47 protein-coding genes are annotated in these 55,475 nt (G+C 72.2%); 18 read left to right on the forward strand and 29 right to left on the reverse strand.

Annotation, left to right across the window (positions count from 1 at the left end; translation table 11 throughout):
• Positions 1-161 precede the first annotated feature (161 nt).
• From ACFVHO_RS35905 to ACFVHO_RS35920, 4 genes are all read right to left on the reverse strand, one after another.
• Positions 162-1,439: a glycosyl hydrolase gene (locus ACFVHO_RS35905; protein WP_385724268.1), complete on the reverse strand. Its 1,278-nt coding sequence runs from the start codon at positions 1,437-1,439 to the stop codon at positions 162-164.
• 67 nt (positions 1,440-1,506) lie between these two features.
• Entirely contained in the window at positions 1,507-2,448 is a 942-nt protein-coding gene (locus ACFVHO_RS35910) for a carbohydrate ABC transporter permease (protein ID WP_385724271.1), read from the reverse strand.
• Complete coding sequence (locus ACFVHO_RS35915; protein WP_385724272.1) at positions 2,445-3,398, reverse strand: carbohydrate ABC transporter permease; 954 nt, start codon at positions 3,396-3,398, stop codon at positions 2,445-2,447. Before ACFVHO_RS35915 ends, ACFVHO_RS35910 begins: the two co-directional genes overlap by 4 nt.
• 10 nt (positions 3,399-3,408) lie before the next feature.
• The gene (locus ACFVHO_RS35920) at positions 3,409-4,647 is read right to left on the reverse strand and encodes an ABC transporter substrate-binding protein (protein ID WP_385724369.1); all 1,239 of its coding nucleotides are present in this window, start codon (positions 4,645-4,647) and stop codon (positions 3,409-3,411) included.
• Positions 4,648-5,087: 440 nt separating this feature from the next.
• Between ACFVHO_RS35920 and ACFVHO_RS35925 the strand changes: the two genes are divergently transcribed.
• Together ACFVHO_RS35925 and ACFVHO_RS35930 are read left to right on the forward strand one after the other, a co-directional pair.
• Positions 5,088-6,116: a LacI family DNA-binding transcriptional regulator gene (locus ACFVHO_RS35925; protein WP_385724275.1), complete on the forward strand. Its 1,029-nt coding sequence runs from the start codon at positions 5,088-5,090 to the stop codon at positions 6,114-6,116.
• 97 nt (positions 6,117-6,213) lie between these two features.
• Positions 6,214-7,155 carry a phosphotransferase gene (locus tag ACFVHO_RS35930; protein ID WP_385724278.1) on the forward strand — a complete coding sequence of 314 codons (942 nt, stop codon included), beginning with the start codon at positions 6,214-6,216 and terminating at the stop codon, positions 7,153-7,155.
• 49 nt (positions 7,156-7,204) lie between these two features.
• Here ACFVHO_RS35930 and ACFVHO_RS35935 read toward each other — a convergent pair whose 3' ends face one another.
• The 3 genes from ACFVHO_RS35935 to ACFVHO_RS35945 form a co-directional block, all read right to left on the reverse strand.
• Positions 7,205-7,936, reverse strand: coding sequence for a class I SAM-dependent methyltransferase (locus tag ACFVHO_RS35935; RefSeq protein WP_385724281.1), 732 nt, complete (start codon positions 7,934-7,936; stop codon positions 7,205-7,207).
• A gap of 139 nt (positions 7,937-8,075) precedes the next feature.
• Positions 8,076-9,380: an enterobactin transporter EntS gene (gene entS, locus ACFVHO_RS35940; protein ID WP_385724285.1), complete on the reverse strand. Its 1,305-nt coding sequence runs from the start codon at positions 9,378-9,380 to the stop codon at positions 8,076-8,078.
• 170 nt (positions 9,381-9,550) lie between these two features.
• On the reverse strand, positions 9,551-10,363 hold the full coding sequence (locus tag ACFVHO_RS35945) for a helix-turn-helix domain-containing protein (RefSeq protein ID WP_385724288.1): 813 nt from the start codon (positions 10,361-10,363) through the stop codon (positions 9,551-9,553).
• 232 nt (positions 10,364-10,595) lie between these two features.
• On the opposite strand from ACFVHO_RS35945, the gene ACFVHO_RS35950 reads away from it, so the two are divergent.
• The 5 genes from ACFVHO_RS35950 to ACFVHO_RS35970 all read left to right on the forward strand — a co-directional run bounded on the left by ACFVHO_RS35950 (position 10,596) and on the right by ACFVHO_RS35970 (position 16,451).
• A complete protein-coding gene (locus ACFVHO_RS35950) occupies positions 10,596-11,555 on the forward strand; it encodes a FecCD family ABC transporter permease (protein WP_385724290.1) in 960 nt (319 codons plus the stop codon).
• Complete coding sequence (locus ACFVHO_RS35955; protein ID WP_385724292.1) at positions 11,552-12,631, forward strand: FecCD family ABC transporter permease; 1,080 nt, start codon at positions 11,552-11,554, stop codon at positions 12,629-12,631. The genes ACFVHO_RS35950 and ACFVHO_RS35955 overlap by 4 nt, the downstream gene beginning before the upstream one ends.
• Before the next feature lie 65 nt (positions 12,632-12,696).
• A complete protein-coding gene (locus ACFVHO_RS35960) occupies positions 12,697-13,488 on the forward strand; it encodes an ABC transporter ATP-binding protein (protein WP_385724372.1) in 792 nt (263 codons plus the stop codon).
• A gap of 2 nt (positions 13,489-13,490) precedes the next feature.
• Positions 13,491-14,534: an ABC transporter substrate-binding protein gene (locus ACFVHO_RS35965; RefSeq protein ID WP_385724295.1), complete on the forward strand. Its 1,044-nt coding sequence runs from the start codon at positions 13,491-13,493 to the stop codon at positions 14,532-14,534.
• A gap of 33 nt (positions 14,535-14,567) precedes the next feature.
• Complete coding sequence (locus ACFVHO_RS35970) at positions 14,568-16,451, forward strand: SIP domain-containing protein (protein ID WP_385724298.1); 1,884 nt, start codon at positions 14,568-14,570, stop codon at positions 16,449-16,451.
• A gap of 7 nt (positions 16,452-16,458) precedes the next feature.
• Here the strand turns inward: ACFVHO_RS35970 and ACFVHO_RS35975 are convergent, their stop codons facing one another.
• From ACFVHO_RS35975 to ACFVHO_RS36010, 8 genes are all read right to left on the reverse strand, one after another.
• Positions 16,459-17,142, reverse strand: a complete 684-nt coding sequence (locus ACFVHO_RS35975; protein WP_385724300.1) for a histidine phosphatase family protein — start codon at positions 17,140-17,142, stop codon at positions 16,459-16,461.
• A gap of 23 nt (positions 17,143-17,165) precedes the next feature.
• On the reverse strand, positions 17,166-18,608 hold the full coding sequence (locus tag ACFVHO_RS35980; RefSeq protein WP_385724303.1) for an MFS transporter: 1,443 nt from the start codon (positions 18,606-18,608) through the stop codon (positions 17,166-17,168).
• Positions 18,601-19,407 carry an ArsR/SmtB family transcription factor gene (locus tag ACFVHO_RS35985; protein ID WP_385724306.1) on the reverse strand — a complete coding sequence of 269 codons (807 nt, stop codon included), beginning with the start codon at positions 19,405-19,407 and terminating at the stop codon, positions 18,601-18,603. The genes ACFVHO_RS35980 and ACFVHO_RS35985 overlap by 8 nt, the downstream gene beginning before the upstream one ends.
• A gap of 154 nt (positions 19,408-19,561) precedes the next feature.
• Complete coding sequence (locus ACFVHO_RS35990) at positions 19,562-19,735, reverse strand: hypothetical protein (protein ID WP_385724308.1); 174 nt, start codon at positions 19,733-19,735, stop codon at positions 19,562-19,564.
• 310 nt (positions 19,736-20,045) lie between these two features.
• Positions 20,046-21,614, reverse strand: a complete 1,569-nt coding sequence (locus tag ACFVHO_RS35995; RefSeq protein ID WP_385724310.1) for an SDR family NAD(P)-dependent oxidoreductase — start codon at positions 21,612-21,614, stop codon at positions 20,046-20,048.
• Between the two features lie 74 nt (positions 21,615-21,688).
• A complete protein-coding gene (locus ACFVHO_RS36000; RefSeq protein WP_385724313.1) occupies positions 21,689-23,095 on the reverse strand; it encodes a wax ester/triacylglycerol synthase family O-acyltransferase in 1,407 nt (468 codons plus the stop codon).
• A gap of 185 nt (positions 23,096-23,280) precedes the next feature.
• Complete coding sequence (locus tag ACFVHO_RS36005; RefSeq protein ID WP_385724314.1) at positions 23,281-25,620, reverse strand: GH92 family glycosyl hydrolase; 2,340 nt, start codon at positions 25,618-25,620, stop codon at positions 23,281-23,283.
• A 206-nt stretch (positions 25,621-25,826) separates the two neighbouring features.
• Positions 25,827-28,463, reverse strand: coding sequence for a PA14 domain-containing protein (locus tag ACFVHO_RS36010; RefSeq protein WP_385724316.1), 2,637 nt, complete (start codon positions 28,461-28,463; stop codon positions 25,827-25,829).
• Positions 28,464-28,645: 182 nt separating this feature from the next.
• Between ACFVHO_RS36010 and ACFVHO_RS36015 the strand changes: the two genes are divergently transcribed.
• The 5 genes from ACFVHO_RS36015 to ACFVHO_RS36035 all read left to right on the forward strand — a co-directional run bounded on the left by ACFVHO_RS36015 (position 28,646) and on the right by ACFVHO_RS36035 (position 34,540).
• Positions 28,646-29,668: a LacI family DNA-binding transcriptional regulator gene (locus tag ACFVHO_RS36015; protein ID WP_385724319.1), complete on the forward strand. Its 1,023-nt coding sequence runs from the start codon at positions 28,646-28,648 to the stop codon at positions 29,666-29,668.
• 158 nt (positions 29,669-29,826) lie between these two features.
• On the forward strand, positions 29,827-30,954 hold the full coding sequence (locus tag ACFVHO_RS36020; RefSeq protein ID WP_385724321.1) for an ABC transporter substrate-binding protein: 1,128 nt from the start codon (positions 29,827-29,829) through the stop codon (positions 30,952-30,954).
• 49 nt (positions 30,955-31,003) lie between these two features.
• On the forward strand, positions 31,004-32,560 hold the full coding sequence (locus tag ACFVHO_RS36025) for a sugar ABC transporter ATP-binding protein (protein ID WP_385724375.1): 1,557 nt from the start codon (positions 31,004-31,006) through the stop codon (positions 32,558-32,560).
• Complete coding sequence (locus tag ACFVHO_RS36030) at positions 32,553-33,518, forward strand: ABC transporter permease (RefSeq protein ID WP_385724324.1); 966 nt, start codon at positions 32,553-32,555, stop codon at positions 33,516-33,518. Before ACFVHO_RS36025 ends, ACFVHO_RS36030 begins: the two co-directional genes overlap by 8 nt.
• Positions 33,515-34,540 carry an ABC transporter permease gene (locus ACFVHO_RS36035; protein WP_385724327.1) on the forward strand — a complete coding sequence of 342 codons (1,026 nt, stop codon included), beginning with the start codon at positions 33,515-33,517 and terminating at the stop codon, positions 34,538-34,540. The genes ACFVHO_RS36030 and ACFVHO_RS36035 overlap by 4 nt, the downstream gene beginning before the upstream one ends.
• Here ACFVHO_RS36035 and glgC read toward each other — a convergent pair.
• The 3 genes from glgC to ACFVHO_RS36050 are packed head-to-tail and all read right to left on the reverse strand — an operon-like array spanning position 34,537 to position 37,699.
• Positions 34,537-35,781, reverse strand: coding sequence for a glucose-1-phosphate adenylyltransferase (gene glgC / locus ACFVHO_RS36040; protein ID WP_385724330.1), 1,245 nt, complete (start codon positions 35,779-35,781; stop codon positions 34,537-34,539). The two genes, ACFVHO_RS36035 and glgC, sit on opposite strands and share 4 nt — an antisense overlap.
• Positions 35,782-35,796: 15 nt before the next feature.
• Positions 35,797-36,969 (reverse strand): glycogen synthase, encoded by a 1,173-nt coding sequence (glgA, locus tag ACFVHO_RS36045; RefSeq protein ID WP_385724332.1) that lies wholly within the window; start codon positions 36,967-36,969, stop codon positions 35,797-35,799.
• Between the two features lie 37 nt (positions 36,970-37,006).
• Positions 37,007-37,699, reverse strand: a complete 693-nt coding sequence (locus ACFVHO_RS36050; RefSeq protein ID WP_385724378.1) for a (2Fe-2S)-binding protein — start codon at positions 37,697-37,699, stop codon at positions 37,007-37,009.
• A gap of 316 nt (positions 37,700-38,015) precedes the next feature.
• On the opposite strand from ACFVHO_RS36050, the gene ACFVHO_RS36055 reads away from it, so the two are divergent.
• The gene (locus ACFVHO_RS36055) at positions 38,016-39,212 is read left to right on the forward strand and encodes a DMT family transporter (RefSeq protein ID WP_385724335.1); all 1,197 of its coding nucleotides are present in this window, start codon (positions 38,016-38,018) and stop codon (positions 39,210-39,212) included.
• 40 nt (positions 39,213-39,252) lie between these two features.
• Here the strand turns inward: ACFVHO_RS36055 and ACFVHO_RS36060 are convergent, their stop codons facing one another.
• Positions 39,253-40,596 carry a transglycosylase family protein gene (locus tag ACFVHO_RS36060; RefSeq protein WP_385724337.1) on the reverse strand — a complete coding sequence of 448 codons (1,344 nt, stop codon included), beginning with the start codon at positions 40,594-40,596 and terminating at the stop codon, positions 39,253-39,255.
• Positions 40,597-40,726: 130 nt separating this feature from the next.
• Positions 40,727-41,698 carry an acetylxylan esterase gene (locus ACFVHO_RS36065; RefSeq protein WP_385724340.1) on the reverse strand — a complete coding sequence of 324 codons (972 nt, stop codon included), beginning with the start codon at positions 41,696-41,698 and terminating at the stop codon, positions 40,727-40,729.
• A 109-nt stretch (positions 41,699-41,807) separates the two neighbouring features.
• Between ACFVHO_RS36065 and gndA the strand changes: the two genes are divergently transcribed.
• Positions 41,808-43,247 (forward strand): NADP-dependent phosphogluconate dehydrogenase, encoded by a 1,440-nt coding sequence (gene gndA, locus ACFVHO_RS36070; RefSeq protein WP_385724343.1) that lies wholly within the window; start codon positions 41,808-41,810, stop codon positions 43,245-43,247.
• Between the two features lie 7 nt (positions 43,248-43,254).
• Here gndA and ACFVHO_RS36075 read toward each other — a convergent pair whose 3' ends face one another.
• The 6 genes from ACFVHO_RS36075 to ACFVHO_RS36100 all read right to left on the reverse strand — a co-directional run bounded on the left by ACFVHO_RS36075 (position 43,255) and on the right by ACFVHO_RS36100 (position 47,463).
• Complete coding sequence (locus ACFVHO_RS36075) at positions 43,255-43,473, reverse strand: hypothetical protein (protein ID WP_380843630.1); 219 nt, start codon at positions 43,471-43,473, stop codon at positions 43,255-43,257.
• Positions 43,474-43,668: 195 nt separating this feature from the next.
• The gene (locus ACFVHO_RS36080) at positions 43,669-44,109 is read right to left on the reverse strand and encodes a nitroreductase family deazaflavin-dependent oxidoreductase (protein ID WP_385724346.1); all 441 of its coding nucleotides are present in this window, start codon (positions 44,107-44,109) and stop codon (positions 43,669-43,671) included.
• A gap of 112 nt (positions 44,110-44,221) precedes the next feature.
• Positions 44,222-44,878, reverse strand: a complete 657-nt coding sequence (locus ACFVHO_RS36085) for an aspartate/glutamate racemase family protein (RefSeq protein WP_385724381.1) — start codon at positions 44,876-44,878, stop codon at positions 44,222-44,224.
• Positions 44,875-45,231: a GNAT family N-acetyltransferase gene (locus ACFVHO_RS36090; protein WP_385724349.1), complete on the reverse strand. Its 357-nt coding sequence runs from the start codon at positions 45,229-45,231 to the stop codon at positions 44,875-44,877. The genes ACFVHO_RS36085 and ACFVHO_RS36090 overlap by 4 nt, the downstream gene beginning before the upstream one ends.
• A gap of 45 nt (positions 45,232-45,276) precedes the next feature.
• Positions 45,277-45,699 carry a cold-shock protein gene (locus ACFVHO_RS36095; RefSeq protein WP_385724384.1) on the reverse strand — a complete coding sequence of 141 codons (423 nt, stop codon included), beginning with the start codon at positions 45,697-45,699 and terminating at the stop codon, positions 45,277-45,279.
• Between the two features lie 87 nt (positions 45,700-45,786).
• Positions 45,787-47,463 (reverse strand): flavin monoamine oxidase family protein, encoded by a 1,677-nt coding sequence (locus tag ACFVHO_RS36100; RefSeq protein ID WP_385724352.1) that lies wholly within the window; start codon positions 47,461-47,463, stop codon positions 45,787-45,789.
• Between the two features lie 123 nt (positions 47,464-47,586).
• Between ACFVHO_RS36100 and ACFVHO_RS36105 the strand changes: the two genes are divergently transcribed.
• Together ACFVHO_RS36105 and ACFVHO_RS36110 are read left to right on the forward strand one after the other, a co-directional pair.
• Entirely contained in the window at positions 47,587-48,321 is a 735-nt protein-coding gene (locus ACFVHO_RS36105; RefSeq protein ID WP_385724354.1) for a hypothetical protein, read from the forward strand.
• 122 nt (positions 48,322-48,443) lie between these two features.
• A complete protein-coding gene (locus tag ACFVHO_RS36110) occupies positions 48,444-48,710 on the forward strand; it encodes a DUF5988 family protein (protein WP_385724356.1) in 267 nt (88 codons plus the stop codon).
• A 125-nt stretch (positions 48,711-48,835) separates the two neighbouring features.
• Here the strand turns inward: ACFVHO_RS36110 and ACFVHO_RS36115 are convergent, their stop codons facing one another.
• The 3 genes from ACFVHO_RS36115 to ACFVHO_RS36125 form a co-directional block, all read right to left on the reverse strand.
• Positions 48,836-51,028, reverse strand: a complete 2,193-nt coding sequence (locus tag ACFVHO_RS36115) for an MMPL family transporter (RefSeq protein ID WP_385724359.1) — start codon at positions 51,026-51,028, stop codon at positions 48,836-48,838.
• A gap of 69 nt (positions 51,029-51,097) precedes the next feature.
• Positions 51,098-52,684: a PH domain-containing protein gene (locus tag ACFVHO_RS36120; RefSeq protein WP_385724362.1), complete on the reverse strand. Its 1,587-nt coding sequence runs from the start codon at positions 52,682-52,684 to the stop codon at positions 51,098-51,100.
• The gene (locus tag ACFVHO_RS36125; RefSeq protein WP_385724365.1) at positions 52,681-53,235 is read right to left on the reverse strand and encodes a PH domain-containing protein; all 555 of its coding nucleotides are present in this window, start codon (positions 53,233-53,235) and stop codon (positions 52,681-52,683) included. Before ACFVHO_RS36125 ends, ACFVHO_RS36120 begins: the two co-directional genes overlap by 4 nt.
• 196 nt (positions 53,236-53,431) lie before the next feature.
• On the opposite strand from ACFVHO_RS36125, the gene ACFVHO_RS36130 reads away from it, so the two are divergent.
• Together ACFVHO_RS36130 and ACFVHO_RS36135 are read left to right on the forward strand one after the other, a co-directional pair.
• Positions 53,432-54,655 (forward strand): sensor histidine kinase, encoded by a 1,224-nt coding sequence (locus ACFVHO_RS36130; RefSeq protein WP_380843614.1) that lies wholly within the window; start codon positions 53,432-53,434, stop codon positions 54,653-54,655.
• 9 nt (positions 54,656-54,664) lie between these two features.
• On the forward strand, positions 54,665-55,327 hold the full coding sequence (locus ACFVHO_RS36135; RefSeq protein ID WP_030363850.1) for a response regulator transcription factor: 663 nt from the start codon (positions 54,665-54,667) through the stop codon (positions 55,325-55,327).
• Positions 55,328-55,475: the final 148 nt, after the last annotated feature.

Below are 55,475 nucleotides of genomic sequence, written 5' to 3' on the forward strand. Positions count from 1 at the left end.
GAGCAGGGGGGACCCCAATGAGGGGCTGAAACTTGCCGGCACATTTTCTAGCCCGTCCGGCGATTGAGGACGAGGCGCGAAGCGCCGATAGCGGGGGTCCGGGGGCGCAGCCCCCGGGTTCGGGAAGGGGCGGGATTGGGGAAGGCCCCGCAGGGCCCGGCTCAGCCCAGGACCTCGGGCGGCCGCACCACCTCCTCGATGCCCCGCGCAGCGAGGTGCGCCGCGTCCTCGGCCCGGTCCGCGAGGACGAACGCGGGCCGGACCCCGTCCGCGACGAGCCGCGCGAAGGCCTCGAACACGGCCCCACCGGGCGCGCACACGGACCGCCGCGAGAGGTCGGGCCCGGCGTCGACGACGAGCGCGGTCGTCCGGGGCGCGGGCGCGGGACGCCCGTCGCGCCACTCCTTGGCGAGCCGCGCGAGGGACTCCCCGGCGGGCTTGACGCGCCCGTCGTTGGTGAGAAGGCCGAGGCTGTACTCGAGTTCGGGGAAGTCGGCGAGGGAGCGGGAGACGTCGTGGGAGCACCACCAGGTCACGCCCCACACGTCCGCGCAGTCGAGCGCGGCGTTGACGGTGGCCTCGGTGAACTCCGCGGCGGCGCCGGGCGGGATGAGCGGGGCGGGCGCGCCGACCTCCTGGAGCCAGACGGGCCGGCCGGGTTCCAGGGCCCAGGCCTTGGAGAGCTCGATCATGTAGGCGGCGTGCTGCCCGGTGGCGACGCCGTCGCGCCCGTGCCGCTGGGCGGTGCCGTTGAAGACCCAGGAGTGGACGGCGGTGACGGCGCCGAGCCGGGCGGCCTGGGCGGGCGTGAAGGGCTGGTCGTCCTGGTACCAGGCGGCGTCGTACTCGGCGTGCAGGTGCAGCCGCCCGGGGGCGCCCTCCTCGCAGGCGTCGAGGACGGTGCGCAGCCAGGCGTCCGCCTGCTCCGGGGTGATGCGGTCGGGGTCGGGGTGCGGCCCGGCGGCGAACTGGTTGATCTCGTTGCCGATGGTCATGCCGATGAAGTTGGGCCGGTCGGCGAGCGCGGCGGCGAGGGTGCGCAGGTAAGCGCGCTGACCGGACACGACGTCCGGGTCGGTGAAGAGGTTGCGCCGGTGCCAGGTCTGCGTCCACGCGGGCAGGAAGTCGAAGCTCGACAGATGGCCCTGGAGCCCGTCGACGTTCACGTCGAGCCCGCGTTCGGCGGCGGCGTCGGCGAGGGCGACGAGCTGCTCGACGGCGCGCGGGCGGATCAGGGTGCGGTTGGGCTGGAAGTACGGCCAGATCGGGAAGACCCGGACGTGGTCGAGCCCGAGGGCGGCGACGGCGTCGAGGTCACGGCGTACGGCGTCGATGTCGAAGTCCAGCCAGTGGTGGAACCACCCTTGGCTCGGGGTGTAGTTGGCGCCGAAGCGGGGCGGTGCGGCGGGGGCCGCGCCGCGCTGGTCGTCAGACGTCATGCGGATCCTGGTTCTTTGGACGTTCTGTGAACGCTGGTTCTGGAACGGGTGCGCGGTGCGGCGGGCCTCAGCCCTTGACCGCTCCCTCGCCGACGCCGCGGAAGAAGTACCGCTGGAGGCAGGCGAAGAGCACGATCAGCGGCAGGACGGCGATCACGGTGCCCGCGGCGACGAGGCGTTCGTCGTTGGCGAAGGTGCCGTGCAGGTAGTTGAGGCCGATGGTGAGCGTGAACTTGTCGGGGTCGCTGAGCACGATGAGCGGCCACAGGAAGTCGTCCCAGGCGCCCATGAAGGCGAAGATGGCGACGACGGCGAGGGTGCCCTTGACGGCGGGAAGGGCGATGCGGAAGAACCGCTGCCACACGTTGGCCCCGTCGACGAAGGCGGCTTCCTCGATTTCGTAGGGCACGTTGAGGAAGGCGTTGCGCATCAGGAGCACGTTGAGGGCGGAGACGCAGCCGGGCAGCAGCACGCCGATGAGGGTGTTGTTGAGGTTCAGGTCCCGCATCGTCGTGAACTGGGCGATGATGATGCCCTCGACGGGCACCAGCATGGCGAGGATGAACACGAGCGTGGCGGCCTTGCGGCCGCGGTAGCGCAGCCGGGCCAGGGCGTAGCCGGCGAGGGCGGCGCCCACGCAGTTGGTGAAGACGTTCGCGGCGGCGACCTTCAGGGAGTTGAGGGCGTAGTCCCAGACGGGGATGGTGTCGGCGACGCGTTCGTAGTTGTGCAGGGTCGGGTCGGAGGGCAGGAAGCTCGGCGGGGAGCTGAAGATGTTCTCGTGCGGGCCCTTCAGGGACGTCGAGAGCTGCCACAGGAACGGCCCGATCATCAGGGCGAGCATGGCGAGCAGCAGGGTGTAGCGGAGCGCCAGCTCCCACAGGGGCATGCGGCGCCCGTTCTCGTCGGTGACCCGCCGGCGGCGGCCGCGCCCACGGGGTGCGGACCCGGCCGGGTCCTTGCGGGGCGCGGAGGCGTCCTCGGTGGTGGTCGTCGGTGTGGACGTCACCTGTCCTCCTTCCGGTCCGCGCGCAGCACGAGCAGCATCAGCGCGACGGTGACGACGAAGATGACCACGGAGATGGCGGAGGCGTAGCCGACGCGGCCGGTGAGGCCGGTGCCGGTGCGCTGGACCAGCATGACGAGGGTGGTGTCCTCGCCCGCGGGTCCGCCGGTCGGGCCCGCCATCAAGTACACCTCGGAGAAGACCTTGAAGGCGGCGACGGAGGACAGCGCGGCGACCAGGACCATGGTGGAGCGGACGGCCGGGATGGTGACGGAGACGAACCGGCGCACCGGCCCGGCCCCGTCCACGGCGGCGGCCTCGTGCAGTTCGCGGGGCACGTTGGCGAGCGCCGCGAGATAAATGATCATGTAGTAGCCGAGGCCCTTCCAGACCGTCACGGCCATGGCGGAGAACAGCAGCAGCCACTGGTCGCTGAGGAAGCCGACCTTCCCCGCGCCCACCGCCTCCAGGACGGCGTTCACCAGGCCGCGTTCGTCGAGCATCCACACCCAGATCAGGCCGACCACGACGATGGAGGCGACCACCGGCGTGTAGAAGGCCGACCGGAAGAACGTGATGCCGGGGATCTGCTTCTGCACGAGCAGCGCGAGCAGCAGCGGAAGCACGACCAGCGCGGGCACCACCACGAGGACGTACAGCGTGCTGTTGCGCAGGCCGATCCAGAACATGTCGTCGTGCAGCAGCTCGCGGAAGTTCGCGAGCCCGACGTACTTGCCCTCGACCAACTGCCGTTTGTCCGTGAAGGAGTTGATGATCGTGCTGACGAACGGATAGAGGATGAAGATGCCGACGACGGCGAGGCCGGGGGCGGCGAACAACCAGGGGCTGGTGACGAGTTGACGGCGGATCCGGCGCCTTGGCCGGGCGGCGGCCTTCGACTCCGCGGCGGGGCGGGCGGTGGCCGGTGCGGGTGCGGCTGCTGTGCTCTTCATGCGCTCGGGCTCAGCTCTGCTTCAGCAGCCGGTCACAGGCCTTGACAGCGTTGTCAAGCGCTTCCTTGGGGCTCTGCTTGCCCTGCAGCGCGCGGGCGACGGCGTTGCGCAGCTCGATCTTCATCTGCTCGCTGAACAGGACGGGCGTGTAGTTCACGGCCGTCTTCAGGGACTTGGCGGCGGCGATGCGCACCCGGGTCTCGTCCGAGCCGTCCTGCTTGGTGAAGTACGGGTCGTCCAGGGAGCCCTTGGTGCTGGGGAAGATGGCGACCTTCTTGGCGAAGGACATCTGGCGCTGCGCGTCGGTGACGAAGTGCGCGAAGGCGACGGCGGCGGGCGTCCGCTTGGTGCGGGTGTTCACCATCACGCCCATCACGTACATGTTGTCCTTGCCGGTGCTGCTGATCTGCGGCGTGATGCCGATGTTCTTGTAGAGCCGCGGCGCGTCCTTCTTGAACTTCTCCAGGTCCAGGGCGCTGCCCGGGTTCATGGCGACGGCCTCGGTGAGGAACTTCTTGCCCGTCGACTCCGGCGTGGCCGTCAGCGCCTGCCCGTCCAGGGCCTTCGCGTCGTACAACTCCTTGTACTTGGTGAGGAGTTCGACGCCCTTGGTGTCGTTGAAGGTGAAGCCGGTGCCTTCCTTGTTCATCAGGGGCACGCCGTAGCGCCCGAAGTCCTCGATCGTCGGGACGTTGGCGAGCGTGGCGACCTGGCCGTCGCTCTTCTTCGCCAGCTCCTCGGCGTCCGCGAACAGCTCGTCATAGGTCTTCGGCGGCTTGTTCGCGTCCAGGCCCGCGTCCTTGAACAGCCGCTTGTTGTAGAACAGCGGCCCGGTGTTCAGGTACCAGGGGAAGGCGTACGTCCCCTCGAGGCCCGGCACCTGGTGGCTCTTCCAGGCGCCCGGCAGGTACTCCTTCTCGTACTTGCCCGCCGCCTTGTCCAGGTCGAGGGCGATCCCGGCCTTGGCGAGCGGGGCGACCAGGTCGGGCGAGACGTTCACGACGTCGGGCAGGGTGCCGCCGGCGGCGTCGGCGCTGATCTTGTCGGCGTAGCCCTCGCCGGGCTGGTCGACCCACTTCACCTTCGCGTCGGGGTACTTCTGCTCGAAGTCGTCGATCAGACCCTCGAAGTAGGACTTGAAGTTGGCCTTCAGGTTCCAGGTCTGGAAGGTGATCTCGCCCTCGACCTTGCCGGAGGCGTCGGACGAGCCGCTCTCGTCGCCGCCGCCGCACGCGCTCAGCGGCAGCATCACGGCGGCGAGCGCGGCGGCGACGACCGCCCTGCGAGGGCTTCTGGATATCCGGGAATGACGCACGGTGAACGGCTCCTTTGCTCGGCCCGGCGTGGGCGGTCACGACCTCGGCCCGCGGCGCCGGCCGCGGCGAATCGTGCCGAGGCAGACCCTGCATGGAGCGGAAGTGAAAAGTCAATGGATTGGGGACGATTTGCTGCGCCGGATCCCGTTCGCGGGTACGAACTCGCTGCTCAGAAGCGTTTGTTGAATCCCTTGCGAGGAACAGCTAATGCGCTTTAGGCTGACCCAGCTCAAGCGCATTAGTACGTACGAGGTCGAGCCGCCGTGCGTACCCGGCAAGGCATGCGTGTACCGCGGCAGGGACCCTGCGTAACGCCGCAGGCGGAAAGGGGCAACGCGTGCAAGGCAAGCGGTCACCGGCACGCCGGCCGACCATGAAGGACATCGCACGGCGCGCCGGAGTCTCCGAGAGCGCCGTCTCCTTCGCGCTCAACGACCGTCCCGGAGTCTCCGACATCACCCGCGACCGGGTGCGCAGGGTCGCCGAGCAGTTGGGCTGGCGCCCGAGCACCGCGGCCCGCGCCCTGTCAGGCGAGGGTGCGGCGACGGTGGGAATGGTGGTGGCGCGGCCCGCGGCCACGCTCGGCGTCGACTCGTTCTTCCTCCAGCTGATCTCCGGTGTCCAGGAGGTCCTGGCCGAGCGCCAACTGGGCCTGCTCTTCCAGGTCGTGGAGGACGTCGAGGCGGAGTGCGCGGTGTACCGGCGGTGGTGGGCCGAGCACCGCGTCGACGGGGTGCTCGTCGTGGACCCGCGCACGGACGACCCGCGGCCCGCGCTGCTCTCGGAGCTGGGCATTCCGGCGGTCCTGACCGGCGGAGTGCCCGACCCCGAGAGCGAGCCGCGCCCCGGCCTTTCCACCGTCTGGGCCGACGACGCCGGCGCCATGGAGTCCGTCGTCGGCCATCTGCACGCCCTCGGCCACCGCCGCGTCGTGCACATCGCCGGGCTGCCCGGCCTCGCGCACACCGAGCGCCGCATCCGCACCCTGCGGGCCGAGGCCGACCGGCGCGGCCTGACCGAGGTGCGGTCGGTGACCACGGACTACTCGGACTCCGAGGGCGCCGCGGTCACACGCCGCGTCCTCGGCTCGCAGACGCCGCCGACGGCCCTGGTGTACGACAACGACGTGATGGCGGTGGCAGGGGTGGCCGCCGCGGCCTCCCTCGGGTTCGGCGTGCCGGACGACGTGTCGGTGGTGGCCTGGGAGGACTCGGCGCTGTGCCGGATGGTGCACCCGTGGCTCACCGCGCTGTCCCGCGACACGGTGTCCTTCGGCCGCACGGCGGCGCGCGAACTCCTCGGACTCCTCGACGACGGCCCTTCGGGGACGGTGCAGGTGCCGCTGCCCCGGCTGATCGAGCGGGAGAGCACGGGGGCGGTGCGGGGTCCGGCGTCCGGCTGAGGCCGGGCGGACCCCGGCGGTCCGGTGGCGTCCAGGCGCCTCGGGGACCTTCGCGGCGTCGGATCGCGGGCCTTGTGACGTCGGGGAGACTGGGGCCATGGACCGGACGGAGACACGACGGATCAGCGAGGCGCTCGGCCGTGCGGTGGTCGGGGCGCGCCCGCTGGCGGGTGGGTTCTCCCACGAGACGACGCTGCTCGAACTCGCCGGTGGCGGGCGCGTGGTCGCGCGGCTCGGCGGGGCGGCGCCCGCCGTGGAGGCCGCGGTGATGGCGGCGGGGCGCGCCCGTGTGCCCGTGCCCGAGGTCCTGCACGTGCTGCCCGCCGTGGTGGAGCCGGAGGAGGCCCGCGCCGCGATGATCCTGGAGTACGTGCCGGGGACACCGCTCAGTCACGTACTGGGTGGCGGCGGGGTCGACCGGGACTCCCTGACCGCGCTCGGCACCGAGGTCGGCCGTGTCGTCGCCCGCGTCGGGACCGTGCCGTTCGACCGGCCCGGCTTCTTCACGGACGACCGGCTCACCGTCGGACAGGACGAGCAGCCGTGGTCACGGCAGTTGCCGGAGGTCGCCGAGGCGTGCGTGGCCGCGGTGCCCGGGGAACGGCTCGACGCCGCCACGCGGCGGGCCTGGGTGAAGCTGTGCGAGGCCCACGCGCCCGCCCTGGAGCGCGTGGACCACCTGGCATGCCTGGTGCACGCCGACGTCAACCCCAAGAACGTCCTGGTGTCACGGGCGGGTTCGGGCTGGCGCGTGGACGCCGTCCTGGACTGGGAGTTCGCCTACTCCGGCTGTCCGTACGGGGACGCGGCGAACATGCTGCGGTTCGGTGACGCGTACCCCGACGGCTTCCTGGACGGCTTCCGGGAGGGGTTCCGTACGGGAGAACACGCCCGTCCCCTCGCCGCGGACTGGGAGTACCTGGGCCGGGTCCTCGACCTGTTCGCCCTCAGCGACCTGGTGACACGGCCAACGGGGCACGAGGTCGCGGACGCGGCGGCCGAGGTGATGCGGCGGTGGGTGGTGCGGCCGTTCACGTGAGGGCCTGGTCCATGGGGCCCGGGTCACCTACGGGCGCGGGCGGTCCGGCTCACGTCGCGGGCCTGCGCGCGAGGAACACGAACTCCCTGCCCGGCCGGTCGGGCGCGTCCCGTACGTCCACCACCGCGAACCCCTCGGCGACCAGGTCCGCCTCGACCTCCTCGCGCTCGCGGAACCGCAGCGTCGAGTCCGCCGTCAGGACCGACCCGTCCGCGGCGAACACACAGTTCCCACGGAACGTCACGAGCGGTCCTTCGACCTCCAGCAGGTCGAACCAGCTCTCGACCACGCCGAAGCCGGGAACGTCCGTCACGCTGTACGAGTCCTCGCGGTTCCACTCCTGCCAGGCACGCCGCGCCGGAACGCGGGTCTCGAACACGAGATGCCCGCCCGGACGCAGCGCCGTGCGGGCTCCCTTCAGGGTCGCCCGCCACTCCCCCGGATCGGTGATCGCCTGGGCGACGTTCGCCGTCATCGTGGCGAGGTCGGCCCGGAGCGGCGGCAGCGCCGTCGCGTCGCCGTGGATCCACCGCACCCGCTCGGCGTCCGCCTTGGCCCTGGCCACGTCGAGGGAGGCCGCGGCCGGGTCGACGCCGACGACGTCGATGCCCCGGGCGGCGAGGAGCAGCGCGAACACTCCGGTGCCGCAGCCGATGTCCAGGACCTGCCGGGCCCCGAACTCCTCGGCGAGGCGCAGATACGGGTCGAGGTCACCGCGGTCGGGGTCGAGCGGGTCGTAGAGGGCGGCGAGGCGCGGGTCCTGGAAGTGATCGGCTGCCATGACGGCGAAGGTATCCGGAGGCGGCGGCCGGGGCAGGGGATTTTCCGCCGACCCCGACCCCGGCCCGCCCCCGACGCCGACCACGGCCTCGGCCCCGACCCGCCCTCGACCCCGGCCACGGTCGGGCCCCCGAGGCGGATCAGGGCCGGGCCTCCACGGCGTCCTGCTCGCAATCGGGCGCCGCCGGAGCCGGACCCTCCGGCGCGGGCAGCGTCGCCCGGCGCAGACCGGGCACGCACACCGCCACGAGCACCGCCGCCCCGGCGCACACCACGCCGTTGACCACCGCCGCGCCCGCGGGGCTGAACCACCGTGCCACCACCGCGACTTCCACGTCGCCGACCACGTCGCCCGTGGTGCCCTGGGTGGCGAGGACGCCGACCACGCGCCCGCGCAGCCGGTCGGGGGTGTGGTGCTGGACGAGGGCGTACTCCAGGATCTCGTGGACCGTGCCCGCGGCGCCGCCGATCGCCAGCATCACGACGGCGACCGCCACCTGGCCGCTGAGGCCGAAGCCGACGGTCGCGAGGCCGCCCGTGCACGCGGCGGCGAGGAGCACGCGGCCCGGGCGCGCGGCCCGCGTGAGCCAGCCGCTGGTCGCCGAGACGAGGACCGCGCCCACGGCGGGGGCGGTGTACAGCAGGCCGAGCACGACCTCGCCGCCGCCGAAGCGGGTGTCCACCATCTCCGGGAACAGGACCACCGGCAGGTTGAACAGGGCGGTGACGCCACCCAGGGCCAGGAGGCCGCCGACGACGCGGTTGCGCGCGGCGTACCGGAACGCGGCGAGCAGCGAACCGCTGTCGTCTTCCACGCCGTCGCCGGGGGCCTCGCGCGGGGCAGGTGGCAGCGGTCCGACGCGGCGGAGCAGCAGCGTCGTCACGCCGGTGGTGACGGCCGTGACGGCGAACACCGGCCCGGGGCCGCTCAGGGCGAGCAGCACGCCGCCGAGGAACGGCGCGGCGATCGAGCCGATCTCGCCGGTGAGGGAGATCAGCGCCCCGGCAGCGGGGAGTTGGTCGGGGCGGACGAGGGTCGGGGCGACGGCCATGAGTGCGGTGACGCTCACCCCGGTGGCGAGGCCGTCGAGAGCCACGCACACGAAGACCGCCCACAGCCGGGGCTCGGGCAGGAAGGCGTTGGCCGCGAGGCCCGCGAAGGCGAGGGCGGCGCAGGCCCTGGCGCGGATGATGAGGCGGCGCCGGTCGGTGCGGTCGGCTGCCCAGCCGCCCCACAGCGAGCCCAGGAGCACCGTGACGCTCATGATCATGCTGGTGACGGCGACGGGGAACGTGGCTCCCGTGAGCCCGTAGACCTGCGCGGACAGGGCGACCGCCGCCATGCCGAGGCCGAACAGGGACACGACGCGCGCGATGAAGATGGCGCGGAAGTCCGCGCTGGTGCGCAGCGGTTCGATGTCGATCAGGAGGTCACGCGCCCGCACGGAGGGCTCCCGCGGGGGTGGGAAGGGCGGCTGCAGCGGCCATGGTCAGGTCCTCGTCTCCGGATGCGCGAACCGCCCATGCGGTAAGGCGAGCCTTACCCAATGATCGGTCCGCACCCGGAGTCAAGTCGGGCCAGTGACCCCCGAATCGGCACAAACGAGGCCCTCGTTCACCGCGCCGGACGCCCTCGCGCAGCCACGGAAGCGCCAGTTCCGGAGGCGCTGGTTCCGGAACCGCCTCCACCCGCCCGCGCCCGCGCGTAGGCACCCGGCGTACGCCCGAAGTGCTTGCGGAACGCGAGGATGTAGCCGTTCGTGCTCACGAACCCCACCCGCGCCGCGACCGCGCCCACTTGATGCCCCTGCGCGAGGAGCGTGAGCGACTGGTTGAGGCGCAGCCGGGTGCGCCACTCGGAGAAGGCGAGCCCGGTCTCCGCGCGGAAGGCGCGGCGCAGGCTCGTCGAGCTGGTGAAGAGGCGCTCCGCCCACTCCGACGCGGTCCGCGGGTCGTCGGGCCGCCGCAGCAGCGCCCCCGCCACCGCCCGGGCGGCGCGGCTCGTGGGCTGCGGCAGCGGCAGGCAGTCAGCCTGGCCGTCCGTCAGGGTGGTGAACAGCACGGTGTCGTCGGGCGCGGCACCCGGCACGTCGGCGTCGCGCATGCGCCCGAGGAGCAGGCGGCGCTGGGCCGCGCTGACGTTCACGAGCGTCGCGCCCCCGTACGGCAGGTGATGCCGCGCGGGGTCGAACGTCTCGCTGAGCACCAGGGCGTCGGGGTCGAAGCGGGCGCTGTGCGGCAGGCCCGCGGGCAGCCACACGGCGACCGACGGGGACAGTTCGTAGTCGACGCCGAGGGCCGTGACGACGATGCGGCCGAGCGGCACGTAGAGGAACTGGTGGGTGTCGTGGACGTGCGTCGGATGCCCCTGCGGCGTCACGAAGTCGTCGTCCGGCCACACCGTTTCGTACCGCGCGTCCGCCCTCACCGATTCCCCCTGCCCTCGCGGTCCACGGATTGACCTCTGAGTGTGAGCTGTGCGCCTCCGACTTGGATCGTCGAAAGCTAGGTAAGGGTAACCTAACTTTTTGTACGACCTGTGAGGAGCACAACCACCCATGACCCCTACGTCCCCGCCGGTGACGCCATCGTCGCCACTGGCCGGAGGGCGTCGCGCGAGACCGCGGCACGCACGCGCCGCCCTCGTCACGACGCTCGCCGTGGCAGCCCTCGTGGCCACCCTGATCGCGAGCGTCGGTCTCGGCGCCCGGGACATCTCGCCGCTGGAGATCGTCCGCATCCTGCTGCACCCCGGCGCCGAGGACTACAACTCCCAGGTGCTGTGGACCGAACGCGTCCCCCGGACGTTCCTGGGGCTCGCCGTCGGCGCGGCCCTCGGCGCCTCCGGCCTGATCATGCAGGCGCTCACCCTGAACCCCCTGGCCGACCCGGGCATCCTCGGCATCGAGCAGGGCGCCGCGATGTTCGTGGTCCTCGGCATCCTCTTCCTCGATCTCACCGGAGTGCGGGGCTACTTCTGGATGGCGCTGCTCGGGTCCGGGGTGACCGCCGTGCTCGTGTACCTGATCGGCACCCGCACCGACGCGGGCGGCAGCACCCTCGGCCTGGTCCTCGCCGGGGTGGCGCTAGCGGCCGTGATGTCGTCGCTGATCACGCTGATGGTGGTCCGTGACGAGGCGGTCTACGCCCACCTGCGGTTCTGGTCCGTGGGCCAGCTCACCGGCCGCGCGGGCGTCCTCGGCCAGGCCGTCCCCTTCGTCGCCGCGGGCCTTCTTCTCGCCCTGCCGCTCGGGCGCACCCTCAACATCCTCGGCCTCGGCGACGAGACGGCCCGCGGTCTTGGCGTGCGGGTGGAGCGCGCCCGGCTGGCGAGCGCCGCCGTCGCGGTGCTGCTCTGCGCCGCCGCCACCGCCGCCGTGGGCCCCGTCGCCTTCGTCGGACTCGTGGCCGCCCACTGCGCGCGCCTCCTCGCCGGGACCGACCACCGCTGGTCCCTGCCCCTGGCCATGCTGCTCGGCGCGGTCCTGCTCACGGCGGCCGACACCGCGGGACGGCTCGTCGTCGACCACGGCGAGATCCAGGTCGGCGTGATGACCGCGGTCGTCGGCACCCCCTTCTTCATCTGGCTCGCCCGGCGCCGGAACCTGGTGCGGATGTGAGCGCCGTCGCCGTCGAGTCCCGGCCCGCGCCCGCCGTGGCCAAGGAACACGCCCTCGCCCTGCTGCGCGCCACCCGCCGTGCCCGGCGGCGCAGGACCGCCGTCGTCGCCGTCGTGCTCACCGTGCTGCTGCTCGGCCTGACGTCGGCCTCCGTCCTCCTCGGCGGCGTCGGGAAGGTCGACCCGGCCGACGTGCTGCCCGCCGCGTTCGGCCTCCGTACCGGGCTCGCCGACTACATGATCTTCCAGTTGCGGATGCCGAGGGCCCTCGCGGCTCTGCTCGCGGGCGCGCTGTTCGGCCTCGCGGGCGCCCTCTACCAACGCCTCATCCGCAATCCGCTGGCCACTCCCGACATCGTCGGCATCTCGGCGGGGGCGGGCGCCGGTGCCACCACCGTGCTCCTGTACGCGCCCGCGTCCGTGGCCCTCGGCACCCCGCTCGCGGCGGTCGGCGGCTCGTTCCTGCTCGCCGCCGCGGTGTACGCGCTGAGCTGGCGCCGCGGCGTCGACACCTACCGGCTCGTGCTGGTCGGGATCGGGCTCAGCGCGGTCTGCACCGCGTACACCAACTACCTGTTCACCGTGGCCGATCAGCACAGCATCGCCATCGCGATGCGCTGGCTCGTCGGCAGCACGAGCGGCGCGGACTGGGACGGCGTCACCACGCTCTCCCTCGGCCTCGGCGGCTGCCTGCTCGCCACGGCGCTGCTGCACCGGCCGCTCGGCAGCATGTCCCTCGGCGACCAGCTCGCCACCGGACTCGGCACCCGGGTGGGGTTCGTGCGCGTCGCGGCACTGCTCGTCGGCGCGGCCGCGGCCGCCCTCGCCACCAGCGTCGTCGGGCCCATCGGCTTCGTCTCGCTCATCAGCGGGCCCGTCGCCGCGCGCCTCGCGGGCGCGGACCGCGCCCTCGTGCTCGCGCCGCCGGTCGGTGCCGTCATCGTCATCGGGGCCGACGTCCTCGCGCAGAACGCCCCGCTCATCAGCCCGGTGCCCACCGGGGTCCTCACCGCGCTCCTCGGCGCTCCCTATTTCGTCTGGCTGATCCTCAGGCGCGGACAGAAGGCATCCTCGTGACCCGAAGGCCCACGGCCCCGAAGACCCTCAGCAGGCCGCCCCGCGCGCCTGCCGCAGAGGCCCGCCTGGAGGCCCGCGGCGTCACCGTCGGCTACGGCGACGCGCCCGTCATCGAGGGCCTCGACCTGCGGATCGAGGAGGGCCGGATCACCGCGCTCGTCGGCCCCAACGCCTGCGGCAAGTCGACGCTCCTGAAGTCCCTCGCCCGGCTCCTTCCGCTGGCCGCCGGTTCGGTGCTGCTCGAGGGCGCCGACATCCACCGCCTGCCCACCCGGGAGGTGGCCCGGCGCCTCGGCGTCCTGCCGCAGTCCCCGCTCGCCCCCGAGAGCATCACCGTGGGCGACCTCGTCTGGCGGGGCCGCCATCCGCACCGGCAGTTCGGGCAGCGCCGCACCGAGGCCGACGACGAGGCCATCGCCGACGCGCTGCTCGCCACGGGCACCGCGGAGCTGATCGACCGGCCCGTGGACGCGCTCTCCGGCGGCCAGCGCCAGCGCGTGTGGATCGCCCTGGCCCTCGCCCAGGACACCCCGACGCTGCTCCTCGACGAGCCCACCACGTACCTGGACATCGCGCATCAGATCGAGGTCCTCGACCTGCTCGCCGACCTCAACGAACAGACCGGCAAGACCATCGTGCTCGTCTCGCACGACCTCAACCAGGCGGCCCTGTACGCCTCGACGATCGTCGCCCTGCGCGACGGCCGCGTCGTCCGCCAGGGCCCGCCCGCGCAGGTGCTCGACGCGGACCTCGTGGCCGAGGTGTTCGGCCTGGACTGCGTCGTCGTCCCGCACCCCCGTACCGACCGGCCGCAGATCTTCCCCCTCGGCCGCCGCCACCTCACGCAGGAGATATGACCATGAACCGCCCCGCAAGACCCGTCGCAGGACGCGGCGCCACCCGGATCCTGCTCGCCGCCACCGCCTGCCTCGCCCTTGTCACCGGCTGCGGCGGCGCCGACGACGACAAGGGGAACAAGTCCGGCAAGGCGGGCGCGGGTTCCGGCGCCTTCCCGGTGTCCCTCACCAACGCCTGGGGCACGACGGAGGTCGGCGACAAGCCGGTCAAGGTGGCCACCGTGTCCGACGGCGACACCGACATCGCGCTGGCCCTCGGCGTCGTACCGGTGATCACGCCGGACGCGGAGGACGGCGGCCCCGTGCCCGAGTACAAGCAGCGCGCCCTGGACAAGCTCGGCGTCGACAAGCTGAAGACGTACGACGACACCGACGGCACGGACTACGAGGCCATCGCGGCCGAGGCCCCGGACGTCGTCCTCGGCATGAGCACCTGGTCGATGGAGGCCGACTACGCCAAGCTCAAGCCGATCGCCCCGATCGTCACCTACGCCGACAAGAAGGACGCCGACGCCCTGACCTGGCAGGAGCGTCTCACCACCGCCGCCAGGGCGCTGGGCCTGAGCGACCGCGCGGAGAAGGTCATCGCGGCCAACAAGAAGGCCGTCACCGACGCGGCGGCCGCGCACCCCGAGTTCAAGGGCAAGACGTACACGTACGCCGTCGTCCACCCCGAGCAGATCACCTTCATGTCCCACGCCGACCAGGACCCGGGCGTCTTCGAGCAGTTGGGCCTGCGCAAGACCGCCGAGGCGAAGGACCACTCCGCCAAGAAGAACGCGGTCGGCCTGGAGAACCTGGACGAGCTGGAGGCCGACGTCCTGCTGCTCACCTATCCGTTCGGCGACGAGGGGCTGCTGTCCGCGTCCGAGCTGGAGAGCAACAAGCTGTTCCGGTCCCTCGACGTGGTGAAGCAGAAGCACACCGCGGTCATCCCCGCGAAGAACACCCTCTCCTCCGCCATCGCCTACCCCGACGCGCTCAACGCCCCCTGGGCGGTCGAGAAGCTCACGCCGATCCTCGCCGACGCCGTCGCGGGCAAGTGAGCGCGGCCCGCGCACGCACGAAGGAGCACCACCATGCCCACCCGTAACCCCCGTTCGGTCGTCACGTTCCCCATCGTGCTCAGGGAGCTGACGGTCCTGCGCGCCGAGAACATCACGCCGGGGATGCGCCGACTCACCCTCGGCGGCGCGCAGTTGCGCGCCTTCACGCGCGCCGGCCTCGATCTGCCGGAGCTGCGCACCGAGGGCTTCGACGACCATGTGAAGTTCTTCTTCGCCGACGACGAGGGCACGCTCGTGCTGCCCGGACAGAACGTCAGCAGCCTGGACTGGCCCGCAGACGGGCGGCCCGTCGCCAAGGACTACACGCCCGTCCGCTTCGACCCGGACGCCGGTGAGATCGACTTCGACTTCGTCCGGCACGCGGACGGTGTGGCCTCGACGTGGGCGGAGCGGGTCGCGCCGGGCGAGAGCGCGTGGATCGCGGGGCCCAAGATGTCCCACAGCCATCCCGAGGGCGTCGACTGGCTGCTCGTCGTAGGCGACGAGACGGCGCTGCCCGCGATCGGCCGGTGGCTCGCCGAGATGCCCGCGGGCACGGTCGCCCGCGTGTTCGTCGAGATCGCCGACGACAGCCACCGCCAGGAGCTGCCGACCCGCGCGGACGCCGAGGTCGTCTGGCTGTCGCGGGACGGCGCCCCCGCGGGCACCACCGACCTCCTGGAGCGGGCGGTCCGGGACATGGAGTGGCTGCCCGGCACCGCGTACGCCTGGGTCGCGGGCGAGACCGTCACGCTCAAGGGCATCCGCCGCCACCTGGTCACCGAACGCCAAGTGCCGCGCGAGCACACCCACATCACGGGCTACTGGCGCCGCACCGCGCCCGCCCCGGCGGCTCCGGTCGACGCCGACGCGCACGGCCCGGTCGACGCCTACCACCCGGAGGAGGCCGACGACCCGCACGAGCGCCTGCACCGGCTGACCGACCCCGCGCCCGGCCACGCCATCCGCGCCGCCGTCACCCTCGGCCTGTTCGAGCTGGTGGACGGCGGCATCCGGGACGCGACCCGCCTCGCCGAGCGCACCGGCGCCGACCCCGGCACGCTCACGGCGCTGCTCACCTACCTCGTGTCCATCGACCTCCTCGCCCTCGACGGCGACGGCTACCGGCTCACCCCCGTCAGCGAGGAACTGGTCGAGGACGACCACTCCGCCGACGAGTACCACCTCGGTGGCGCCCAGGCCGCGCTCGACGCCTCGTTGAGCGGTCTGGTGCCCACCTTGCTGACGGGCAGGGCCGGTTACCGCACCTCGGCCGGGGAGACCTTCGTCGAGGCCATGGCGCACGACGCCCTTCTGGCCGGGACGGCGCGGGCCGCGGTCGAGGAGGAGGCCCGCTGGATCGCCCCCGGTGTCGTGCGCGCCCACGACTGGTCGGCGGTGCCCGAGGTGACCGCGACCGGTCCCGGCTCGGGCACGGTCGTAGGCGCCCTGGTGCGTGCCTTCCCCGGGCTGCGGGCCCGCGTCACCGCGCTCCCCTCGGTCCTGCGGGTGCTGCGCGAGGAGATCCTGGACACGGATGTGCTGGCGCACGTCGACCTGGTGCCACAGCCGGGCCCCGTCCCCCCGGCGGGATCGCGGACACTCCTGATGTGCCGTCAACTCGCCTGGCTGGCCGACGAGGACGCCGAGCACCTGCTGGCCGAGACCGCCGCCGGGCTGGCCGTGGACGGCACCCTGCTCCTGGTCGAGCAGGTCACCGCGGCCGACCCGGACGACGCCGACGCTCCCCTGGACCACCTGCGCCTGAAGTGCGCGTTCGGCTCCGGCGTGCGGGACGCGGCCCGGCTGGCCGCCCTGGCGGAGCGGGCCGGGCTCACGGTGGGGGCCTGCCACGACATCGGCTGGGACCATCGCCTGTGGGTCCTGACGGCACCCGGCCGTCCCGGGCGGCGGTGAGGCCGCGTCAGGGCGCGGCGAGGTGGCGGGTGTCCCCCACGCTGACGACCTGGCGGTTGTGGAAGAAGTCGTCCTCGCGCAGCACCGTGATGCTCCCGGACGGCGCGCGGAAGCTGACGGAGCCGACGGACTCGTACGGCATCCTGATCCAGGCCGTGACGACGAAGGTCAGGGCGAACCCGTGCGTGACGACGATCTGGTGCTCGCGCGGGCGTCGGAGGAGTTCGTCCATGGCGTCGTAGACGCGGCGCGCGCACTCGCCCCTGGTCTCGGCGCCCGGCAGGCCCTCGTGGTGCCCCATCCGGTCCCCGTCGGCCGGGGGCGGCACGAACCGCCGGTCGAGCCACTCCTGCGGGCCGCCCTCCGCCTCGCCGTACGACTTCTCCCGCAGCCTGCGGTCCAGAAGCGGCTTCACACCGAAGAGTTCGCCCACCGCGTCGGCGGTGTGCGCGGCGCGGCGCAGGTCCGAGGAGACCACCTCGACGTCCGCGCCCTCGGGGATGTCGGCGCGCAGCGCCCGGGCGATGGCACCCGCCGCGCTGCGCCCGGCGGGCGTGAGGTCGGAGTCGTGCCAGCCGCCGACCACCTTCTCGATGTGGTGCGTGGCCTCCGGGTGGGCGATGACGTGGATGCTGCGCATCGGGGCGTGCCTTTCGCGTGCGTACGGGACGTGGGTCTTCGCTGTGCTCACCGCGCTCAAGGGTGCGGCACCGGCTAGGAGTCCGGCGTGGCGGTCGCCGAGCGCGCCGCCTCCCCGTCCTTGCCGCCCCCGGTGTTCCCGGCGTCCCCTGCACCCGTCGCGCTGTTCGCACTCCTCGTATCCTCCGTCATCGTGCGGGGGCGCACCCACAGGAGGGCGCCCGCGAGCAGGACGGCGCCGCCGAGCAGCCAGCGTGGGGAGCCCTCCGGGAGGTGTCCGATGACCAATCCCGTTCCGGCGCCGACCAGTTGGAGGGAGAGCGACTGGACGGACAGGGCGGTGGCGCGGCCCGAGCTGTCGACGCGCCGGTGCAGGATGTCGTTCTCGCTCGGGCCCGCGGCGCCGAGGCCCACGTACACCAGGGCGTAGCCGAGTACCGCGAGGGTGAGCGGGGCCGGGCCCGAGGCGACGGCGGTGAGGCCGAGGAGCAGCAGACCGCCCGCGGAGGCGCCGAGGCCCACGAGGACCGCGCGCTCGCTCCCGCCCGTGTACCTGGCGAGGGGCGGCGCGAGGTGGCTGCCCGCCATCGAGCACAGGTATCCGGCGCAGGCGAGGCCCGCGAAGAGCACCGCCCCCGACTCCGGCGCGCCGGTCAGGTCGACGGCCCTGCCGGGTGTCAGGACCTCCACGGTGATCAGCGCGCTGCCCGCGGCACCGGCGCTGAGGACGATCCGCCGCACCAGCGCGTCCCGGCCGCCGAGGCGGACTCCGGCGACGACGGTGGCGGGGACGCCGCGCAGCACTCCGCGCAGGGTGGTGCGCTGCCGGGGCGGCTCGGGCAGCGCGGTCAGGACGTACGCGAGGAAGCCGACCTCGACGACCGCGCCGAGCAGGGCCGGTACGGACAGCGGGATGACGAGCCCCGACGTGGCGTCGCCCAGGCGGGCGCCGAGGTCGGGGCCGAGGCCGAGGAGCCAGGGCAGGGCGCCGCCGATCAGGACCCCGGCCGCGAGGGCCGCGGAGGTGGCGGCGCCGCCACGGGCCAGGCCGGTGCGCAGCTCGGCGTCGGGGCCCGCGCTCGCGTGCACCGTGTCGACGTACCAGGCCTCGGCGGGGCCGCTCGACAGGGCGCGGCCCGCGCCCTTGAGGGCCATGCCGAGGGCGAGCACCCAGGCGGTGGTGCCGAGCGCGTGCAGGACGAGCGCGACGAGGTCGAAGAGGCCCGCCGCGGCGAGCACGGCGCGCCGTCCGAGCACGTCGGACAGTCCCCCGGTGGGGAGTTCGAGGGCGGCGGCGGTGAGGGAGTGCGCGGCGACGCATCCGGCGACGGCCGCGAGGGCGAGCCCGCGCCCGGTCATGAGCGCCACCATGGGCGCGATGGCCAGGCCGAGCGGCAGCCAGAACAGCGCGCAGACGGTGACGTAGCGGCGGCGGGCGGTGCGGGGGTCGAGGGGGGCCGGGCCTGGGCCGGGGCCGGGAAGGCGGGGTCCGGCTATCGGGGCGCTGGAGTCAGTCATGGGTGTAACCCCGCACGCGTCTCGGAGCGGCCGCGCCCGCCTCGGCGGAACCGCCCGCTTCAGCGGAACCGCCCTCCCCAGCGGCACTGTCGGCCTCGACGGAACCACCTGCGCCAGCAGCGCCCCCGGACTCCGACACCCCAGACTCCGGCACCCCGGACTCCGGCGCCCCGGCCCCCTCGTCCCGCACCCCCGGCCCGACGATCGGCAGCCCCGCGAAGACCACCGCGACCTTCTCGGCCCGCGCCTGCCCCGCGTCGCGCGCCGTCAGCTCCTCCAGCTTGTCCTCGAAGGTCTGCTTCAGCTCGGTCAGCGACTCGGGCGTGAGGAGCGGCATCAGGTCCGTGATGCCGGACGGTTCGAGCCAGTCCCGGCCGAGCCGCCCGGCGGCCTTGGCCGCCTCGTACCACCCAAGGAGCTCCCCCAGGTGGGCGACCTGGCGGCGGGCCATCTTGCCGGTGAACTCGCGGCCGACCGGGGACGCGTCCATGGCCGCGTGGTCCCACGTGGTCACCTCGTGCACCGCGCGCCAGCGGCGCTCGCGGCTGTCGCGGTGCTCCGCCTCGGCGACGAACGCGTACTTCGCGAGGACGCGCAGGTGGTAGCTGGTGGAGGCGGACGACTCCCCCGTCCTGGCCGCCAGCTCGCTGGCGGTGGCGGGTCCGTCCATGCGGAGCAGGCCGAGCAGCCGGACCCGCAGCGGGTGGGTCAGCGCCTTGATGGCGGCGGGCTCGCGCTCCGGGTCGAGGACCCGCAGACGGTCCGCCGGGCGCTCCGCGTCACGCTCTTCGTCTGCCATACGGCGAGCGTAGAACGCCCGGACCACTTTCCCAAAGTCTTTTTGCAGAATTTCTTTGGGAAAGCAGCCAGGGGTGGCGCGGCCCACTGCCCCGGACATGCCGCGCCCCCCGCCGCGACTCGCGACGGGGGGCGTGGGGCGCGCTCACACAGGGTCAGTCGATACCGGGAAGGATGTGCGGCTCAGCGAGGTCGTCCTCGTATCCGGCGAGCCGGATGGGGGCCGCCTTGGCCCACGCTTCCAGGTTGCGGAGCCTCTGGGGGCGTCCGCCCCCCTCACCGCCGCGATCGGCCGGTCGCTTCTCCTGCTTGGTCAGATCTGGTGTCACCGCGCACTCCTTTGTGTCGCGTAACGGAAGAACGATGGCTGCGCTTACTGCGCTGTCTTCTCGGTCGCGGTGGCGCCGTGTCCGGGCGGGATCGCGGCAGCGGGTCGCAGCCTGTCCCGGGGCGGCGTAGCGGCGCTGGTGTGCGTCGCGTGGCCGCCCGTTCGCCCTAGGTTAACCAAATGAGCGGGGGTCTGCTCGATGGCGCCAAAGCAAAGGGGGGATTTCGGACATGCCTTATTCGCGAGGCATCCCGGCTCTACCTGCGAGGCATCCCGGCTCTACTCGCGCGGCATCCCGGCCCGCGCCGCGGCTACCACTTGCCGGGCTTGTAGTCCTTCAGGAACACCCCGTACAGGTCCTCGCCCGCCTCGCCGCGCACCACCGGGTCGTACACCCGGGCGGCGCCGTCGACCAGGTCGAGCGGGGCGTGGAAGCCCTCCTCGGCCAGGCGCAGCTTGTCGTGATGGGGACGCTCGTCGGTGATCCAGCCGGTGTCGACCGAGGTCATGAGGATGCCGTCGGCCTCGAACATCTCCTGGCCGCTGGTGCGCGTCACCATGTTCATCGCGGCCTTGGCGGCGTTGGTGTTCGGGTGCCCGGCACCCTTGTAGCCGCGGCCGAAGACGCCTTCCATCGCGGAGACGTTCACGACGTAGGCGCGTCCGCTCGCCGCCTTCTTCGCGGCCTCGGCCATCATCGGCCGCAGGTGGCTGATGAGGATGAAGGGCGCGGTGTAGTTGCACAGCTGGGTCTCGAGCAGCTCCACCGGGGAGATCTGTTCGATGGTCTGCACCCAGGTGTTGGTGTCGACGACGTCCGGCACCAGTCCGCCCGCGTCGATGGCGGTGCCCTGCAGGTGCCGCTCGACGCTGGCGTTGCCCGCGACCAGGGCGAGGTCGGCGACCTGCTGCGCGTCCAGGCCGCTGACGCCGACGGGCAGCGCGGCAGGGCCGCCGAGCTCGCCGACCGCGCCGGAGTTGAAGGCGCCGATCACGTGGTGGGCGGGCAGTTCCCCGGCGGGCAGCGGGGCGTTCTCGCCCTCGACGAGGGCGGCGTAGGCGGAGGGCAGGCGGCGCACGGTCTGCGTCGCGTTGTTGATGAGGATGTCGAGCGGGCCCTGCTCGGTGACCTGCTCGGCCAGGCCGACCACCTGCGCGGGGTCGCGCAGGTCGATGCCGACGACCTCCAGGCGGTGCATCCACTCCGCCGAGTCGTCCATGGCCTTGAAGCGGCGGATGGCGTCCTTGGGGAAGCGGGTCGTGATGGTGGTGTGCGCGCCGTCGCGAAGCAGCCGCAGCGCGATGTACATGCCGATCTTGGCGCGGCCGCCGGTGAGCAGGGCGCGCTTGCCGGCGAGGTCGGCGCGGGCGTCGCGCTTGGCGCGGTTCTCGGCGGCGCAGTCCTGGCAGAGCTGGTGGTAGAAGTAGTCGACTTCCACGTACCGCTTCTTGCAGGTGTAGCAGGAGCGGGGGCGCTGGAGTATCCCCGCGATCTGGCCGGCCTCGGTGACGGAGGACGGCAGGATGCCCTCCGTCTCGTCGTCGATGCGCTGCGCGGAGCCGGTGGCGGTGGACTCGGTGACGGCCTTGTCGTGGGCGGTCTTCGCGGCCCTGCGCTCCTGGCGGCGGCGCTGCTTCACGGTGCGGTAGATCCCGGCGGTGGCGCGGCGCACGGTGATCGCGTCGGGGTGGTCGACGTCCAGCTGGTCCAGCTCGTCGAGGACGCTGAGGCAGACGGCGAGCCGCTCGGGGTCGATGCCCGGGCCGAACGGACCGAGGTCCCCCGCGGCGGCCTCGGGCCCCTCGTGCCCCTGGTCGCCCCCGCGGCCGTACGCAACGGCGCCGGCACCCTGCTGCTGGCTGTCCTCTGTCACCGTCATGGCCGCTGTCGTTCCTCACCGCACTCGTGCCGCGGCTCGTCTGAGGTGACCGCGGAAGCTCCAAAAGCGGAACTTTACGTAGGCCGGGCGCCCGGTACCAAACCCGAACGGTCGCCCGCCACCCCCTGTGCGCGCTCGCACACCGCCACGAGCGCGGCCAGTTCGGCACCGAGTGACCGCGCGAGGAGGTCCAGGTCCGGCACCGCGGCGGCGTCGGCGACCAGGCCGTAGTGGACGCGGCCCCGGTACGTGGAGACGGCGACGGCGAGCGCGTGGCCGCGGGCCAGCGGGGCGAAGGGGTAGACCTCGGTGAGCGGGCAGCCCGCCAGGCGCAGGCCGAGGCTGGGCAGCGGCACGCTGGTGACGAGGATGTCGAAGAGCAGCCGGGCCGCGTGCGCCACGGCGGGGCCGCCGACGCGGTGGCCGATCGGGAGCACGTGGTCGGCGAGCAGCGCGACGGCGCCCGCGCCGCGGGCGGGGCCCGCGTCCTTGTTGCGGTCCATGGCGGTGCGCACCGCCCGCAGCCGGGCCAGCGGGTCGGGGTCGTCGACGGGCAGCCGCACCAGATAGCCGGAGAGGCGGTTGCCCTGCGGGTGGGCCGTGCGCGGGCGGCGCCGCGAGACGGGGACGAGCGCGCGCGGCACGACGCCCTCGCTGCTGTCGCCCCGCTCGTCCAGCCAGCGCCGCAGCGCCCCGGCGACCACGGCGATCAGGACGTCGTTGACGGTGCCCCCGGCGGCCTTGCGCACCCGGTGCACGTCGTCCAGGTCCAGGGCGACGCCCGCGGTCTGGCGGGTGCCGGTGGGCCGGGAGGTGAGGGCGTCGCAGGACTGCACGCCCCAGGTCGCCCGCGCCACGGACACGCCGATGTCGAGCGCGCGGCCGACGTCACCGGCGGCGGAGCGGGCCCCGGAGAGGGCGGAGCCGACGGCGTCGGGCAGCCGCCGCGGGTCGAGGGCCTGCCACCACGGCGACGCCCCGGCGACGGGGCGGGGTTCGCGCGCGGGCGGGAGTTCCATCGGGTCCATGACCCCGGCGGCGAGGGTGAGGGCACGCAGCCCGTCGGCGAGCGCGTGATGGAACTTGAACAGGACCGCGAACGACGCCCCGTCGGCGGCGGGCAGGACGTGCGCCTCCCACGGCGGCCGGTCCCGGTCGAGCGGCCGCTGCATGAGGGCGCCCGCCGCCGCGTGGAAGTCGGCCGCGGGCGGGGCCAGGTGCACGTGGTCCAGCGGGTCGAAGCCGGGCGCGGGCTTGCGCTCGGCGCCGCCGGGAGGCAGCAGCACGTGCCGTATCCGCATGCCCAGGCCCGGCACCGTGGGGGCGCGGGCGGCGAGCAGGTCGGCGGCGTGCGCGGCGGCGGACGGTGAGTCGGCCGCGAAGACACCGAGCGCCCCCAGGTGCATGGGGTGCTCGGCGGACTCGATGCTCCAGAAGGCGAGGTCGAGGGGGGCGAGCAGGTCCGAGCTCTCAGAGGTCATGACTCGCTCTCGTGTCGATAGTCAACAACGGGAGCCAGCAGCCAATCACCCACCGACAATTACGGTCAAGTACGATCTAGCTACGCACAGTTAACAACAGATTAAGGCCCGCCCTTCCCGGAAACCGCCGGGAAGGACGGGCCTCGTGAGACGTCAGTGGCGCCCCGCCCACCGCGCGCGGACGGTCACCTCACCACCGGCGGCGCCGCCGCGGGTGACGTTCCCCACTCCGAGGGCTTGTCCCCGACGGTGAACGACAGCTCCCGCAGCCCGCGGATGTCACCGGTGCGCAGATACGTCCGCCCGTAGTCCGCGCCGTCGGCGCTCACCGACCGCACGTACCGCCGCTCCGGCGACGTGCCCGGCGCCTTCACCGTGAACCGTCCGCGCGGGTAGTAGCGGCGGTCCAGGCTGAGGTCGACCCGCTCGAAGACCGGCGTCGACAGGCCCCAGGTGTCGGTGCCCGGCTGCACCGGGAAGATCCCGATGGACGAGAGCACGTTCCAGGCGGACATGGTGCCGAGGTCGTCGTTGCCGGTCATGCCGGTCGGGGTGTCCGTGAAGAGCGTCAGCGCGGCGTGCACCACGTCCGTCGTCTTCCACGGCTGCCCGGTGGACAGATACGTGTACGGAGCGATCAGGTCGGGCTCGTTCTGCGGGTTGTACTTGTCCGCGTTGTAGTAGTCGTACGGGCCGTTGACCCACACCTCGCGGGCGGTCTTCGCCGGGTCCTTCAGGAGCTGGTCGTAGGCGAAGAAGGAGTCCAGACGGCCGTTCGTGGCCTGCTTGCCGCCGATCAGGTCCACCATGCCGGGCAGGTCCTGCGGCACCAGCCACTGGTACTGCCAGGACGTGCCCTCGTGGAAGCCCTCGCTCTTGGCCGGATCGGCGGGCCCGGTGAACGCCCCGGCCTTGTCCCGCGCCCGGAAGAACCCGGTCGAACCGTCGAAGATCTTCCGGTAGTTCTGCGCCCGCGCCGCATAGCGCTCCGCGTCCTTCTCGTGCCCGAGCTCGCGCGCCATCTGCCCGAGCATCGCGTCCGACAGGGCGTACTCCAGCGTGGCGGACGCGCCGTGGTCGTAGTCCGAGTCCCCCGGCTTGGCGTGCGGGCGGCCCTTGACGTAGGGCGCGAAGCCCTCGGCGATGTACTCCTTGTTGGCCTCGCGGCCCACCGGAGCCGAGTCGGCGGGCGGCACCCCGTCGGCGTTCTTCCTCAGCGCCCGGTACGCCTCCTCCTCGTGCCCCTTGAGCAGGCCCTGCTGGTAGGCGTTGGTGAGGAACGGCGTCACCGGGTCGCCGGTCATGATGTTCGTCTCGACGGTGCCGTAGCCCCACTTGGGCAGCCAGCCGCTCTCCGCGTCGATCCTGAGGACCGACAGGGCCATGTCGCGGGACTCGCGCGGGGCGAGCAGCGCGAGGAGCTGGGCCTGGGTGCGGTAGGTGTCCCACAGGGACCAGTTCTGGTAGTAAGTGAACCCCTTGGCGACATGGGTCCTCTGGTCCCAGCCGGTGTAGCGGCCGTCGACGTCGCTGCCGATGTTCGGCGCGAGGAACGAGCGGTACAGGGACGAGTAGAAGGTGCGCCGCAGCGTCTTGTCGCCGCCCTGGGCGCGCACGTCGTCGAGCCGGTCCTCCCACTTCGCGCGCGCCGCGTGCTCGACGCGGCCGAACGAACGCCCGCCCTCCGCACGGAGGTTGAGCGCGGCGCCCTTCGCGTCGACGTAGGACAGCGCGGTCGTCGCCTCGACGGTGCGGTCCTTGGAGGTGTCGAAGCGCAGGTAAGCGCCGTTGCGCTCGGCGTCGGCCGAGGACTTCCGGGAGCCCGCGGTGACCGTGCCGCCCTTCCAGGTGCCGGCCGACGTGAAGGGCCGGTCGAAGCGGGTGACGGTGTAGAGGGTGTACGGCTTGGTGTCCTGGCAGAAGCCGCTTCCGGTGATCTTCGTGCGGACGGTGCGGCGGTCGAGGATCTCGACGTCGGTGCCGACGGTCTTGTGCAGGGACTGGCCCGCGTTGATGAGGACGTTGGCCTTGTCGGTGGCCGGGAAGGTGTAGCGCTGCACGCCGGTGCGCTCGGTCGCGGTCAGCTCGGCGCCGATGCCGGACTTCAGGCCGACCTTGTAGTAGCCGGGGCGCGCCGTCTCCGTGTCGTGGCTGAACTCGGCGGCGTACTTCGCGTAGTCGGTCTCCGTCACGTCCCCGGTCGTCGGCAGGACCGGCAGGTCCCCGCCGAGGCCGCAGCCCACGCCGGACAGGTGCACGGCGGAGAAGCCCCGGATGTGCGTGTCGGAGTGGTCGTAGCCGGTGTTGTGGCCGGTGTCGGGCGAGAGCTGCACCATGCCGAAGGGCACGGCGGCGCCCGGGTAGGTGTTGCCCTCGTTCTCGGTGCCGATGAACGGGTTGACCAGGTCGGTCAGGCGCTCGCCGCGCGGGGCGGCGTCGGCCGACGGGATGGTGAGGGCGCCGCCGAGGAGCGCGGTCGCCACCACCGCCGTCCCCGCGCCGCGCAGCCGGTGGGTCCATCTCATGGGTGGGAACGCCTCCTTGGACAACGTTGTCACTGCATCGGGCGCGCTCATTCTTCGGGCGCGTACGTGTACTCGTCAAGGGTGGTGCGGGATGGGTGGTGCGCGAGTGGCGTCCTGGCGGCCCGGACGCGGCTCCGGGAACGGCTCCGCGCACAGGGATGCGCCCCGGCCCGTCCCCCACGGACGGGCCGGAGCACATCGGTCCGTCAGGCGCAGCCCCGCACGGGCGCCTGCGAGGCGTCCTCGATCAGGGACTCGTGCGCGGCGCGCAGCCGTGGCACGTCGGGCTTGACGACCTTGCGGTCATAGGTGAGCAGTCCGTTCAACTCCCCTTCGACGTCGGAGATCTGGGTGTAGACGGCGCCGTTGCCGCCCTTGCAGGCGAGGGCGCGCACCTCGCGGAGCTTGCCGAGGTACTCCTCCGTGTACTTCGCCGGGTCCACGTCGACGTAGCTCTGCTGCACGGACCAGGCGTGCCCGGGCACCGCGAGTCCGAGGCCGCCGTACTCCCCGTTGATCAGGGCCCGCCGGCCGTCCGGTCTGGGCGGCAGGGCCGGGCTCGGGTAGCCGTGCTCGTCCATGAGGTCGCCCTTGCCGCCGTCGGCGCCCAGGTTGAGCCCCGACATGCCGTTGACCAGGCGCGTGGGGTCCCAGGCCTTGGCCTGTTCGGCGATGCGGCCCTGGTCGTACTGGCCCCAGCCCTCGTTGAAGGTGACCCACATGACGACGGACGGGCTGTTCCCGTGCTCGTCGATCATCTGCTTCATCTCGTGCTCGAACTGGGCGCGGGCGGCGGCGTCCGGCTTCCGCTCGGCCCGCATCGACGGCATGTCCTGCCACACCATCAGGCCCAGCCTGTCCGCCCAGTAGAACCACCGGTCGGGCTCCACCTTGATGTGCTTGCGGACGGAGTTGAAGCCCATCTCCTTGTGCATCCTCAGGTCGTACGCGAGGGCCTCGTCGGTGGGCGCGGTGTGCAGGCCGTCCGGCCAGAAGCCCTGATCGAGGGTGGCCATGAGGAAGATCGGCTTGCCGTTGAGCACGGTGCGCGGGGTGCCGTCGATCTTCTCCACGGCGATGGAGCGCATCCCGAAGTAGCTCTGCAGCCGGTCGGCGCGCTTGCTCCCGCCCACGGTGACCTTGAGGTCGTACAGGAACGGGTCGTCGGGCGACCACAGGTGCGGCTTCTTCAGGGTGAGTCTCAGCGGTTCGCCGGTGCGGCCGCTCGCCTCGGCGACCTTCTTCCTGCCCTCGTACGCGACCGCCTCGACGGGCACGCCCGCGCGGACGCCCTTGGCCTCGACGGCGACCTGCCTGGTCTTCACGTCGGGGGTGATCTTCAGAGATTCGGCGTGGTCGCGGGCCACCGGCTCCATCCACACCGTCTGCCAGATGCCGGACGACGGCGTGTACCAGATGCCCGACGGGTCCAGGCGCTGCTTGCCGACCGGCGGGTTCGGGCCGCCCGGGGCGTCGGTCGGGTCGTGCACGCCGACGATCAGCTCCTGGGTGCGCCCCGGCTTCAGCGCGTCGGTGACGTCGGCGCTGAACTTGTCGTAGCCGCCCTTGTGCTCGGCGACCTCGGTGCCGTTCACGTACACCTTGGCGTGCCAGTCGACGGCGCCGAAGTTCAGCTTGAGCCGCTGGTCGTTCCGGTGGTCGCCGACCTTCCAGCCGGCGGGGACGGTGAAGGTGCGGCGGTACCACATGCGGTCCTCGTGCCGCTGCAGGCCCGACAGCTGGGACTCCACCGGGTAGGGGACGAGGATCTTCTCCTTGAGCTTCTTGCCGACCGGCGGCCGCTCGCCCTCCTTGGCCGCGGCGAACTGCCAACTGCCGTTCAGATTGCGCCAGTCGGCACGCTTCAGCTGCGGGCGCGGGTACTCGGGCAGCGCGTTGCCGGGGCCGACGTCGTCCGCCCACTTGGAGCGCAGTTCGTACGTGGACTTGTTTCCGCCGCTGCTCCAGAACGCGCCGACCTGTTTGCCGTCGGTGCCGGTCAGGCCGCCCTTGCCGTCGTAGCGCAGATCGGCGGTGCCGCGGGCGGTGCCGGTCTTGTTGCCGACGACGGGCTGCTTGAGGGTGACGAGCAGGACGCGCGGGTCGGCCGGGTCCTGCCTGACCGAATCCAGCGGCCACTTGGCGCCGCCGATGACGGCTTCGAGGTGGCCGACGAGACCGGCGGGGGGCGTGGCGAGCTCCTGGACGAACTCCAGCCTGAGGGCCCGGCCGTCCTTCCGCACGGTGGCGTCGGTCGCGCCGTCGTAGTCCCAGCCGTCGGGGAGGCGGAACGCGGACTGCGGCACGGCCTCCTTGGCGCCGCCGGGCTCGGTCCAGCGCAGGTGCAGGTTGGAGCCGCCGTAGTGCTCGAAGTACTCGACCTTGACGTCGTAGGCCTTGCCCGCGGTCAACTCGACCGGCTGGGAGGTCTGTTCGCGGTCCCAGTCGTCGACCCAGTGGTCGATGGCGAGCTTGCCGTCGACCCAGAGCCGGAAGCCGTTGTCGCCGGTCATGGCGAAGGTGTGGGCGCCGGACTTCTCCGGGACGAGCTTGCCCGTCCAGCGGACGGTGGCGTCGTCGGACCTGCCGGTGGCGAGGTTCAGCCGGGGTTCGAGGGTGTCGAAGTCGATGTTCCGGTCGAAGCCGGTGGCCTTGAGCTCGTGGAAGTCGAAGGCACCGGGGGCGGACTGGGTGTAGTACTCGCCCTTCAGGCCGTGGACCTCGGGTGCCTCGTCGCCCGCCGCGGTCGCGGTGGACTGGGCGACGAGGCCCGAGAACACCAGGGCGGCGGTGAGCAGCAGGGCCAGTTGGTGCCGGAGCTTTCCGGATCGTCTAGGGCGCACGGATCCTCCTTGTCGAGGAAGGGTGGCGGCTCGTCGCTCCAGTCGGTACAACGAGTCTGTACAACGTTGGAAGGAACGGCAGTTGGCATGACAGCACGGCTCCGGGCGCGCTGTCCAGGGCCGCGGCGCATGCCGCCGAACGCCCCGGGGGCCGGGGCGTACATCGACGCGAGGAGTGGCACGTGCGGGTGAGCCTCAAGGATGTCGCGGAACGCGCGGGCGTCTCGATCAAGACCGTCTCGAACGTGGTGAACAAGTATCAGCACGTCACCCCGGCGATGCGGGCCCGGGTGCAGCAGGCCATCGACGAGCTGGGCTACCGCCCGAACCTGACGGCACGTCATCTCCGCAAGGGCCGCACCGGCATCATCGCGCTCGCCGTCCCCGAGCTGGGCAACCCCTACTTCGCGGAGCTGGCCGGAGCCGTCATCGACGCCGCCGCCGCGCACGACTTCACCGTCCTGCTCGACCACACCCGCGGCGACCGCGAGCAGGAGGTCCTGGTCAGCCAGGGCTTCCGGGCCCGCGTCATCGACGGCCTGATCCTCAGCCCGCTGGAGCTGGAGGCGGAGGACCTGCGCGGCCGCGACGGCCGCAACGACGACGTGCCGCTCGTGCTGCTCGGCGAGCGCGAGTACGACCTGCCCTACGACCACATCGCCATCGACAACGTCGCCGCCGCGCGCGCCGCGGTGGGCCACCTGATCGGCCGCGGCCGGAGCTCCATCGCCTACCTCGGGGCCCGCACGGATTCCGCAAACCGCCCCGCCCACCTGCGCCTTCAGGGCTGGCGGGCCGAGCTGACGGCGGCCGGGCTCCCCGCGCCGGAGTCCCTGGTGGGGCCGGTCGGGGGCTGGAACCGCGACGACGGGGCGAAGGCGATGGCGCGGATGCTGGACTCCGGGGTGCGGCCGGACGCGGTGTTCGCGTACAACGACCTGGTCGCGATCGGGGCGATGCGGGTCCTTCACGAGCGGGGCCTCAGGGTGCCGTGGGACGTGGCGGTGGTCGGCTTCGACGACATCGCGGAGGGGCAGTTCGGCGCGGTCACGCTGAGCACGATCTCGCCCGACAAACAGGCCATCGCCCGGCTCGCGGTGGCCTCGCTGCTGCGCAGCCTCGCGGGCGACGGGGAACCCGGCGGGCGGACGCTCTCGGCCGAGTTCCGGCTGGTGGAGCGGGAGAGCACGCTCGGGCGCCGGTGAGTCACGGGGTCTCCCCGGCGGCCGACGGCGTGCGCGGAGGGTTTACAGCGTCCTTTCAACGATGTAAAAAGCTCCCCGTACCGCTGAGTTGACCGCAAACCCGTTCTTCCCGTGAGCGCTCTCAGTGTGCGCCGGGGCCGTGCCGTTTGGGGACTCCCATGAAGCCGAACATCTTCCTTCGCCGTACCTCGGGCCGTTCCGCGGGCCGCGCCTCGGCCAGCACCCTGCTCGCCGTCGGCCTCGCCGCGAGCCTCGCGCTCACCGCCACGGGATGCGCCAAGTCGGAGGACGACGGCGCCGACTCCGGCGACTCGAAGTCCGCCGCCGAGGGCGACGCGGGCCAGGTCGTCTCCTCCCCCGGCGCGGGCGGCAAGACCTGCGTGATCGGGGACTACGGCGCCAAGAAGCTGGACCTGAAGTCCGCGACGGTCGGCTTCTCGCAGTCCGAGAAGGAGGCCAACCCCTTCCGGATCGCCGAGACCGCCTCCATCAAGGCCGAGGCCGGGAAGCGGGGCGTGAAGCTCCTGACGGCCAACGCCCAGTCGCAGTTCTCCAAGCAGATCAGCGACGTCCAGGACCTCATCGCCAAGGGCGCCGACCTCCTCGTCATCGCCCCGCTGAACTCCGACGGCTGGGAGCCGGTGCTTCGCCAGGCCAAGGCCAAACACATCCCGATCGTCACCATCGACCGCAAGATCAACGCGGCCGCCTGCGAGGACTATGTGAGCTTCATCGGCTCGGACTTCGTCGAGCAGGGCAGACGCGCCGCCGACCGCATGATCGAGGCGACCGGCGGTAAGGGCGAGATCGCGATCCTCCTCGGCGCGGCGGGCAACAACGTCACCACCGACCGCACCAAGGGCTTCCAGGAACGGCTCAAGGCCAAGGCCCCGGACCTGAAGGTCGTCTTCAAGCAGACCGGCGAGTTCGCCCGCGAGAAGGGCCAGCAGGTCACCGAGCAGCTCATCCAGTCCAAGCCGGGCATCGACGGGATCTACGCCGAGAACGACGAGATGGGCCTCGGCGCGGTGGGCGCCCTGAAGGGCGCGGGCAAGAAGGCCGGCGACGTGAAGATCGTGACGATCGACGGCACGAAGAACGCCGTGCGCGGCATCGTCGACGGCTGGATCGACGGCGTCATCGAGTCCAACCCGCGCTTCGGGCCGCTGGCCTTCCAGACCCTGGACACCTTCACCAAGGGCGGCAAGGTCGCGCAGGACATCGTTATCAAGGACAGCGCCTACACCAAGGACAACGCGAAGTCGGACCTCGGCAAGGCGTACTGACGTGCCGTCGGTGACGAAGTCCGGGACACGGCCGGTCATGGGGGCCGCCGTGCTCTCGGTGACGGGCCTCAGCAAGACCTTCCCGGGCGTACGGGCCCTGGACGGCGTCGACTTCACCGCCCGCGCGGGCGAGGTGCACGCGCTGATCGGGGAGAACGGCGCCGGGAAGTCCACGCTCATCAAGGTCCTCACCGGCGTGTACCGGCCCGACCCGGCCGCCGGAGAGGACACGGGCGTCATCACCTACGACGGCAGTCAGGTGGAGTTCGCCACCCCGCTCGCGGCCCAGCACGCGGGGATCTCCACCATCTACCAGGAAGTCAATCTGGTCCCGCTGATGAGCGTGGCCCGCAACCTCTTCCTCGGCCGCGAGCCGCGCGGCCGCCTCGGCCTGATCGACTTCCGCCGGATGCACCGCGAGGCCGAGCAGGCCCTCGGCGGCCTCGGCGTCCGCGTCGACGTGCGCCGCCCGCTGCGCGAACTCGGCGTCGGCGCACAGCAGATGGTGGCCCTCGCCCGCGCCGTCGCGGTCGACGCGCGCGTCGTCATCATGGACGAGCCGACCTCGTCCCTGGAGCCGCGCGAGGTGGCCACCCTGTTCGGCGTGATCCGGATGCTGCGCGAACGCGGCATCGCGGTGATCTACGTCAGCCACCGCCTGGACGAGCTGTACGAGGTCTGCGACACCGTGACCGTGCTGCGGGACGGCAAGTCGGTGCACAGCGGCCCGATCGCCGCCCTCGACCGGCTGCGGCTCGTCTCGCTGATGCTCGGCCGCGACGTCGGCGACGTACGCGAGGAAGGCCTGACGAAGTTCACCGGCGGCCACGACACCGAGGCCCGACCCGTCCTGGAGGCACAGGAACTGACGGTCCGCCATCAGCTGCGCGGGGTGTCCCTGGCGATCCGGCCCGGGGAGGTCGTCGGGCTCGGCGGCCTGCTCGGCTCCGGGCGCAGCGAGACCGCGAAGGCCATCGCGGGGGCGCTGCCGCCGGACTCCGGCCGGGTGGTCGTCGCCGGGGTGCCCGTGCGCACCGGCTCCACGCCCGCCGCGATCCGCGCCGGGGTCAGCCTGCTGCCCGAGGACCGCAAGGCCGAGGGCATCGTGCCGGGCCTGTCGGTGCGGGAGAACATCGCGCTCGCCGCGCTGCCGGGCCTGTCCCGCTTCGGTCTGGTCGACGAGGCCCGCATCGACCGCGTCGTGGACACCTTCATGAAGCGCCTGCGCATCAAGGCGTCCGGACCGCACCAGCGGGTCGGTGAACTCTCCGGCGGCAACCAGCAGAAGGTCCTCCTCGCCCGCTGGCTCGCCATGAACCCGAAGGTGCTGCTCCTGGACGAGCCGACGCGCGGCATCGACGTCGGCGCGAAGGCCGAGGTGCAGAAGCTCATCGACGAGCTGGCCGACGACGGGCTCGGCGTACTGCTCATCTCCTCGGACGTGGAGGAGCTGATCGAGGGCAGCGACCGCGTGGTGGTCCTCAAGGACGGCGCGGTCATCGAGGAACTCACCGGCGACGCCGTGACCGAGGACCGGCTGATGCGCGCGATCGCGGCCGCGCCCGCCACCGCCGCCCCCACCCCACCCGGAGGCGACGATGACTGACCTCAGCCTCGGCGGCCGGACCCGCGTCGACCGCGACCGCCTCCTGCGCCTGCTCCAGGACTACGGCGTCCATCTGGGCGTCGCCGTCCTGCTCCTGGTGAACATCGCCATCACCCCGCACTTCCTGTCCGCCGAGAACTTCCGCACCCAGGCCGTCCAGGTGGCGCCCGTCCTGATCGTCGCGCTCGGCATGGCCCTTGCCATCGGCAGCGAGGGCGTGGACCTGTCGGTCGGCTCGGTGATGGCGCTCTCCACCTCCCTGCTCTCGCTGTATCTGGGCTACGGCATGTGGATCGCGCTGCTCGTCGCCGTGCTCGGCGGAGTCGCCGTCGGCGTGGCGAACGGGGCGCTCATCGCCTTCATCGGCGTCCAGCCGATCGTCGCCACGCTCGCCCTGATGGTGGCGGGCCGGGGCCTCGCCCAGGTCCTGCTGCCCCAGCTCAAGGACGTCCACGACCCGACCATGGCCTCGCTCGGCTCCGGCGACCTGCTCGGCATCCCCTACCTGGTGCTCATCGCCGTGGCGCTCGCGCTGCTCGTGGCGTTCGTCGTGCGCCGCACGACCTTCGGCCGCCAGCTGCTCGCGATCGGCGACAGCCGCCCCGCGGCCAGGCTCGCCGGCCTGCCGGTGCGCCGCGTGCTCGTCCTCGTGTACGTGTGCTCAGGCGCCCTCGCCGCGATCGCGGGCGTCCTCGCGACCGCGCGCCTGACCGCGAGCGACCCGACGTCGCTCGGCAATCTGATGGAGCTGTCCGCGATCACCGCGGTCGTCGTCGGCGGCACCCCCCTCAGCGGCGGCCGCGTGCGCGTCGGCGGCACGGTGGCGGGCGCCGTCCTCATCCAGTTGCTCACGGCCACCCTCATCAAGCACGACCTGCCGCCGTCGTGGACGCAGATCGCGCAGGCCGTGGTGATCGTCCTGGCCGTGTACGCGGCCCGCGAGAGGGGGAAGCGATGACGGTCGACACGGAGAGTCCGGTGGCGCCCATGGGCACGGTCACCCAGGACGAGCCGATCGGCGCGACGCGCTCGGAGCGCCTCAGCGCGCTGGCCCAGCAGCACGGCGCCCTGGTCACCCTGGTGATCGCCGTCCTCGCGGCCTGGCTGTCCTTCGACACGTTCATGACGACCGACAACATGCAGAACATGGCGGTGTCCTCGGCCTTCCTCGCCGTCGTCGCGCTCGGCATGACGTTCGTGATCGTCACCGGCGGCATCGACCTGTCCGTGGGCTCACTGTTCGCGCTCGGCGGTGTGCTCGCGGCCTGGGGCTCGCAGTACGGCACTACGGTGGCGCTGCTGCTGCCGCTCGCGGTGTGCGGGCTCATCGGCCTGGTGAACGGCCTGCTGATCGCCCGGTCCCGGCTCGCCCCGTTCATCGTGACGCTGGCCGCGCTGCTCGGCGCGCGCGGCATCCTCCTTGCCGTGACCGACGAGGGCTCCAAGACGTACCTCGTCGACAAGGACTCCTTCTTCGCGACCCTCGGCCAGGGCAAGCTGCTCGGGATCGGCGCACCCGTGTGGATCACTGCGGGCCTCTTCGTGGCGGGCGCCGTGGTCCTGCGGCGCACCCGCTTCGGGCAGTACGTGTACGCGGTCGGCGGCAACGAGGACGCGGCGGCGCTGATGGGCGCGCCCGTGGCCCGCACGAAGACGGCCGTCTACACCCTGTCCGGACTGTGCGCGGGCCTCGCGGGCGCGCTCAACGCGGCCTGGCTCGCGTCCGGCGTGACCATCCTCGGCTCCGGCATGGAGCTGGAGGCGATCTCCGCGGTCGTCATCGGCGGCACCCTGCTCTCCGGCGGCTTCGGCTTCCTCGGCGGCTCCCTCGTCGGCGTGCTCCTGCTGAAGGTCATCCAGAACGTCATCAACCAGATCGGCTCCCTGGACTCCGCCTACCAACAGGTCGTCAGCGGCGGCTTCCTGGCCGTGGTCGTGGTGGCCCAGACCTGGCTCGGGCGCAGACGGCGGGTGCTCTAGGGGTACGTGGGCGACGCGCCCTCGACGATCACCCGCTGTCCCTTGCCCAGGGCGATCACCCCGCTCGTCGACACCGTGTACAGCTCCTCGTCCCGCTCCGGGTTCACGCCGATGGTGGCGCCGGGCGGGACGTCGACGTTCTTGTCGAGGACGGCGCCGCGCACCACCGCGCCCCGGCCCACGCGGACGTTGTCGTGCAGCACCGAGCCCTGCACGACGGCGCCCTCGCCGACGCTCACGCCCGGGGAGAGGACGGAGCGGGTGACCTGGCCGCGGATGACGCAGCCGGGGCTGACGACGGACTCGCTCGCGATGCCGCCCGCGCAGAACTTGGCGGGCGGGAGCTGGCCGGAGTGGGTGTAGATGGGCCAGCGGCGGTTGTCGAGGTTGAAGGCGGGCTGGTCGGAGATCAGGTCCATGTGGGCTTCGTAGTACGCGTCCAGGGTGCCGACGTCGCGCCAGTAGCCGTGGTCGCGGGGGGTCTCGCCGGGAACGTGGTTGTCGCCGAAGTCGTAGACCTGCGCCAGGCCGCGCTCGGTGAGGGACGGCAGGATCGAGCCGCCCATGTCGTGCACGGAGTCCGGGTCCTCCGCGTCCCGTTGCAACGCGTCCACCAGGGCCTTGGTCGTGAAGACGTAGTTGCCCATGGAGGCGAGCACCTGGTTCGGGGAGCCCGGCAGGCCGGGCGGGCTCGCGGGCTTCTCCAGGAAGCCCTCGACGCGGGTGCCGTCCCCGGCCGGGGTGATGATCCCGAACTGCGCGGCGTCCGCGCGCGGCACCCTGATCCCGGCGACCGTGACGCCCGCCCCGGACTCGATGTGCCGGGCCAGCATCTGGCGCGGGTCCATGCGGTAGACGTGGTCGGCGCCGAACACCGCGATGTAGTCGGGCTGTTCGTCGTGCACGAGGTTCAGGGACTGCAGGATGGCGTCGGCGCTGCCCAGGTACCAGCGGGGGCCGAGGCGCTGCTGGGCCGGGACGGGGGTGACGTAGTTGCCGAGCAGGCTCGACATCCGCCAGGTGGTGGAGACGTGCCGGTCCAGGGAGTGCGACTTGTACTGCGTGAGGACGCAGATGCGCAGGATGTCGCCGTTGACGAGGTTGGAGAGCACGAAGTCGACGAGGCGGTACGTCCCGCCGAAGGTCACCGCCGGTTTCGCCCGGTCGGCCGTCAGGGGCATCAGCCGTTTGCCCTCACCGCCCGCGAGCACGATCCCAAGAACCGAAGGTCCACCGCGCATGGCCGCCCCCTGCCGCTATTCGGACTTGAGTAACCCCGTGACGCCCTCGTACACATCGAGCGTGCGCCGCGCCACCGCGCCCCAGCCGAACTCGCGCTCCGCGCGGTGGCGTCCGGCCGCGCCCATCGCCCCGGCCCGGCGCGGGTCGGTGGCGAGGTGGTTCACGAGCACGGCCAGGTCGTGCTCGAAACGTTCCGGCTCACGTACGTCGTAGGGCGCGAGCAGGCCCGTCGTGCCGTCGGAGACGACCTCCGGTATGCCGCCGACGCGCGAGGCCACGACGGCGGTGCCGCACGCCATCGCCTCCAGGTTGACGATGCCGAGCGGCTCGTACACCGACGGGCACACGAACACCGTCGCATGGGTGAGGAGTTGGACGATCTCGGGGCGCGGCAGCATGCGCGGGATCCAGATGACGCCGTCGCGGGTGCGGCCGAGCTCCTCGAAGAGGCCCCGGAACTCCCGGTCGATCTCCGGGGTGTCGGGGGCGCCCGCACACAGCACGAGCTGGACGCCGGGGTCCAGGTGGCGGGCGGCGCGCAGCAGATGGGGCACGCCCTTCTGGCGGGTGATGCGGCCGACGAACAGCACATAGGGGCGGGCCTCGTCGATGCCGTGCCGCTGCAGGGCGCCGGTGCCCGGGTCGGGGCGGTACACGTCGGTGTCGATGCCGTTGTGGACGACGTGCACCTTCGCCGGGTCGACGGCCGGGTAGCAGCCGAGGATGTCCTCGCGCATGCCCCGGGAGACGGCGATGACGGCGTCGGCGGCCTCGATGGCGGTGCGCTCGGCCCAGCTGGAGAGGGCGTAGCCGCCGCCGAGTTGCTCGGCCTTCCAGGGGCGCAGCGGCTCCAGGGAGTGCGTGGTCATGACGTGCGGGATGCCGTGCAGGAGCTTGCCGACGTGCCCGGCGAGGTTGGCGTACCAGGTGTGGGAGTGGACGAGGTCGCGGCCCGTGAGCGCGGCCGCCATGGACAGGTCCACGGAGAGGGTGCGCAGCGCGTCGTTGGCGGTGTCGAGGTCCGCCCAGGCGCGGTGGCGCACGACGCCTTCCGTCGTGCCCTCGCCCCAGCAGTGCACGTCGAGGTCGGTGAGCGCCCGTAACTCCCGTGCCAGGAACTCGACATGGACCCCCGCGCCGCCGTAGACGTCGGGCGGGAACTCCCGGGTGAGCAGTCCCACTTTCATGAGCGGAGCCCCCCGTCGTCGGCCGGCTCCCTCATGGTCACCCAGACGCCGCGCCGTGGGAAGACCGCTGCGGGGGCCGGTCGAAACAGCAGTCGCCGCACAGGCCGCCGTTCGGACAGCGGTAGTAGAGGCAGCAGCTGCGGCGCCGGAACGCGGTCCCCTGAAGGGTTCCGGTTGCGGCCAGGGAGGGGTGGGCGAAGAGTTCGGCGGCGAGGTTCAGCGCCCGCTCCCCCACGTCGGGGCGGCCCTCGCGGACGGCCCAGGCGTGCAGCTCGCGGGCCGCTCCGGCGAGGGCCGAACCGGAGTTGCCGCGCAGCAGGGCCGGGGAGATCCGGAAGCGGGCACGCAGGGCGCGGGCGAGCGGCGCGAGGTGCCGGTCGTGGACGATCTCGTGGACGCGGGCGGCGTCGGCCGGAAACGTGCGGTCCCCGGTGAGCACCAGATCGTCCGGCGAGGTGCCGTCCGCGTCCCACAGCAGCCGCTCCGGGTCCAGGTCGGGCACCCGCCCGTGCAGCGCGGCCGGGCCGAGCGCGAGGGACCACAGCCGGGCGGCGAGGCCGAGCTGCGCCACCGAGGCGGCGACGCGGTCCTCGGGGGCGGCGAGGCGGGCGGCGACCTTGGCCACCCGGAACGCGAGCGGGTCGCCGCCGAAGTCACCCTCCGCGCCCGCGCCGTCACCCTCGTAGCAACGCGCCAGTGCCACATGGCGCCCGGCGGCGCGCGCACCCATCCTGAGAGAGAAGAAACCGCCGACGGACCCGACGAGGGCCCAGTCGATCCCGCGCTCCCGATACTCCTGAGTAGTCACCGGAGAAGTACAGCAGGCCACCGATTCCCAGGGGTAACCAGACCTGGGGAGGACATGGAGGGGGTCGTACTCCATCGGTAGTAGGACAGATTGACTGCTCAGGGACGACGACTTGGCGCGCTCCGCGCGACATTGTGGTGAACATGGAAGCCGACCGCTCGCCGCTCCGGGCACACCGGATGCACAGGGACTCCGCCGACCGTTCCGCACGGTCGCGCCGCGCGCCTGGGAGCACCTCATGAGTGCCCTCGCGCTGTCCATCGTGCTCTCCCTGATCTCCGCCGTGGCCTACGCGGGCGGGGCGATCATCCAGGAGCAGGTGGCGGCCAAGTCCGCGGAGCAGCAGTACGCTCCCCTGCGCAACGGCGCCTGGTGGGTCGCGGTGGTCCTCAACGGCCTCGGCGGCCTGCTGCACGTGGTGGCGCTCGCCTACGGCCCGCTGAGCCTGGTGCAGCCGCTGGGCGCCCTGACGATCGTGTTCGCGCTGCCGATGGCGGCGCTGTTCGTGCGCCGCAAGGCCGGTTCCACGGCGTGGCGCGGCGCCATCATGGCGACGGTGGGCCTGGTCGGGCTGCTCTCGCTGACGCAGGCCACCGCCTCGCAGTCGCTCGCCGACACCGAGCGGATCGGGCTCGCGCTCGGCACCGCGGGCGCGGTCGTCACGCTGATGCTGCTCGCGCACGCCGCCCACCGGCACCCCGCGGTGCGCGGCATGCTGCTCGCCACGGCGGCGGGCATCGCGTTCGGCATCTCCTCGGTGTTCACCAAGACGGTCGCGGTGGACTGGGACGCGCACGAGCCGCTGACGCGGCAGGTGCCGAGCCTCGCGGTCATCGCGGTCCTCGCGGTCAGCGGGCTGCTGCTCTCGCAGGCCTCCTACCGGGGCGCGGGCCTCGCGGCGCCGCTGTCGGCGGTGACCGTCGTGAACCCGGTGATCGCGGCCGCGGTCGGGCTCACCCTGTTCGGAGAATCCTTCCGCTACGGCACGGCGGGCATGGCCGTCGCCCTCGCCTGCGGCGTCGTCGCGGCGGGCGGCCTGATCCTGCTGACGACGGAACGTATCGGCGCCCCGCACCAGAGCGACGCGCCCGCGTCGGCGAACGAGAGCTCCACGGGGACCGCGACGGCCCCCCAGCTCCTGGACCGCCCCCTGACCGGCACCGGCGGCGCCGACGACACCACCACGTCGCCGTCCCCCGCCGCCGCCCGCACGGCCGACGACCCCACGGTCACCGAGCAGCGCAAGCCCGGCCACGACGAGCGCCCGCTGGCCGAGCCGGGCCGCCGCCCGCTGACCGGCGAACAGCCCACGCCGGAACAGCACCTGGTGCCCGAGGCCCTGACCGCCATGCCGCTCCAGCCGTCGTCGATGGACACGACGTTCCTGAGGGCGTCGCTGACGCGGCCCGCGCGGGAGCAGCACAGCGTGTCCTGAGCCCGCGCGGGGCGGCGGAGAGTTCAGCCGCGCATCCGTCTCAGATGCGCACGCCGCGCGCCCGCAGGTACGCCAGCGGATCGACGTCCGCGCCGAAGCCGGGGCCGGTCCTGATCTCGAAGTGCAGGTGCGGCCCGGTGCTGTTGCCGGTCGAGCCGGAGCGGCCGATGCGCTGGCCGGGGCCGACCTTCTGTCCGGCCTTCACCGTGAGCGCCGACAGATGGGCGTACTGCGAGTACTTGCCGTCGGTGTGCCGGATGACGACCTGGTAGCCGTAACTGCCGCCCCAGCCCGACGAGACGACCGTGCCCGAGGCGACGGCCTTCACGGACGTGCCGGTGGGCACGGGGAAGTCGACGCCCGTGTGGTAGCCCTTCGACCAGGAGCTGCCCGAGGCGCGGTACGGCGTGCCGATGGAGCCGGAGACGGGTGCGGTCGCGCCGGACGCGGACGTGGCGGCCTCGGCCTTCTGCCGCCCCGCGGGCGCGGTGTCCCGCTTCGGCTCGGGCGCGGGCCTGTGCTGCTTGGCCGGCGGGTGCGCCCGCTCGGGCCTGCGCTCCTGCTTCCGCTCCGGCTTCTTCTCAGGCTTCTTCTCGGGCTTCTTCGCGTCGTGCTGCACGGGCCGCTTCTCCGGGCGCTGCGCGCGCTCGGGCTGTGTGCGGCGCTCCGGCGGGCGCACGGGCGCCTTGCCCTTCTCCGCGCCGCGCAGCGAGAGCCGCTGCCCCGGGGAGATGAAGTCCGGGTCGTCGCCGATGGTGCGGCGGTTGTTGTCGTACAGCTGCGGCCAGCCGCCCCGGACGCGGCGTTCCTCGGCGATGCCGGAGAGGGTGTCGCCGCGGACGACCGTGTACATCTTCGCGGTGCCCGCGGTGGACTGCGGTGTCACCTCGGGCTTGACGTCACGGACGGTGCGCTTGGGGGTCTTGGGGGCGCCGTCGGTCTTCGCCGCGCCGGTCGCCTTCCGTTGCTGCGGGGCGGTGGCGGGCCTGATGTCGGGGCTGTCGCCGCCGCGGGTGAGGCCCGCGCGCTGGGAGCACACCGGCCAGGCGCCGGGGCCCTGTCCGTCCAGGACCTTCTCGGCGACGGCGATCTGCTGGCTCTTGGTGGCGAGGTCGGCGCGCGAGGCGTAGGCAGTGCCGCCGTAGGCCTCCCAGGTGGACTGGGTGAACTGGAGGCCGCCGTAGTAGCCGTTGCCGGTGTTGATGCTCCAGTTGTTGGTGGACTCGCAGGCCGCGACCTTGTTCCAGGTGTCCACGTCCGCGGCGTGGCCCGTGCCCGCGGACATCAGCGGCAGGGCGATGCCGGCCCCGCCCGCCGTGACCGTGAGCGAGGCACGGTTGATCCGGCTCGGCTGGTACCGGCGATGCCGGCCTCGTAAGGCCATGAAAGCCCCCTCAGACACACGTCGGACTGGTCACACGTTCAGCCACAGGACAAGGCCGCAAGCTAGCCGGTCGGCCATGGGCGTGACAAGAGTACGGTGCCGAGGGGGCTTTGCACGGGGTGTTTCCGAGTCACTTTCCCAAATGCCCCGCGAGCCACCGGAGTTGCACGTCTTCCTGATAAGGTCCGCCGCCTTCATGGTCGTTGAAGGAGTACACCTCCATCGAACGTTCCGAACCCGTATAGGAGTTGAATGCGGCGAAGACGGTGGACGGCGGGCAGGTCTCGTCCTCGAGGGCGGCGGAGAAAAGCGCGGGCGCACGCCCGCGGGCCGCGAAGTGCACACCGTCGAAGTACGAAAGGGTCCGGAACACCCGCTCGTCGCGGCCGATCCGGGTCCGCAGATACTGGGCGATCTCCTGGTACGGCAGCCGGTCCGAGAGCGTCACCGCGCGCGGGAAGTCGCACAGGAACGGCACGTCGGGGGCGATCGCCGCGAGGTCGCGGACCAGCGCGCCGACGGCGATCGAGATGCCGCCGCCCTGGCTGCCGCCGACCGCGGCGACGCGCCCGGGGTCCACCAGGGGGTGGCTGCGGGCGGCCTCGACGGCGCGCACGCCGTCGGTGAACACGCGCCGGTAGTAGTAGTCGTGCGGGTCGTCGATGCCGCGGGTCAGATAGCCCGGGTGCGCGGGGCCGCTGCCCACCGGGTCCGGGGTGTCGCCCACGGAGCCGCTGCTGGCCTGCCCCCGCGTGTCCATCACGAAGTGCGCGTACCCCGCGGCCGACCACAGCAGCCGCTGGTGCGGCAGCCCCCGCCCGCCCCCGTACCCGATGTACTCGATGATCGTGGGCAGCGGCCCGGTCGCCCCCGCCGGGACCAGGAACCAGCCCTTGACCGGCTGCCCCCCGAAGCCCGCGAACGTCACGTCGAACACCTCGACCGTCGACAGGGGCGTCGCGACCCGCTCGAACCGCGCGTTCAGATCGTGTTCACGCGCGGCCGAAAGGGTCTTCTCCCAGAACGCGTCGAAGTCGTCCGGCTCGGGCAATTCCGGACGGTATCGGCGGAGTTCTTCCAGGGGCAGATCGAAATGGGGCACGGGCGGCTCCTCCTTCGGACACGGTGTCGGGAAGTCACGGTACGCCGCCGGGTGATACTGGCGCACAGATGCGATACCTCGGATTACCCAGGAACTCAGGAGCCAGAGCATGAGTGCTTCAGCGCAGATCGGTGTCACGGGACTCGCGGTGATGGGGCGCAACCTCGCCCGCAATTTCGCCCGCAACGGCTACACGGTCGCGGTGCACAACCGCACGGCGGCCAAGACCCGTGCCCTCGTCGAGGAGTTCGGCCACGAGGGCGATTTCGTCGGCGCCGAGTCCGCCGAGGACTTCGTCGCGGCCCTCGAGCGCCCGCGCCGCCTCGTCGTCATGGTCAAGGCCGGGGAGCCGACGGACGCGGTCATCAAGGAGTTCGCGCCGCTGCTCGAACCCGGCGACATGATCGTGGACGGCGGCAACGCGCACTTCGCGGACACCCGGCGGCGCGAGCGCGAGCTGCGCGAGCAGGGCATCCACTTCGTCGGCACGGGTGTGTCCGGCGGCGAGGAGGGCGCCCTGAACGGCCCGAGCATCATGCCGGGCGGCTCCAAGGAGTCCTACGAGGCGCTCGGCCCGATGCTGGAGAAGATCTCCGCGAAGGCCGCCGACGGCAGCCCCTGCACGGCGCACATCGGCCCGGACGGCGCCGGCCACTTCGTGAAGATGGTGCACAACGGCATCGAGTACGCCGACATGCAGCTGATCGCCGAGGCCTACCAGCTGCTGCGGGACGTCGCCGGTTACTCCCCCGCCGAGATCGCGGACATCTTCCGCACCTGGAACACCGGCCGCCTCGACTCCTATCTGATCGAGATCACGGCCGAGGTCCTCGCGCACGTCGACGCCGTGACCGGCGAGCCGTTCGTGGACGTCGTCCAGGACCAGGCGGAGCAGAAGGGCACCGGCCGCTGGACCGTGCAGATCGCCCTCGACCTCGGGGTGCCGGTGTCGGGCATCGCGGAGGCGGTGTTCGCCCGTTCGCTGTCCGGTCACAAGGACCTGCGGGACGCCTCGCGCGGCCTCGCGGGCCCGAAGGCGGAGCCGCTCGGCAAGGAGGAGGCGGCCGCCTTCGCCGACCAGGTCGAGCAGGCGCTGTACGCCTCCAAGATCGTGTCGTACACGCAGGGCTTCCACGAGATCGCGGCGGGCAGCGACGAGTACGACTGGAACATCGACCTGGGGCAGGTCGCCTCGATCTGGCGCGGCGGCTGCATCATCAGGGCCGCGTTCCTCGACCGCATCCGCGCCGCCTACGACGCCCGCGCCGACCTGCCGAGCCTGCTCGCCGACGAGAGCTTCGCGCGGGAGATCGGCGACGCCCAGGACGACTGGCGTGCCGTCCTGGTCGCCGCGACGCTCCAGGGCGTGCCCGCACCGGGCTTCGCCGCGGCCCTCGCCTACTACGACGCGCTGCGCGCCGACCGGCTCCCGGCCGCGCTCACGCAGGGACAGCGGGACTACTTCGGCGCGCACACCTACCGGCGCACGGACCGGGAGGGGTCGTTCCACACGCTGTGGGGCGGCGACCGCTCCGAGGTGTCCGCGTAGCGCTCGGTCACATGGGTGACGGCTCGGGCTCCGGCGGTACGGGGTCCGGGCCGGGACCCGGCGGCCTCGGCACCGGGGACGGCGACGGCTCCGGCAGCGGCACGGGGTCCGGCACGGGGCGCGGCGGCCCGCCCGGGTCGGGCGCGGGGCCGGGGCCCGGCGTGGGGTCCGGGTGCGGGCCCGGGGTGGGTCCGGGGGGCACGGGGTCGGGGAAGGGGTGGGTCATGGTTCCTCCAGCGGATCGGAGGCGGGTCGCGCCCGGGGCCTGAGTCGGCCCTGAGGGCCCTGCCGCGGGCGTTTCCACTCTCTCCCGCCTCGCGTGCCCACGCCCGGTGAGTCCACGCGTCCCCGCCCCGGGTGATCCGGGCCACCCGCGCGGTCGCGGACCCGGGTCGCCCGATTGCCGTACGACAGCGGCAGGTCAGTCCCGTACGCGGCTGAGGCGCACGACGGGGATGTCCCGGGTGGTCTTCTTGCGGTAGTCGGCGTACAGACCGAAGACGTCGACGAGGTGCGGCCAGACGCGCTCCTTGTCCTCGGCCGAAAGGGTCTCCGCACGGGCGTCGAACCGCTCGGTGCCCACGCGCAGCCGCACGTCGGGCTCGTCGCGCAGGTTCAGATACCACAGCGGATGCGTGTCGGCGCCGCCGTTGGACGCCACGATCAGATAGTCGTCGCCGTCGCGGCCGTAGATGAGGACGGTGCGCCGCCACTGCCCGGAGCGGCGGCCCCGGTAGTCGAGCAGCAGACAGGGGGCGCCCTGGACGACGGCGCCCTTCGTCCCGCCCGACTCCTCGTACAGCCGGGCCTGTTCGGCCACCCAGCCCGTCGGACTGATCACGACTTCTTCGGATGAGGTCATGCCCGAACCCTAGGCGGGGCTCCTGGCAGGACGCCTCATGCCTGGGGGTGATCCGTCCCCTTCATGCCTGGAGGCGATCCGTCCCCGGTACGGCGGCCGGTTACGGCGCGAGTCACGCCTCGGTGTGCCCGCACAGCCGGGCGGCCTCGCGCAGGCCGGTGCGGGGGCTGCTGAGCACGGGTGTCGCGACGGGCGCGCGGTCGGCAGCGTCGGCAGCGTCGGCCATGGAAGCCTGCGCGAGGAGGACCGCGCCGACCGAGCCCGCGACCCGCTCGACGGCCTCGGCGACGAGCCCCAGATACCCGGCCCGGTCCCCCGCCTCGAACCGCTCCCAGGCGCCGTCCACCAGGACGGTCCGGATGTCGACGGGCCGGCCCGCGCGTGCTGCCTCCTCGCGCACGAGGGCGACGGTCGGCTCCAGGGTCGAGGCGACCGTGGCGACGACGGCGACGGCCGGGCCCGCGCGCACCGCTGCGGCCGCCATCGGCCGGTCGACGCGCAGCACGGGCACCCCCGTGGCGGCGGCGTGCGACTCGGCGACGCCGCCGATGGTCGAGCAGGTGCACAGCACGGCGTCGGCGCCCTCGGCGGCCTCGGCGAGGGCCGCCCGGACGGCGTCGGCGACGGCGTCGGGGCCTTCGGCGCGGGCGCGCGCGAGCAGGTCCTCGTGGACGAGGTGGCGCAGCGTGAGGCCGGGGTGGTCGGTGTCGCGCAGCGCGTCGAAGACGGGGACGTGCGCGGGCGAGGTGTGCAGGAGCGCCAGGGTCACCACGCCGACGGGTCCGCCTTGGCCTTGGCGAGGGCGGCCTCGACGAGCGCGGCGGACGGGACGGGCGCCTCGTCCGGATGGCGCTCGGCCCACTTGGCGACGTACGGGCACAGCGGTACGACGGCGCGGCCCTCGCGGGCGGCGATCGCGTACAGCTCCCGGGCGAGGGCGCCCGCGATGCCCCGGCCCGCGTGCGCGGACGGCACCTCCGTGTGCACGGGCACGAGGGCGGGCGCGGGCTCGGACAGGGTGAAGTAGGCGATCTCACCCACGACTTGACCGTCGTCGCGGGCCCGCAGGGCTCCGTCGGCCCGGTCGTCGTGGATGCCGATGGCTCCGCCGGTGTCACTCATCGCCGCTCCTCGCCTTGTCCGCTTGTCCACTTGTCCGCCTCCAAGCTACGAGGCGACCCAGCCCCGCGCCTGCGCCAGGTCGAGGACGCAGGCCCTGACCCGCTTGATCTGATCGCCGGTCAGCGAGCCCACCGAGTCGAGCAGGGCCTCGGTCAGCTCCTGGCTGAAGGCGTCGGCAGCCGATACGGTCCGCTCGCCGTCGGCGGCAGCGGCGGCGGGTCGGGTCGCGAGGCCGCCACGGGGCAGCTGGTGCGAGGTGGACTGGTGGACCAGGCGGATGTTCGACGCCTTGGGCCCCTTCTCCCCCATCTCCAGGAAGAACTCGACCTGGCTGCCCTCCTGGTAGAGGTACTTCTCGTCCACCAGGTCGTTCGCGTGCATGAACACGTCCTCGTCGCCCACCTCGGGGACGATGAACCCGTAACCGCGGACCTCGTCGAACCGCAGGACCTTCCCCGCCGTCAGCACAGCCATGCCAGCACACCTCACCACACGCCACACGGTGGGCATCACCCTGTGTGAGCCCCCACAACCGAATGAATCCGTGGCCTGAACCTACCTTGCCGGGCCGGAGGCCGACCGCCCGCACCCCAGGTGGTCCCGCAGCACCGCCTCGGCGCTCGCGACGGCCCCCTCGATCGAGCCCGGGTCGGGCGTCCAGCAGTCACTGACGATGTGCACGGCCTCGCCGGGCAGCGGCTCGCGGACGCGGGGCGCGATCTCGTCGGGGTCGTGCCCGGGCCGCCAGACGTGCCAGGCCCCGTCGTGCGGCGGCAGGTTCCAGTCCTGCCGACGGGCGGACAGCGGGGCCTCCAGGTGGGGCAGGCCGTGCATCCGCGCGAGGAGGCGGTGCGCCCGCTCCACCAGGGCCGGGTTGGGGTCGGTGGGGTCGGTGCCGGGCTCGGGCGGTGCGTCCCAGGTCCTGGTGGCGGGCCCGCTGGGGTAGGCGGCGAGCAGCAGCGCGGGGCCGTCGTCGCGGGCGGGGCCGGGCGGCGGGCAGGTGCCGCCGTACCAGAGCTGCCGCAGCGGCAGGTCCGTCGTGGCGCGGCCGCGGGTCACGCCGAGGCCGTGCCACCACGCCGTCCGGTACAGCAGGAAGAGCTTGTGCGCGGGCACTGCCTCGACCGCCGCGAGGTCCGCGCGCAGCCGGGATGTGAACGGCAGGCCGTCCCCGTCGAGCCGCAGGAGCGGGCCCTGGGGCAGGGCGAGCACGACGGTGTGCGCGTGGACGTGGACGTGGGTGCCGGTGGGGCGGCCTTCGGGGTCCTCCAGGGCGAACGTCAGGCGGTAGCGGGGGTGGCGGGTGCCCGGGGGTGCGGGGGCGCCGGACGCGGCGCGGTCGTGGTGCGGATCGGCGCGGTCGACGCGCAGGAGCCGGTGCCCGAGGCGCAGGGTGCCGCCCGCCGCCGTGAAGCGGTCGCGCAGGGCGAGGGGCAGGCTCTGCATGCCGCGGCGCAGCGTCAGATACGCGGCTCGGGGCGGGGTGCGGAAGAGGATGCCGAGCTGTTCGGCGGTGTTCTCGCGGCTGTACGCCACGTCGTAGCCGCCGGTGTCGTGGAGGAACGCGACCGCCTCCGCCCCGAGCACGGCCCGCAGGGCGTCGGCGTACGCGGTCCACCGCAGGGGCTGTCCTCCGAGGGTGGCCCGGTCGCGGCGGGTCCGGAACGCGGTGGCGCACCGGGCGGCGCGGTCCGCGTCGCCCCTCTCCCGGGCCTCGTGGTGGCGGCGGCGCAGTTCGGTGAAGCCGGGGACGAGGACGTCGGCCGCGCGGAGCGTCAGGTCGCCGGGGTTCAGGCCGCGTTCGCCGCCCGTGAGGTCGTACGGGATCCTCGCGGGGTCGGCCAGGTGGCGCTGGCGCAGGGTCAGGCCGCGTACGTGGGTGGGGTTCTCGGGGCGTCCGAAGTCGAAGGGCACGAGGTCGCCTGCGAGTCCCGCCTCCTGGACGACGTCGAGGACCTGGCGCAGTCCGCTGTGCAGGCGCATCGCGCCGAGGTCGGCGTGCAGGCCCTCGGCCATGGGGACCGACCACAGCCGTCCGCCGACGCGGTGCGCGCGTTCGAAGAGCGCCACGTGGCCGGGGTGGAATTCTCCGGCGCGTTCCCGGTGCCGGGCCAGGCGGGAGGCCAGGAGACAGCCGCCGATTCCGGCTCCGACTATCGCCGTGTCGAGTTCGGGAACGGCCGGTAATGGCTGGCGAGTTCGCGCCGTCGACGGCGTGGTCGTGTTTGCCACTGCATGGTTTACCGCACTCTGGTGTTGATCTACAGTCGCGCTCACGTACACGTCTTAGCACATTCCGGTTCCCGCGCTTCTCGGGTCCGGGACCGCACCGCCTGAGCACGCTGGAGAAACCGCATGATCTTCCGCAAAGATGTCGTCGCCGAAACCGCCGGTGCCTACGACACGTTGGCCGCCTACTTCCAGGACGTCCGGTCGTTCTTCGAGGTTCTCAGCGTGCGTTTCAGTCTGCCCGAGTACGGGGTGCGGCTGCGCCCCATAGCCGGGAACGAACTGTTCTCGAATGCCAACAGCTACCTGCTGTCCGACGACAGTTCGTACCCCTACTACCTGTGGCTGCCGAGTTGGCTCGGGCGGTTCTACATCGACGCCGACCGGATCACGGACGGTCGCAGTGCCGATGACGTGCGCACCGCCGACGCCCGGCACATCGCGTTCGTGTGGCCGTGGCTCGGCTTCAACGACGCCTACGTCAAGGACGCCGCGGAGCCCGAGTGTTGGTTCGGCGTGGCGGAGCCCCGGCCGCTGGACCCGCGGGAGACGGTGCGCACCACGGCGCAGAGCCTGTTCAATCACTTCCGCCTCGAGCACACCCTCGACGGCGAGGAGCAGGGCTGGCTGACCGGGCACTTCACGCCGGACCAGGAGATCGGCTGCAATCTCGCGGGCCGTTGGCATCTGCGCCGGGTGCCGCTGTCGGCGCTCACGAGTTATTACGAGGTCGAGCGGAACGTCATCCAGCCGCTGGGCGAGAAGTTCAGCGCGCTCGCCTCCGCTCCCCTGACCCGCGCGGCCGACGGGCAGCAGCCGCAGGGACACCCCGAGCCGGTGCCCGCCGCTGTGCGGTCGTGAACTTCCACGGAGTGAGACACCCCTGCGATAGGGGTTATTGAGGGGTACTGCGGGGCTATCCGAACGCCGCGCGGTCACAGAACAATCTCACAAGTCAGAGGTGTCAAGACGAGAGGTGACCCATGCGAGGAATCGACAGCACCATCTCCGCCATCACGTTGAACTCCGTCCACCTCGAAGGCGGCCCGAGTACGCTTTCGGGGAATGTCGTCCTCGCCGAGTTGAACGAAGTGATCTGCTCCGCCGAGAAGATCAAGATTCGGCACGGAAATGGCTACGAGCACTACGAGTTCATTGACGCGCCGGTCACGCCGGACGCGGCCGCGCTCGACGACGCGTCGGGGCCGCTGAAACTGCGCTGGGTCGGCCGCACGAAAATCGCCGAGTAGGAGCAGAGCAGAACTCGACACCAGGGTCACGTACTTTCGAGAACCCCCACGAGAAAGGGCCCCCACCGCTCACGCGGTGGGGGCCCTTTCTCGTGCGGACCGGACCCGGGGGGAATCCGGTCCCGTCAGTCGCCGCGTCCCTGGGGCGGGTAGGACGCGTACGGGCTGCCGGTCTGGGCGGGCACCGGCTGCTGGTGTCCGGCGTGCGGGGGCGTGCCCTGGCGCGGCGGGTCCTGCTGGATGCGGCGCGGCCACCACGCGGCCCTACCGAGCAGGGCGGTGAGGGCGGGCGTGAAGAACATGGCCATCACGAAGGCCCCGATGACGATGCCGAAGGCCACCGCGAACCCGATCTGGGCGAGCGAGACATCGCTGGCGAGCAGCATCGACGCGAACGTGCCCGCGAGGATCACACCGGCCGCGGCCACCGTCGGGCCCGCGTGCTGGATGCTCTTGGCGGTGGCCTCACGCGGGCCGAGGCCTTCCTTGGCCTCTTCGCGCAGGCGCGCGACCATGAGGATGTTGTAGTCGGTGCCGATGGCCACGACGAACAAGTACATGATCACGGGTAGGAAGAAGGTCAGGCCCGACTGGCCCTCGATCTGCTGGAAGAGGATCACGCTCGCGCCGAGGGTCGCGCCGAAGCCCAGGGCGACGGAGACCATCAGGTAGATCGGCGCCACGATGCTGCGAAGGAGCAGGCCGAGGATGAGCATGATCAGCGCGGCCGCGGTCGGGAACACCACGGAGAAGTCCCGGTTGACGGCCTTGTTGATGTCGACGAACACCGAGGTGACGCCGCCGACCTTGGTCTCCGTTCCGGGCGGCGCGGCCTCGTGGGCGGTGGTCCGCAGCGGGCCGCGGACGACGTCCATGGCCTTGCGGCCGTTGGGGTCCATGGTCAGCACGGCGTTGAACTCGGCGGTCCTGCCGTCCTTGCTGAGCTGCGAACGCGAGGCGCTGCCCACGCCCTTGACCTGCTTGAGCTTGCCGACGAAGGCCTTCATGTCGGCCTCGTTGAGCTTCTCGCCGTTCGTGGAGCGCATCAGGACGGTGCTGGGGTTGGTGCTGCCCGCCGGCAGGTCCTGGCTCATGGCGTGCAGGGCGACCTGCGACTCCTTCTTGGAGTTCTCGTCCTCCTGGCTCGCGAAGGTCGGCTTGTAGCCGAACGCGCCGAGGGCCAGCACGATCATGAGCAGGCCGGAGCCGATGGCGAACAGGCCGGGGCGGCGCGCCACGGACTTGCCCATGGCCTCGAAGCGGGCCGCGCGCGGCTCCCGCTGCCAGGACTTGGACGGCCAGAACACCTTGGTGCCCATCAGCGAGATGATCGCCGGGATCAGGGTGAGGCTGGCGAGCAGGGTCACGCCGATGGCGATGGCCAGGGCCGGACCCATGGAGACGAGGAAGCTGAGCGAGGAGAGCAGCAGCGCCAGGAAGCAGACGACGACGGCTCCCGCGGCCGAGGCGATGGCCTCACCGACCCGGCCGATGGCCGAGATCATCGCGGTCTTCGGGTCCTCACCGAGCCGCAGCCGCTCCCGGTAGCGGAACATCAGGAACAGGATGTAGTCGGTGCCGACGCCGAAGAGCACGACGATCAGCAGCGACGACACCGAGCTGTCGGCCTTGAGGTGGAACTCCTTGGCGGCGGTCGCGATCAGACCGTTGGCGATCTGGGCGACCAGCGTGATGCCGACGATGGTGAGGACGGTGATCGTGGGGCTGCGGAAGATGATCGTCATCAGGACGACGATCAGGACGATGGTGCCGATGAAGATCAGCCCGTCGGCCTCCTTGGAGGCCTTCTCGTTGTCGAGCTGAGTGGCCGCGTCACCCGTGACGCCCCACTTCAGCCCCGAGTCGGCGACCAGCGGCTTGAGGTCGTCGCGCATGTCCTCGACCGCGTGCTGCTGGCTCTTGTCGCCCGCCTTCACGTCGGCCATCGACACCATCACCGTCTGCACCTTCTTGTGCGGTGACGGCGGCGCGGTGATGACCTGCTCGACCTTGTCGTACTTCTTGGCCTGCAGGGTCTTGCCGATCTTGGCGACCTCGGCCGAGTCGGCCTTGTCCAGGGCCTTGCCGTCCTCGCGCGTGAAGACCACGATCGCCGAGGGGCTGAAGCCCTTCGGGAACGCCTTCTCCTGGATCTTCTGCGCCTGGATCGACTCGTAGTGCTTGGGAAGGAACTCGGCCTGATCGGTTGTGGTGGTCAGCGACGGGGCGTAGCCGATCACGGCCGCCCCGGCGATGAGCCAGCCGATGATCACCAGCCAGCGGTGGCCGACGACGAAACGTCCTAGTGCTTTGAACACGGTTCCTTCCTCCACTCCGGATCACGCCGAAGTACTTGGTCTTGCGGGGGCTTGTGGTGCGGTTCGGGGCTAGTCGCGGTCCGTGCCCGGGCCGGTCGGCGCGCCGCAGAAGGGGGCGACGAGGCCGGGCAGCGCCGCCTCCGCGAAGCGGAGCCCGTCGGCGACGCCGACGTCGCGTATGCGGACGGCGCCCTTCCCGGCCGCGGTGGTGGCGGTCAGCGTGCACAGTCCGGCGCGGCGCTGCGTGTACGTCTGTCTGCCGGTCCAGCCGACGACGCGGTCGCGCCGCAGCACCACGGTCCGCCGGACGAACGTGCCTTGTCGTACGACGAGGTAGTCACCGCACAGGGCGTGGCCGAGGCCGCGGTAGGCGTCCACCGCGAGCGGCGCCCCGCAGGCCGCGGTGAGCGCCGCGGCCACGAGGGCGGCCCACCAGGGCAGCACTCCGGCGGCCGTACCGGCCCCGGCCAGGGCCGCTGCCCCGGCCGGGGCCCACAGGCAACCGCGCACCAGACGACGGCGCAGCGCGGGCCGGGGGTGGCCGCGCAGCACCGCCTGAGTGATCGGCGACGTGGCCTCGTTGAGGACGTCGGCCGTGATCTGGTGCGCGGAGTTCAGGGGTGCGGCCGGGATCAGCTGGGCCGGACCGAGCGAGCCGGGGAAGGAGGTGCCGCTGCCGCCGAGCCCGGTGGCCAGGAGGTTCAGCCGGCCCGCGGCGAGCAGCCGCAGGGGCAGGGGGCGGCTCAGCTCCACGCCGCAGATCCGCCGCTCGGCCACGGACACCGACCGGGAGGTGAGCAGGCCGCGGCTGATGTGCAGGGCGCCTTCCGGCTCGCGTTCGAGGCGGTGTCCGTACCAGGCCTCGGCGAACGCCACGAGGGAGCCCGCGACGCCGACGGCGAGCAGCACGAGGGTCACGACGGCGACGGCCACGGCAAGGGGCACGGCGGTCAGCCAGTCCCAGACGCCCCGCGCGGTGCCGCTGTCGGTGACGTCGAGCCCGAGGGTGTCCAGGAGCTTGGAGAGACCGGTGACCACGGCCAGGACCCCGGCGAAGGTGGTGACGGTCAGGGGGGCGTAGCGGGCCCACGACCAGCGCATCCGCGCGAGCGGCACCGGCAGCGCGGGGGCCTCGCCGCCGGTGTCGCCCGTGCCCCGGGTCAGCAGCAGCGCCCGGAACTGGACCGCCTGCTCGCGCGAGATCCCGTCGAGCACGAGCTCCTCGTCCTCGCTGCGGGCGGTGTGCTCGCCGGTGCCGACCTTCACGGCCGCGAGCCCGAAGAGGCGGTGGACGGGGTTGGCCGTCAGATCGGCACTGCGGACACGGTCGCGGGGGATCGACTTGTCGGTACGGAAGAGGAGCCCGGAGTGCAGCTCGACCAGGCTGTCGGTGATGCGGAAGCGGGTGGTGCGGTAGCGGACCCACTCGTGTCCCGCCTGGACGCCCGCCACCACGATGTAGGAGCCGAGCACGATCAGACCGTGGGAGTTCAGCAGGTCCCGGGCCACGAGGATCGCGCCGAGCAGCGGCACGGCCGGACCCACGAGCCAGCTGACGCTGACGACGATCATGCGCGGGTGCAGTCGCTGCCACGGCTGCTCCGCGGTCGGCGGCTGCGGATTCGGTACGTCGAGCACCGGTGTACGCACGGTCACGTGCCGTCCTCACGCAGGGCGCGGACGCGCTCGGTGAGGTCCTGGACCAGCTCTTCGGCAAGGCGCCGGTCCAGGCCGACGATGGTGACCGGGCCCGCCGCGGACGCGGTCGTCACGGTCACCGCGGCGAGCCCGAAGAGCTGCATCAGCGGGCCGCGCTTGGTGTCCAGGGTCTGGATGCGGGTGAACGGCACCACACGCCATTCCCTGGTGAGCCAGCCGGACGTGGCGCACACCGCGTCGTCGCCCGCCTCCCAGCGGTGCACGCGGTAGCGGTACCAGGGGGTGAGCAGCGCGTAGCCCACACCGAGGGGGCACAGCACCGCGAAGACGGTCCACAGCCAGGACGGGGCGTCGGGCGTCAGCGCAGCGGCCGCGAGGGCGGCGAGCACCGGCACGACGACCAGGAGGTTCTGCGTCAGCCACCAGTGGACGGCACGCCGGTCCGGGCGGCGGGCGGGCCGCGGCACACCGAGCACGAACGGAACATCGGCGTCCGGATGTGTCGCCTCCGCCCCGTCCCGCGCTGCCTGCCGCATCTGCTGTGGCACTGCCCCTCCACCCCTGTGGCTGTCGTTGTCCCACAAGCCAAACAACCGGGGCGGGGAGCGAGGCAGAGCGCTTCGTGTGGAGTGGAAGCGACCAAGGTTGCAACTTCGGGAGCGCGCTACCCACTTTCGTACGCTCCGCTGTTTCGTATGGACCACGTCCGCTTCGTGGGCGTGTGGGCGACAGTAGGGTGACCGCGTGACAGGGCCGATTCGATGGTTGGGCCGCAGCGCCGTTCAGGACACCATCCTCGTCGCCACCCTCATCGCACTCAACGTCTTCGTTGCCTTCTGGAGCGGCTTTCCCCGGGAAGAGCATCCGCGGTTTGGGCCGTGGGCGGGGTTGGGGTTGCAGGTGGTTGTGGTGGTGGTGTTGGTGGTGCGGCGTGTGTGGCCGTTGTTTGTGTTGGGTGTGGCGACGGTGTCTGCGGTGTTGATGTCGTTGTCGGTGTGGTTGGTGCCGGGGTTGTTGGTGACGTCGGTGGATGGGTCGGGGGTGTGGGTGCCGTTGGCTGCGCCGTTCGCGGCGTATTCGGCGGTGGTGTATTCGTCGCGGCCGCGGGGTGCGTGGGTGTTGACGGGTGTGCTGACGTTGGTGGCGACGCGGTTGTGGGAGTTGTCGTTCGCGGTGGCGGCGTCGGGGGTGTTGTTGACGGCGGTGCCGGCGTTGTTGGGGATGTATGTGGCGGCGCGGCGGGGGTTGATCGTGGCGTTGACGGAGCGGGCTGAGCGGGCGGAGCGGGAGCAGTTTTTGTTGGCGGAGCGGGCGCGGGCGGAGGAGCGGGTGCGTTTGGCGGGGGAGATGCATGACGTGGTGACGCATCGGGTGTCGTTGATGGTGTTGCAGGCGGGGGCGTTGCGGGTGGTGTCTTCGGATGAGCGGGTGCGGGCGGAGGCGGAGGGTTTGCGGGCTGCGGGGTGTCAGGCGTTGGAGGAGTTGCGGGATTTGGTGGGGGTGCTGCGGTCTCCGGAGAGTGCGGTGGGGTTGGTGGGTGGTGTTGGTGATGATGGTGGTGTGGGGGTGGGTGATTGGGGTTTGTCGGTGTTGGTGGAGGAGTCGCGGGCGGTGGGGGTTGAGGTGGTGTTGAGTGAGTCGGGGGATCGTTCGGTGTCGTCTCCGGTGGTGGCGCGGACGGCGTATCGGATTGTGCAGGAGGCGTTGACGAATGTGCGGAAGCACGCGCCTGGGAGTGGGGTGCGGGTGGAGGTGCGGTATGAGGCGGATCGGGTGCGGTTGAGGGTGCGGAATTCGGCTCCGACGGCGGCGGTGGATCGGGAGTTGGCGTCGTCTGGTTCGGGGAGTGGGTTGAAGGGGTTGCGGCAGCGGGTGGAGTTGGTGGGAGGCACGTTCGAGTCCGGACCCCGCCCCGACGGCGGCTTCCACATCGAAGCCGTACTGCCGATGGAAGCGCACCATGGATAGACTGTGGCCATGGGGCATGAAGTCGTAAAGGTGCTGGTTGTTGATGACGAGCCCATGGTCTGCGCGCATTTGAGAACGATTCTCGGTTCGGCCGAGGATATTGAGGTCGTCGACGCCGCCCATGACGGAGCCGCCGCGGTGGAGGCCGTGATGCGGCATCGCCCCGATCTCGTCCTCATGGATTTGCGGATGCCGGGCGTGGACGGGCTCACGGCCATCGAATGCATCATGAAACTCGACCAGCCGCCGAAAGTCGTGGCGCTCACCACATTTGACGCCGATCAGTATGTGATGCGGGCACTGCGCAGTGGAGCAAGTGGATTTCTTGTGAAATCCACGCCTCCCGAGGACCTGATCGGCCTCGTCCGCGTCGCCGCCGACGGCCACACCGTCCTCTCGCCCGTCGCCATGCGTCGCATCGTGGCCGCATCCTCCGACGAGGACGCCGCGCGCGAGCGCGCCAAGGCCCTGGTCGGCAAGCTCACCGAGCGCGAGACCGACGTCCTCACCTGCCTCGGCGAAGGCCTGTCGAACGCCCAGATCGCCACCAAGCTGTTCCTCAGCGAGGCGACGGTCAAGGGCTATGTCTCCCGCATGCTCGTGAAGCTGGAGTGCACCAACAGGACCCAGGCGGGCCTCCTCGCCTACGACGCGGGGCTCGTCAGCCGCTGACGGTCGCGGGGAGCCCGGCAGGCACGGGACGGTCGCGGGGGCCCCGCAGGCACAAGACGGTCGCGGGAGTCCCGCAGGCACGGGAGCCGGTCGCGGGGAGCCCCGCAGGCACAGGACGAACAGAGCGGACAGCGCGAAGGGCCGGAGC

This window comes from Streptomyces sp. NPDC127108, from assembly GCF_042677545.1.
Classification (GTDB): domain Bacteria; phylum Actinomycetota; class Actinomycetes; order Streptomycetales; family Streptomycetaceae; genus Streptomyces.

Bases quoted from the DNA above. Each gene is read 5' to 3' on its own strand.
- ACFVHO_RS35905 (WP_385724268.1), bottom strand. From the start codon at position 1,439: ATGACGTCTGACGACCAGCGCGGCGCGGCCCCCGCCGCACCGCCCCGC.
- ACFVHO_RS35915 (WP_385724272.1), bottom strand. From the start codon at position 3,398: ATGAAGAGCACAGCAGCCGCACCCGCACCGGCCACCGCCCGCCCCGCC.
- ACFVHO_RS35920 (WP_385724369.1), bottom strand. From the start codon at position 4,647: ATGCTGCCGCTGAGCGCGTGCGGCGGCGGCGACGAGAGCGGCTCGTCC.
- ACFVHO_RS35925 (WP_385724275.1), top strand. From the start codon at position 5,088: ATGAAGGACATCGCACGGCGCGCCGGAGTCTCCGAGAGCGCCGTCTCC.
- ACFVHO_RS35930 (WP_385724278.1), top strand. From the start codon at position 6,214: ATGGACCGGACGGAGACACGACGGATCAGCGAGGCGCTCGGCCGTGCG.
- ACFVHO_RS35935 (WP_385724281.1), bottom strand. From the start codon at position 7,936: ATGGCAGCCGATCACTTCCAGGACCCGCGCCTCGCCGCCCTCTACGAC.
- ACFVHO_RS35965 (WP_385724295.1), top strand. From the start codon at position 13,491: ATGAACCGCCCCGCAAGACCCGTCGCAGGACGCGGCGCCACCCGGATC.
- ACFVHO_RS35970 (WP_385724298.1), top strand. From the start codon at position 14,568: ATGCCCACCCGTAACCCCCGTTCGGTCGTCACGTTCCCCATCGTGCTC.
- ACFVHO_RS35980 (WP_385724303.1), bottom strand. From the start codon at position 18,608: ATGACTGACTCCAGCGCCCCGATAGCCGGACCCCGCCTTCCCGGCCCC.
- ACFVHO_RS35985 (WP_385724306.1), bottom strand. From the start codon at position 19,407: ATGGCAGACGAAGAGCGTGACGCGGAGCGCCCGGCGGACCGTCTGCGG.
- ACFVHO_RS35995 (WP_385724310.1), bottom strand. From the start codon at position 21,614: ATGACGGTGACAGAGGACAGCCAGCAGCAGGGTGCCGGCGCCGTTGCG.
- ACFVHO_RS36000 (WP_385724313.1), bottom strand. From the start codon at position 23,095: ATGACCTCTGAGAGCTCGGACCTGCTCGCCCCCCTCGACCTCGCCTTC.
- ACFVHO_RS36005 (WP_385724314.1), bottom strand. From the start codon at position 25,620: ATGAGATGGACCCACCGGCTGCGCGGCGCGGGGACGGCGGTGGTGGCG.
- ACFVHO_RS36020 (WP_385724321.1), top strand. From the start codon at position 29,827: ATGAAGCCGAACATCTTCCTTCGCCGTACCTCGGGCCGTTCCGCGGGC.
- ACFVHO_RS36030 (WP_385724324.1), top strand. From the start codon at position 32,553: ATGACTGACCTCAGCCTCGGCGGCCGGACCCGCGTCGACCGCGACCGC.
- ACFVHO_RS36035 (WP_385724327.1), top strand. From the start codon at position 33,515: ATGACGGTCGACACGGAGAGTCCGGTGGCGCCCATGGGCACGGTCACC.
- glgC (WP_385724330.1), bottom strand. From the start codon at position 35,781: ATGCGCGGTGGACCTTCGGTTCTTGGGATCGTGCTCGCGGGCGGTGAG.
- glgA (WP_385724332.1), bottom strand. From the start codon at position 36,969: ATGAAAGTGGGACTGCTCACCCGGGAGTTCCCGCCCGACGTCTACGGC.
- ACFVHO_RS36050 (WP_385724378.1), bottom strand. From the start codon at position 37,699: ATGGGTGCGCGCGCCGCCGGGCGCCATGTGGCACTGGCGCGTTGCTAC.
- ACFVHO_RS36055 (WP_385724335.1), top strand. From the start codon at position 38,016: ATGAGTGCCCTCGCGCTGTCCATCGTGCTCTCCCTGATCTCCGCCGTG.
- ACFVHO_RS36060 (WP_385724337.1), bottom strand. From the start codon at position 40,596: ATGGCCTTACGAGGCCGGCATCGCCGGTACCAGCCGAGCCGGATCAAC.
- gndA (WP_385724343.1), top strand. From the start codon at position 41,808: ATGAGTGCTTCAGCGCAGATCGGTGTCACGGGACTCGCGGTGATGGGG.
- ACFVHO_RS36075 (WP_380843630.1), bottom strand. From the start codon at position 43,473: ATGACCCACCCCTTCCCCGACCCCGTGCCCCCCGGACCCACCCCGGGC.
- ACFVHO_RS36080 (WP_385724346.1), bottom strand. From the start codon at position 44,109: ATGACCTCATCCGAAGAAGTCGTGATCAGTCCGACGGGCTGGGTGGCC.
- ACFVHO_RS36090 (WP_385724349.1), bottom strand. From the start codon at position 45,231: ATGAGTGACACCGGCGGAGCCATCGGCATCCACGACGACCGGGCCGAC.
- ACFVHO_RS36105 (WP_385724354.1), top strand. From the start codon at position 47,587: ATGATCTTCCGCAAAGATGTCGTCGCCGAAACCGCCGGTGCCTACGAC.
- ACFVHO_RS36110 (WP_385724356.1), top strand. From the start codon at position 48,444: ATGCGAGGAATCGACAGCACCATCTCCGCCATCACGTTGAACTCCGTC.
- ACFVHO_RS36135 (WP_030363850.1), top strand. From the start codon at position 54,665: ATGGGGCATGAAGTCGTAAAGGTGCTGGTTGTTGATGACGAGCCCATG.